76 protein-coding genes (1 of these 76 cut by a window edge) are annotated in these 51,787 nt (G+C 29.1%); 3 read left to right on the forward strand and 73 right to left on the reverse strand.

The genetic code is table 11. The annotated features are described in order from the left end of the window. The 3 genes from B3603_RS16800 to B3603_RS16810 all read left to right on the forward strand — a co-directional run. Positions 1 to 35 carry the final stretch of a hypothetical protein gene (locus B3603_RS16800; RefSeq protein ID WP_291567035.1) on the forward strand. 580 nt of this gene lie to the left of the window's left edge, so 35 of the gene's 615 nt are visible here — the last part of the coding sequence; its start codon lies beyond the left edge, outside the window; the stop codon is at positions 33 to 35. A gap of 81 nt (positions 36 to 116) precedes the next feature. Beyond that, positions 117 to 929 carry a tyrosine-type recombinase/integrase gene (locus B3603_RS16805; protein WP_291567037.1) on the forward strand — a complete coding sequence of 271 codons (813 nt, stop codon included), beginning with the start codon at positions 117 to 119 and terminating at the stop codon, positions 927 to 929. A 304-nt stretch (positions 930 to 1,233) separates the two neighbouring features. Continuing rightward, positions 1,234 to 2,199 carry a tyrosine-type recombinase/integrase gene (locus B3603_RS16810; protein WP_291567039.1) on the forward strand — a complete coding sequence of 322 codons (966 nt, stop codon included), beginning with the start codon at positions 1,234 to 1,236 and terminating at the stop codon, positions 2,197 to 2,199. 75 nt (positions 2,200 to 2,274) lie between these two features. Here B3603_RS16810 and B3603_RS16815 read toward each other — a convergent pair whose 3' ends face one another. The 73 genes from B3603_RS16815 to B3603_RS17175 form a co-directional block, all read right to left on the reverse strand. Then, positions 2,275 to 3,300, reverse strand: coding sequence for a hypothetical protein (locus B3603_RS16815; RefSeq protein ID WP_291567041.1), 1,026 nt, complete (start codon positions 3,298 to 3,300; stop codon positions 2,275 to 2,277). 100 nt (positions 3,301 to 3,400) lie between these two features. Next, a complete protein-coding gene (locus B3603_RS16820) occupies positions 3,401 to 3,784 on the reverse strand; it encodes a hypothetical protein (RefSeq protein ID WP_291567043.1) in 384 nt (127 codons plus the stop codon). A gap of 9 nt (positions 3,785 to 3,793) precedes the next feature. After that, on the reverse strand, positions 3,794 to 4,054 hold the full coding sequence (locus tag B3603_RS16825) for a hypothetical protein (protein WP_291567045.1): 261 nt from the start codon (positions 4,052 to 4,054) through the stop codon (positions 3,794 to 3,796). Positions 4,055 to 4,095: 41 nt separating this feature from the next. Next, the gene (locus B3603_RS16830; protein WP_291567046.1) at positions 4,096 to 4,650 is read right to left on the reverse strand and encodes a VWA domain-containing protein; all 555 of its coding nucleotides are present in this window, start codon (positions 4,648 to 4,650) and stop codon (positions 4,096 to 4,098) included. Positions 4,651 to 4,864: 214 nt separating this feature from the next. Continuing rightward, positions 4,865 to 5,179: a hypothetical protein gene (locus B3603_RS16835; RefSeq protein WP_291567048.1), complete on the reverse strand. Its 315-nt coding sequence runs from the start codon at positions 5,177 to 5,179 to the stop codon at positions 4,865 to 4,867. Between the two features lie 49 nt (positions 5,180 to 5,228). Further along, a complete protein-coding gene (locus B3603_RS16840) occupies positions 5,229 to 5,624 on the reverse strand; it encodes a hypothetical protein (protein ID WP_291567050.1) in 396 nt (131 codons plus the stop codon). A gap of 119 nt (positions 5,625 to 5,743) precedes the next feature. Continuing rightward, positions 5,744 to 6,313 (reverse strand): dUTP diphosphatase, encoded by a 570-nt coding sequence (locus B3603_RS16845; protein WP_349676826.1) that lies wholly within the window; start codon positions 6,311 to 6,313, stop codon positions 5,744 to 5,746. 17 nt (positions 6,314 to 6,330) lie between these two features. After that, complete coding sequence (gene nrdG / locus B3603_RS16850) at positions 6,331 to 6,834, reverse strand: anaerobic ribonucleoside-triphosphate reductase activating protein (RefSeq protein WP_291567052.1); 504 nt, start codon at positions 6,832 to 6,834, stop codon at positions 6,331 to 6,333. A 1-nt stretch (position 6,835) separates the two neighbouring features. Then, positions 6,836 to 8,983, reverse strand: a complete 2,148-nt coding sequence (gene nrdD, locus B3603_RS16855; RefSeq protein ID WP_291567054.1) for an anaerobic ribonucleoside-triphosphate reductase — start codon at positions 8,981 to 8,983, stop codon at positions 6,836 to 6,838. After that, positions 8,980 to 9,192, reverse strand: a complete 213-nt coding sequence (locus tag B3603_RS16860) for a hypothetical protein (protein ID WP_291567056.1) — start codon at positions 9,190 to 9,192, stop codon at positions 8,980 to 8,982. Before B3603_RS16860 ends, nrdD begins: the two co-directional genes overlap by 4 nt. 684 nt (positions 9,193 to 9,876) lie before the next feature. Further along, complete coding sequence (locus tag B3603_RS16865; RefSeq protein WP_291567058.1) at positions 9,877 to 10,161, reverse strand: hypothetical protein; 285 nt, start codon at positions 10,159 to 10,161, stop codon at positions 9,877 to 9,879. Positions 10,162 to 10,305: 144 nt separating this feature from the next. Continuing rightward, positions 10,306 to 10,521 carry a hypothetical protein gene (locus B3603_RS16870; RefSeq protein ID WP_291567060.1) on the reverse strand — a complete coding sequence of 72 codons (216 nt, stop codon included), beginning with the start codon at positions 10,519 to 10,521 and terminating at the stop codon, positions 10,306 to 10,308. Positions 10,522 to 10,753: 232 nt separating this feature from the next. Next, the gene (locus tag B3603_RS16875; protein WP_396152109.1) at positions 10,754 to 11,695 is read right to left on the reverse strand and encodes a DNA cytosine methyltransferase; all 942 of its coding nucleotides are present in this window, start codon (positions 11,693 to 11,695) and stop codon (positions 10,754 to 10,756) included. A gap of 70 nt (positions 11,696 to 11,765) precedes the next feature. Then, the gene (locus tag B3603_RS16880) at positions 11,766 to 11,981 is read right to left on the reverse strand and encodes a hypothetical protein (protein WP_291567064.1); all 216 of its coding nucleotides are present in this window, start codon (positions 11,979 to 11,981) and stop codon (positions 11,766 to 11,768) included. A 21-nt stretch (positions 11,982 to 12,002) separates the two neighbouring features. After that, a complete protein-coding gene (locus tag B3603_RS16885) occupies positions 12,003 to 12,173 on the reverse strand; it encodes a hypothetical protein (protein ID WP_291567067.1) in 171 nt (56 codons plus the stop codon). Positions 12,174 to 12,213: 40 nt separating this feature from the next. After that, positions 12,214 to 12,507: a hypothetical protein gene (locus tag B3603_RS16890; RefSeq protein WP_291567068.1), complete on the reverse strand. Its 294-nt coding sequence runs from the start codon at positions 12,505 to 12,507 to the stop codon at positions 12,214 to 12,216. After that, the gene (locus tag B3603_RS16895; RefSeq protein WP_291567070.1) at positions 12,461 to 12,823 is read right to left on the reverse strand and encodes a hypothetical protein; all 363 of its coding nucleotides are present in this window, start codon (positions 12,821 to 12,823) and stop codon (positions 12,461 to 12,463) included. Before B3603_RS16895 ends, B3603_RS16890 begins: the two co-directional genes overlap by 47 nt. Before the next feature lie 38 nt (positions 12,824 to 12,861). Beyond that, positions 12,862 to 13,533, reverse strand: a complete 672-nt coding sequence (locus tag B3603_RS16900; RefSeq protein ID WP_291567072.1) for a hypothetical protein — start codon at positions 13,531 to 13,533, stop codon at positions 12,862 to 12,864. A 45-nt stretch (positions 13,534 to 13,578) separates the two neighbouring features. Continuing rightward, positions 13,579 to 13,857 (reverse strand): hypothetical protein, encoded by a 279-nt coding sequence (locus B3603_RS16905; protein WP_291567074.1) that lies wholly within the window; start codon positions 13,855 to 13,857, stop codon positions 13,579 to 13,581. A 356-nt stretch (positions 13,858 to 14,213) separates the two neighbouring features. Further along, entirely contained in the window at positions 14,214 to 14,402 is a 189-nt protein-coding gene (locus tag B3603_RS16910) for a hypothetical protein (RefSeq protein WP_291567076.1), read from the reverse strand. Between the two features lie 8 nt (positions 14,403 to 14,410). Further along, on the reverse strand, positions 14,411 to 14,710 hold the full coding sequence (locus B3603_RS16915; protein WP_291567077.1) for a hypothetical protein: 300 nt from the start codon (positions 14,708 to 14,710) through the stop codon (positions 14,411 to 14,413). A gap of 36 nt (positions 14,711 to 14,746) precedes the next feature. Further along, positions 14,747 to 14,959 carry a hypothetical protein gene (locus B3603_RS16920; RefSeq protein WP_291567079.1) on the reverse strand — a complete coding sequence of 71 codons (213 nt, stop codon included), beginning with the start codon at positions 14,957 to 14,959 and terminating at the stop codon, positions 14,747 to 14,749. 2 nt (positions 14,960 to 14,961) lie between these two features. Further along, positions 14,962 to 15,168: a hypothetical protein gene (locus B3603_RS16925; RefSeq protein ID WP_291567081.1), complete on the reverse strand. Its 207-nt coding sequence runs from the start codon at positions 15,166 to 15,168 to the stop codon at positions 14,962 to 14,964. Between the two features lie 3 nt (positions 15,169 to 15,171). Next, entirely contained in the window at positions 15,172 to 15,837 is a 666-nt protein-coding gene (locus B3603_RS16930) for a hypothetical protein (protein WP_291567083.1), read from the reverse strand. 54 nt (positions 15,838 to 15,891) lie between these two features. Beyond that, on the reverse strand, positions 15,892 to 16,101 hold the full coding sequence (locus B3603_RS16935) for a hypothetical protein (RefSeq protein WP_291567085.1): 210 nt from the start codon (positions 16,099 to 16,101) through the stop codon (positions 15,892 to 15,894). A 68-nt stretch (positions 16,102 to 16,169) separates the two neighbouring features. Continuing rightward, positions 16,170 to 16,712, reverse strand: coding sequence for a hypothetical protein (locus B3603_RS16940; protein WP_291567087.1), 543 nt, complete (start codon positions 16,710 to 16,712; stop codon positions 16,170 to 16,172). A 42-nt stretch (positions 16,713 to 16,754) separates the two neighbouring features. Continuing rightward, on the reverse strand, positions 16,755 to 17,141 hold the full coding sequence (locus tag B3603_RS16945) for a hypothetical protein (protein WP_291567089.1): 387 nt from the start codon (positions 17,139 to 17,141) through the stop codon (positions 16,755 to 16,757). Between the two features lie 36 nt (positions 17,142 to 17,177). Continuing rightward, positions 17,178 to 18,086, reverse strand: coding sequence for an AAA family ATPase (locus B3603_RS16950; protein ID WP_291567090.1), 909 nt, complete (start codon positions 18,084 to 18,086; stop codon positions 17,178 to 17,180). Beyond that, positions 18,074 to 18,892: a hypothetical protein gene (locus B3603_RS16955; RefSeq protein WP_291567092.1), complete on the reverse strand. Its 819-nt coding sequence runs from the start codon at positions 18,890 to 18,892 to the stop codon at positions 18,074 to 18,076. The genes B3603_RS16950 and B3603_RS16955 overlap by 13 nt, the downstream gene beginning before the upstream one ends. Positions 18,893 to 18,894: 2 nt before the next feature. Next, on the reverse strand, positions 18,895 to 20,133 hold the full coding sequence (locus B3603_RS16960; RefSeq protein ID WP_291567094.1) for a T4 RnlA family RNA ligase: 1,239 nt from the start codon (positions 20,131 to 20,133) through the stop codon (positions 18,895 to 18,897). Between the two features lie 41 nt (positions 20,134 to 20,174). After that, positions 20,175 to 21,548, reverse strand: a complete 1,374-nt coding sequence (locus tag B3603_RS16965) for a phosphoadenosine phosphosulfate reductase family protein (protein ID WP_291567096.1) — start codon at positions 21,546 to 21,548, stop codon at positions 20,175 to 20,177. 235 nt (positions 21,549 to 21,783) lie between these two features. Beyond that, entirely contained in the window at positions 21,784 to 22,095 is a 312-nt protein-coding gene (locus B3603_RS16970) for a hypothetical protein (RefSeq protein WP_291567098.1), read from the reverse strand. 32 nt (positions 22,096 to 22,127) lie between these two features. Continuing rightward, positions 22,128 to 23,321 (reverse strand): amidoligase family protein, encoded by a 1,194-nt coding sequence (locus B3603_RS16975; RefSeq protein ID WP_291567100.1) that lies wholly within the window; start codon positions 23,319 to 23,321, stop codon positions 22,128 to 22,130. 134 nt (positions 23,322 to 23,455) lie between these two features. Then, a complete protein-coding gene (locus B3603_RS16980; RefSeq protein ID WP_291567102.1) occupies positions 23,456 to 25,744 on the reverse strand; it encodes an AAA family ATPase in 2,289 nt (762 codons plus the stop codon). A gap of 5 nt (positions 25,745 to 25,749) precedes the next feature. After that, entirely contained in the window at positions 25,750 to 29,841 is a 4,092-nt protein-coding gene (locus B3603_RS16985; protein WP_291567104.1) for a PHP domain-containing protein, read from the reverse strand. A gap of 14 nt (positions 29,842 to 29,855) precedes the next feature. Further along, on the reverse strand, positions 29,856 to 31,640 hold the full coding sequence (locus B3603_RS16990; protein WP_291567106.1) for a DHH family phosphoesterase: 1,785 nt from the start codon (positions 31,638 to 31,640) through the stop codon (positions 29,856 to 29,858). Then, positions 31,640 to 32,761: a hypothetical protein gene (locus B3603_RS16995; protein WP_291567108.1), complete on the reverse strand. Its 1,122-nt coding sequence runs from the start codon at positions 32,759 to 32,761 to the stop codon at positions 31,640 to 31,642. Before B3603_RS16995 ends, B3603_RS16990 begins: the two co-directional genes overlap by 1 nt. Next, positions 32,754 to 34,328, reverse strand: a complete 1,575-nt coding sequence (locus B3603_RS17000) for a DnaB-like helicase C-terminal domain-containing protein (RefSeq protein WP_291567110.1) — start codon at positions 34,326 to 34,328, stop codon at positions 32,754 to 32,756. The genes B3603_RS16995 and B3603_RS17000 overlap by 8 nt, the downstream gene beginning before the upstream one ends. Then, positions 34,303 to 34,815, reverse strand: coding sequence for a hypothetical protein (locus B3603_RS17005; RefSeq protein WP_291567111.1), 513 nt, complete (start codon positions 34,813 to 34,815; stop codon positions 34,303 to 34,305). Before B3603_RS17005 ends, B3603_RS17000 begins: the two co-directional genes overlap by 26 nt. 58 nt (positions 34,816 to 34,873) lie before the next feature. Continuing rightward, the gene (locus B3603_RS17010) at positions 34,874 to 35,929 is read right to left on the reverse strand and encodes an ATP-binding protein (RefSeq protein WP_291567113.1); all 1,056 of its coding nucleotides are present in this window, start codon (positions 35,927 to 35,929) and stop codon (positions 34,874 to 34,876) included. Positions 35,930 to 35,975: 46 nt separating this feature from the next. Beyond that, the gene (locus tag B3603_RS17015) at positions 35,976 to 36,932 is read right to left on the reverse strand and encodes a hypothetical protein (protein ID WP_291567115.1); all 957 of its coding nucleotides are present in this window, start codon (positions 36,930 to 36,932) and stop codon (positions 35,976 to 35,978) included. Between the two features lie 61 nt (positions 36,933 to 36,993). Continuing rightward, complete coding sequence (locus tag B3603_RS17020; RefSeq protein WP_291567117.1) at positions 36,994 to 37,557, reverse strand: RusA family crossover junction endodeoxyribonuclease; 564 nt, start codon at positions 37,555 to 37,557, stop codon at positions 36,994 to 36,996. 111 nt (positions 37,558 to 37,668) lie between these two features. Then, positions 37,669 to 37,932, reverse strand: coding sequence for a hypothetical protein (locus tag B3603_RS17025; protein ID WP_291567120.1), 264 nt, complete (start codon positions 37,930 to 37,932; stop codon positions 37,669 to 37,671). A gap of 34 nt (positions 37,933 to 37,966) precedes the next feature. After that, positions 37,967 to 38,224, reverse strand: coding sequence for a hypothetical protein (locus B3603_RS17030; RefSeq protein WP_291567122.1), 258 nt, complete (start codon positions 38,222 to 38,224; stop codon positions 37,967 to 37,969). A gap of 12 nt (positions 38,225 to 38,236) precedes the next feature. Next, positions 38,237 to 38,410: a hypothetical protein gene (locus B3603_RS17035; protein ID WP_291567124.1), complete on the reverse strand. Its 174-nt coding sequence runs from the start codon at positions 38,408 to 38,410 to the stop codon at positions 38,237 to 38,239. Positions 38,411 to 38,415: 5 nt separating this feature from the next. Then, positions 38,416 to 38,667 (reverse strand): hypothetical protein, encoded by a 252-nt coding sequence (locus tag B3603_RS17040; RefSeq protein WP_291567126.1) that lies wholly within the window; start codon positions 38,665 to 38,667, stop codon positions 38,416 to 38,418. A gap of 18 nt (positions 38,668 to 38,685) precedes the next feature. After that, entirely contained in the window at positions 38,686 to 39,114 is a 429-nt protein-coding gene (locus tag B3603_RS17045) for a hypothetical protein (protein WP_291567128.1), read from the reverse strand. A gap of 15 nt (positions 39,115 to 39,129) precedes the next feature. Beyond that, entirely contained in the window at positions 39,130 to 39,714 is a 585-nt protein-coding gene (locus B3603_RS17050; protein WP_291567130.1) for a hypothetical protein, read from the reverse strand. A gap of 5 nt (positions 39,715 to 39,719) precedes the next feature. Next, a complete protein-coding gene (locus B3603_RS17055; protein WP_291567132.1) occupies positions 39,720 to 40,574 on the reverse strand; it encodes a hypothetical protein in 855 nt (284 codons plus the stop codon). Between the two features lie 41 nt (positions 40,575 to 40,615). Further along, entirely contained in the window at positions 40,616 to 41,389 is a 774-nt protein-coding gene (locus B3603_RS17060; protein WP_291567134.1) for a hypothetical protein, read from the reverse strand. A 47-nt stretch (positions 41,390 to 41,436) separates the two neighbouring features. Then, on the reverse strand, positions 41,437 to 41,676 hold the full coding sequence (locus B3603_RS17065) for a hypothetical protein (protein ID WP_291567137.1): 240 nt from the start codon (positions 41,674 to 41,676) through the stop codon (positions 41,437 to 41,439). Next, a complete protein-coding gene (locus B3603_RS17070) occupies positions 41,676 to 41,861 on the reverse strand; it encodes a hypothetical protein (RefSeq protein ID WP_291567140.1) in 186 nt (61 codons plus the stop codon). Before B3603_RS17070 ends, B3603_RS17065 begins: the two co-directional genes overlap by 1 nt. A gap of 33 nt (positions 41,862 to 41,894) precedes the next feature. Then, positions 41,895 to 42,053: a hypothetical protein gene (locus B3603_RS17075; protein ID WP_291567142.1), complete on the reverse strand. Its 159-nt coding sequence runs from the start codon at positions 42,051 to 42,053 to the stop codon at positions 41,895 to 41,897. Between the two features lie 19 nt (positions 42,054 to 42,072). Further along, entirely contained in the window at positions 42,073 to 42,285 is a 213-nt protein-coding gene (locus B3603_RS17080) for a hypothetical protein (protein WP_291567144.1), read from the reverse strand. Between the two features lie 57 nt (positions 42,286 to 42,342). Continuing rightward, a complete protein-coding gene (locus B3603_RS17085) occupies positions 42,343 to 42,918 on the reverse strand; it encodes a hypothetical protein (protein ID WP_291567146.1) in 576 nt (191 codons plus the stop codon). 78 nt (positions 42,919 to 42,996) lie between these two features. Continuing rightward, entirely contained in the window at positions 42,997 to 43,635 is a 639-nt protein-coding gene (locus B3603_RS17090) for a hypothetical protein (RefSeq protein WP_291567148.1), read from the reverse strand. 56 nt (positions 43,636 to 43,691) lie between these two features. Next, positions 43,692 to 45,347, reverse strand: a complete 1,656-nt coding sequence (locus B3603_RS17095) for a methyl-accepting chemotaxis protein (protein ID WP_291567150.1) — start codon at positions 45,345 to 45,347, stop codon at positions 43,692 to 43,694. Between the two features lie 25 nt (positions 45,348 to 45,372). Next, the gene (locus B3603_RS17100) at positions 45,373 to 45,858 is read right to left on the reverse strand and encodes a GNAT family N-acetyltransferase (protein WP_291567152.1); all 486 of its coding nucleotides are present in this window, start codon (positions 45,856 to 45,858) and stop codon (positions 45,373 to 45,375) included. Between the two features lie 38 nt (positions 45,859 to 45,896). Next, the gene (locus B3603_RS17105) at positions 45,897 to 46,046 is read right to left on the reverse strand and encodes a hypothetical protein (protein ID WP_291567154.1); all 150 of its coding nucleotides are present in this window, start codon (positions 46,044 to 46,046) and stop codon (positions 45,897 to 45,899) included. A 16-nt stretch (positions 46,047 to 46,062) separates the two neighbouring features. After that, positions 46,063 to 46,347, reverse strand: coding sequence for a hypothetical protein (locus B3603_RS17110; protein WP_291567155.1), 285 nt, complete (start codon positions 46,345 to 46,347; stop codon positions 46,063 to 46,065). A 35-nt stretch (positions 46,348 to 46,382) separates the two neighbouring features. Further along, positions 46,383 to 46,601, reverse strand: coding sequence for a hypothetical protein (locus tag B3603_RS17115; RefSeq protein ID WP_291567157.1), 219 nt, complete (start codon positions 46,599 to 46,601; stop codon positions 46,383 to 46,385). 119 nt (positions 46,602 to 46,720) lie between these two features. Continuing rightward, complete coding sequence (locus B3603_RS17120) at positions 46,721 to 47,212, reverse strand: hypothetical protein (protein ID WP_291567158.1); 492 nt, start codon at positions 47,210 to 47,212, stop codon at positions 46,721 to 46,723. Positions 47,213 to 47,270: 58 nt separating this feature from the next. Further along, entirely contained in the window at positions 47,271 to 47,570 is a 300-nt protein-coding gene (locus tag B3603_RS17125) for a hypothetical protein (RefSeq protein WP_291567159.1), read from the reverse strand. Between the two features lie 32 nt (positions 47,571 to 47,602). Then, complete coding sequence (locus tag B3603_RS17130; RefSeq protein ID WP_291567161.1) at positions 47,603 to 47,854, reverse strand: hypothetical protein; 252 nt, start codon at positions 47,852 to 47,854, stop codon at positions 47,603 to 47,605. A gap of 50 nt (positions 47,855 to 47,904) precedes the next feature. Continuing rightward, positions 47,905 to 48,084, reverse strand: a complete 180-nt coding sequence (locus B3603_RS17135; protein WP_291567163.1) for a hypothetical protein — start codon at positions 48,082 to 48,084, stop codon at positions 47,905 to 47,907. A gap of 1 nt (position 48,085) precedes the next feature. After that, a complete protein-coding gene (locus B3603_RS17140) occupies positions 48,086 to 48,331 on the reverse strand; it encodes a hypothetical protein (protein WP_291567164.1) in 246 nt (81 codons plus the stop codon). 29 nt (positions 48,332 to 48,360) lie between these two features. Continuing rightward, complete coding sequence (locus B3603_RS17145; protein WP_291567166.1) at positions 48,361 to 48,774, reverse strand: hypothetical protein; 414 nt, start codon at positions 48,772 to 48,774, stop codon at positions 48,361 to 48,363. A 44-nt stretch (positions 48,775 to 48,818) separates the two neighbouring features. Further along, positions 48,819 to 49,298 (reverse strand): hypothetical protein, encoded by a 480-nt coding sequence (locus B3603_RS17150; protein WP_291567168.1) that lies wholly within the window; start codon positions 49,296 to 49,298, stop codon positions 48,819 to 48,821. 60 nt (positions 49,299 to 49,358) lie between these two features. Next, on the reverse strand, positions 49,359 to 49,517 hold the full coding sequence (locus B3603_RS17155; protein ID WP_291567170.1) for a hypothetical protein: 159 nt from the start codon (positions 49,515 to 49,517) through the stop codon (positions 49,359 to 49,361). A gap of 188 nt (positions 49,518 to 49,705) precedes the next feature. Then, positions 49,706 to 50,032 carry a hypothetical protein gene (locus B3603_RS17160; protein ID WP_291567172.1) on the reverse strand — a complete coding sequence of 109 codons (327 nt, stop codon included), beginning with the start codon at positions 50,030 to 50,032 and terminating at the stop codon, positions 49,706 to 49,708. Between the two features lie 183 nt (positions 50,033 to 50,215). Continuing rightward, entirely contained in the window at positions 50,216 to 50,641 is a 426-nt protein-coding gene (locus B3603_RS17165; RefSeq protein WP_291567174.1) for a hypothetical protein, read from the reverse strand. 31 nt (positions 50,642 to 50,672) lie between these two features. Then, the gene (locus B3603_RS17170; protein WP_291567176.1) at positions 50,673 to 50,840 is read right to left on the reverse strand and encodes a hypothetical protein; all 168 of its coding nucleotides are present in this window, start codon (positions 50,838 to 50,840) and stop codon (positions 50,673 to 50,675) included. An 88-nt stretch (positions 50,841 to 50,928) separates the two neighbouring features. Continuing rightward, positions 50,929 to 51,579, reverse strand: a complete 651-nt coding sequence (locus tag B3603_RS17175; RefSeq protein WP_291567178.1) for a hypothetical protein — start codon at positions 51,577 to 51,579, stop codon at positions 50,929 to 50,931. Between the last annotated feature and the right edge of the window lie 208 nt (positions 51,580 to 51,787).

The following is a 51,787-nucleotide window of genomic DNA, read 5'->3' on the forward strand; positions in this document are numbered from 1 at the left end:
ACGAGAAGGAAATTAAATCAGCTTATAATGCTTAAAAATTGGCTTCATAAGAAATATTATGAGGCGGATTGCTAAATTATAATTTACATATTATAATATTCTTGAGGTGTAAAATTATGATACAGGAAATCAAACATTTTCAAGAATATTTATTAAGAGAACGTAAAGATTTAAAGACAATAGCAGCATACTGTAAAGATGTAGAGCTATTTTTTACATATATAAAAAAATCGACTAATGACATTGATGAAATGGATATTGAAAAATATAAGGAGTTTCTCTTTGGACAAGCGTATAAAGTGCCATCTATAAATAGAAAGATGGCAGCTCTAAATGTGTTTATGAAGTTTTCTGGAAAGAGTATAAAAATACGTCAGGAAAAAGTGCAGTTACAAAATTTTTTAGATAATGTAATTGAACGTGAGGAGTTATCTAAGATAATTAAAAAGGCAGAAGAAGAAAAAGATTATCGGGCAAAAGCTTTGCTTTCAACAATTTATTATACTGGCATGAGGATTTCAGAATGTCTTCAGCTAACTATCCATGATATAGAAAAAGATATAATTTTAATAAGAGGAAAAGGTAACAAATACAGATATGTTTTTATACCTAATAAATTAAGAACAATATGGGAACAGTATATGACTGTAAGAATTAAAAAGACTGAAAAACTTTTTACTGGAGAACGGGGAGCTATAACAAGGAGTACATCAAATAAAATTTTTAAAAAATATGCAGAATTAGTAGGAGTAGACAAGAAAAAAGCACATAATCATAATTTAAGACATCTATATTGTAGAAAAATGATTACTAAGGTGGATCTTGCAACATTGGCAGATTTAGCAGGTCATAGTGACATTAATATCACTAGAAGATATCTCGTTAAATCTAAAAAAGAATTATTAGATATTGTCAATACTTTAGATTAAAACTTGAAAATTTAATAAACAAAGTAAAAAAACACTTTAGTGTGGGAGACGACCGCATAAAGTGTTTTTTATTTTTTGAGTTTGAGTGTATGTTGTACTGTTAATTTATAATGTTTACTTTGGGTCTAATATTTAATAACAATTAAAATAGTATATGGATACCTATATTATAACATTTTTAATAGGGAAATACAACATATAAAAAGCAGAATGGTTTAAATATAAATATGAAGAGTCGAAGACTATCGAAATAGATGGTCTTTTTTATTTGCAAAAAAAACTATAAGATTGGAGGCTGATGTGAATGGCTAAACGAAAAAAAGTACAATATACGACTCCAGAATTAATTGAAAAAATTAATCCAATGAATAAGGATTTATGGAAGAAGTATTTAAACGGTAAAAGAACTTTAAGTGAAAGCACTAGGTATAATTATACTACTGACATGAATCAATTCTTTGTATTTATATTAAAAAACCATGATAATCAATACATATTAGATATAGATACAGATGATATGGCAGATATTTTAGAGGATTTTTTAGCTACGTGTCAAAGTATTTTTGAGAATAAAGATAGACGTATGGCTAGAAGATTATCGACTATATCATCAATGTACATATATTATAAGAAGAAAAGAAAAATAAAAGAGAATCCAGTTGAATTACTGGAAAGACCTAAGATTCAAAAAGGAAAATATGAGATAAAAAGAATATTCTTGACACCTGAACAGGTCGAAGAAATAAGGATAGGTTTAAAAGAGCTTAACAATATACAGTTGACATTAATGTTTGAATTAGGATTACATAGTATGGCTAGAGTAACTGCGTTAAATAGTATAAGATTGAATCAAATAAACTTTAAAAACAGAAGAATTGAAGGTGTTATTGAAAAAGAAGGCTATGAAGTAGATCTTATGCTGAATGATAGATGTATAGAATTAATCAAGCACTGGACAGATGAAAGAAAAGAGCAAGGAATAGAGAATGAATATTTATTTATAACTAAATATGGTGGAGTTTATGATAAAGTAGATGTAGGCACAATGAAAAGTAGCTGGATTAAAAAGATAGGTAAAATTATAAATGAGCCTGAATTATCTATGCACGATTTAAGACACTCAGGTAGTGATATAAAATATAAGAATGGTATGTCTTTAGAAAGTGTATCTAAGGCATTAAACCATCGTTCAACGCAGGTTACTAAAGACTTCTATTTAACTGAAGATAATGATAAGTTACAAGAAGAAATGGATAAGTATAGTATATAGTAAAATATTAAATAGGGAATTCAAAGGTCTACAAATTAATGTAGCTTTGAATTCCCTATTTTTTTCTTTTTGTAATTATGATTTAGGCAAAGAACTAACTTTCCTGATTTTATTTGTTAAAGCTTTTAATCCATATTTACTGTAGATTTCCCTCATTTCATCTAATTTTATGTTATGCATCAAACCAATACTAATAAGTAAATAAGTATCGGATTCTTTTTTATTCGTTTCCTTAATTATTTTATTTACAAATTCTCTAATTTCATTAGGTGAATTATTAGAATTAGATAATGATTCAATGCTAATACTCGAATCAGGTGACTGTCTAAGATCAACACCGTATTTATTTATAACTATTTTATTACCAGATGCACCTTGAATACATAATGTGCCATCTGATAATTTAACTGTGTTATTAGAATTATCTTTAGCTTCTTCTAACTCTTTCTCCGTATATGTTATTAACTCTTTAGAATAAGGCAATGACTCCACCCATTTACAAAATACATCTTGCCATTCTTCTTTTAATCGGTGATTCTTTCTTTGATGATATATATTTCGTAGTTCAGCATAATTGGTATTGACTGTTCTTAGCTGCAAGAATCCTTCCATTAATATTCTCTTTGCTCTTAATAGGCAGTAGTCTTTTTCTTTCTGGCTAGTTGAAGTTAGCCATATTCCCCTAATTTTATTTAACCTATCTATAAGTGATTGAGCAATATCAGTATCTTCAGAACATACCACAAACATATCTAATGTTATAGGTGCTTGCTTGTTAAATAATTTATGTATAGTGGAACATGAGTTTTTCTCACAAAATTTATATGTATCGAACTCCTGTAGCCAGTATCTAGGCATATCTATATCAGCCCATACTTGTATTTGTCTTAAGAACTTACAATGTTCAGTACCACCTACTATCAAGCTTTGTGATAATTTTTTATCTGCTTCACCTAATACAAAGCCTTCTATATTTGAATTTTCATTAAGCTCAAATTGAGTGTCTATAAAGCTATCTGATTTATGCCAACTGTTCATTGGATTTCTTTTCCCCCTAAATGCAGTTTCAAATCCAAAAACTTGTGTATATTCTATTTTCATTATATCAAAATCCTCTCTATTTCATATTTTAGTTTTAAGGTGTAATTTTGAGTTTACATAAGAATTTAGGTAATCATAATTATGGTTATGTTAACTACTCCTATATAAACATCATTATTATATGTGATAATTCTTCCTCCGTCACACTCATGCCATATAATTTTAAAAAATTTAGATAGTATTCTGCATATACTTTACGAAACTCCATAAATCTTTCTTCATTGTCACCTTTAAAGACCCCTAAATCTTTTATCTCTACAAGATAACTAGCAAATTCATCTATATATTTCATATCTTTTATTTTTAGATTTATTTCCAAAGCCCAAGCGGTGTCTAATATTAAAACCGACATCCTTAAAAACATCAGTGCCAAATATTCTATTTTAACTTTTTCTTTTGGATATCTACCAGTAATCAATTCTTTAATTAAATTGCATTTGTCTTTAAATGTCCCATATTTTAAAATTATTTTGGTGAATCCCATAGTTATTTATTAATCCCCTTCCGAATCCTTCTGTAAATTCCAACTCACTGAATAATATTTATCTTTTGTCCATCTATCTGTAAATTTAAATATTTTAAAACCTTCATATCTTAATGCTTCTATATCACATTCATCCAGTTCATTCAATTTAAAACATGTATTGAGATATCCTTCATGAGCTTCATCTATAATCCTATTTATTAATTCTTCTCTCACTTGAGGCTCTCTACTCTCTTGAGTGACTCTATACATTCCTTCAAACATTCTCATATTATTTATCCTCTCTCATACACTAAGCTATCATAAGAATTTTAGAATGTTTCTAAGAACTCTCTAAATTCAATTAGCAATTTGTTATATAATTCTTCATCCGAGATTTTTGATATATTAGGTATTTTTATAAAGTTAGCATTATCTCGTTCTCTGTCTTGAAGGTCATCCAGCTCTTCTAAAAATCTAAATCTATCATTACCAACACCAATAAATTTAAAGAATATATTATATTTTGATGCTTCAATTAAAGCTTCTTTTGTTTCTTTTTTATCACGATTATCTCCATCAGTCAAAAATATTACAAAAGTAGGAGTTTCAGAAGACTTTCTTTTAAATAATGTCTTCCTGGTATATTTGCTTATAATTTTATTAATAACAGGAGCGTAGTCTGTTCCTCCTCCTACATTATTAGCTATATATTTGCTCACATATCCAAAGAAGTTATTTTCGTTTAATGGTTTTAATTCTTGATTGTATCTACCGCCTGCAAAGATAAACATCTCCATTTCTTTATCATCATCAAATTTTAGAGCTACTGGGAAAATTCTTTCTACTACTTCTTGCATTACTCCTGAAGAATATAAACTATTCATTGATCCAGATGTGTCCAAAACAAATACTACTTTGCTATTATGTCATTATTAATTCCTGCTTTATTTAATGCTGCACTGAAAGTCTCTTTTCTCAATGAAATCTTTTTTAGTGCTTCTTGTTTTTCTAAACTTACCATTACATTCATCTCCCTTATATATGATTAAAATTGTACTTTTAATTTAATATTTTTATAATTCTTATAGTATAATAATGTTACAAATTAATATTTATTGTATTAGTGCAGTGAGGGCAAATACATTTTACGTCATTGTCTTCTCGAAAAATTGACCATCCTAATTTTTTAAGCTCTCCATATTTTCCTGATTGATCTTCGTTACCACACAAATTACATTTTAACAAAATCATTGGATTAGTTTCTTTACATTCATTGCAACCTATCATTGCTCGTCCTTCTTGACACCCTTTAATAAAGTCAGGAGTAAATTGGCAACTTTCATCAAATATTGGGCATTTTGTATATGTTTCTTTATTATATTTGTAAGTAGAATGTAAAAATTTCATACCCATTTATATCACATCCCTAATATTTTGTATATTTTTCTATTTATTTTACTAGCTATTCTATATGTATGTGTAAAGTATTATAGTCAAATAAAGTGTTCATTTGATATTTATTAGTATCTGAATATGTCCATACATCTTCTCGCCAATCAACATAAACTAAACTTTTAGCATTATCTTCATAAGTTAGCTCTATTTGTGTAATATCATTACAATCATGTAATCTATAAAAAGGATGTTTAAAATTATATGAGCATGTAGATCCATATTTCATGTCCTTACTGATTTCAATTACGCAATCTAAATGAGTTATAGTTTGTTTATTAGATATTGGCTCACTACGATTAATTTTAAAAAGTTTAAAACAGTTATATGGAACTATCACAGTCTCACAATTTTCTAGCACGAATTCAACAGTTTTTATTAGTTTTTCTTGCATTACAAATATCATTACAATATCCCCCATTATACATATATTTAAATAATTAATTTAATATTTTAAATTTAGCATATTAGGATTAGAAGTTATCTAACCCTAATATATCTTTTATATCTAAGTTTACTTACTTTTTATTTAACTCCTGTGCTTCCATGACCACCTCTATCTTCATTGTTTAATTTATTCACTTTATTGAACTCTATAGACTCCATCTTTTCTGATATTCTAAATTGGCAAATTCTTTCATTTAATATTATAAAGCCATCTTGCATAGCCAATACAGGCATGAACCATTTGTCATTATCACCTTTAAAGGTTTCATCAATGATTCCCATAGAGTTAGTTTCTATTATAGTGAAATTTTTAAAGGTAGATCCTCTTGGAACAATATGTGCTTCATAGTTTTTTGGCAATTCCATAGCTACCCCTAAATCAAGCAGTAAAAATTCACCTTTTTTATATCTGAAAAACTCTACTAATTTTAGTTCTCCGTTTTCCTTGAAATACCCCTTTTCAATTGACTTCATAGTCGTTTCAGTTTCTCTAATTAACAATGCTTTATCCATAGTTATTTCATCTATTCTATTTTTAACAGTAATTAACTTAGCTCCTTGGCATCTTAAATCTATCCAATCACCTTTTTCAATCTTCTCAATTTCTATTCCATCTTGATTAAAATATTTTATATTTATGCATTTCATTGATGTATTCTCCCTTCTTACTCCACCCATAATACTACCTTATCTTGTTTTAAACTCTTCTGAATATCTATAACTCTTTGATTGCTTGAATTCCTAAATTTTAATGACATATTTTTCAGTTCGGGAATAAATTCACCATCTACCAATACATCTAAATTCTTTAAAAATTCCACCTTTCTAGCATCTTTAATTAAATCTTCATATAAATATCCAGTCCAGCACCAAATATCTTTCCCCATAGATTTTGCTTGTTTAGTTAAATTAATTAACCAATCTTCTTGTAAATTGTCCATACATTCCCCACCGAGTAAAGATAATCCTTTTATCTCTTTGGGGGTCAACCATTTAATTATAGTATCAAATGTTACCTGTGTAAATTCTTCTCCGTAGTCAAAGCTCCATGCTTTCTGATTGTAACAATCTTTACACTTTGGATTCTTCTTACAACCACTTATGAAAAGAGTTATTCTAATGCCTAATCCATTTACAAAATCACAGTTTATTAGTTTTGCATAGTTCATATTATATATGCTTCTTTCTATTTTGTTGTTCTAAAAGTCTTCCTTTAATCAATTTTCTTTGTAAAGGATTGCCCAAATATCCACACTGGCGTCTCGTACAAGATGTAGTCATTGGATTATTATTCTCACATTGAGGGCATTTGTATCCATCATTAGTTGCGATAAACTCGCCTTCATATCCACATTCATAACATACATCTATTGGAGTATTTGTTCCCCAATATGCTATCCTATCATATGAATAGTCCCATACTGCTTCCAAGGCTTCTTTATTATTTATTATAGATGGATACTCACAATAATGTATAAATCCACCATTGCAGTAATAAGGATAATCTTTTTCAAAATCTATCTTCTCAAAAGGAGTCGGTTGCTTTCTTACATCATAGTGGAATGAATTTGTATAATATCCTTTGTCTGTTATATCTTTTACTTCTCCAAAGTCCTTTAGATCCTTTTGACAGAAGGTGTGAGTTAAGCTTTCAGCAGGAGTAGAGTAGACTGAGAATCCATAGCCAGTTTCTTTTTTCCAATCTTCTGTTGCCGCTTTTAACTTTTTCATTATATCTATTGTAAACTCTTTGGCTTCAGGATTAGTTTCCCATTCACCGCCATAGAATACTGTAGCTGTTTCATATAAACCTATATATCCTAATGATATACTAGCTCTTCCATTCTTAAATATATGAGCTACACCTTCTTCTGCTGCTAGTCGTTTTCCTGTTGCTCCATACATATATAGAATTGGTGCATTTTTAGCCTTAGCTCTTTCTAATGTAGATATTCTATATAGCAACGCCTTTTTACATAAAAGTAATCGCTGATTAAATATTTTCCAGAATTCATCTTTGTCTCCTTTACTTTCTAATGCTATTCTTGGGATATTTAGAGTTGCAACACCTAGATTGTTTCTACCTTCATTAATTTCATTACCATCTTCATCAATCCACTTACTTAAGAAACTTCTACAGCCCATAGGTGCTTTAAAGTTGCCTGTAATTTCAATAACTTTGTCATAAGATAATATATCTGGATACATTCTTCTAACAGAACACTCTAAAGCTAGTTGCTTAACATCATAATTTGGATCGGTTGGTTTCAAATTCAGTCCTCTTTTTAAAGTAAAAATTAATTTTGGGAATATTGCAGTTTTTTTACTTTTCCCTAGACCATTTATTCTTATTTGTAATATTGATTTCTGTATTTCTTTACATATCCAACTTTCGCCTAATCCAAATCCTATAGTAAAAAAGGGGGTCTGTCCATTGCTATTAAACAACGTATTTATCTCATATTCTAGTGATTGCATTGCATTATAGATTGACTTCTTTGTTTTTTCTATCGCATATTCTTCTATTTTATCTTTATTTACATAGTGGTAAGCATCATTTAAATGCTTTTCATATGTTAATTTTGCATATGGTTCTAAAACTTCATCAGCTCTATTAAACGTTGTTCCACCATAAATATTACTTGATACATTTGCTACTATTTGTGCAACCAGAGCTGTTGCAGTTTCTATACTTTTAGGTGATTCTACATCTGCATTACCTATAGTAAATCCATTTTTAAGCATACTTTCAAAATCAATTAACATGCAATTGTAATATGGTAAGAATGGGCTATAATCAGCGTCATGCCAGTATATTTCACCCTTAAGATGTGCTTCTACAATATCTTTAGGTAATAATTGTCTCATTGCATAATCTTTAGATACTACACCAGCTAATAAATCTCTTTGAGTGTTGAATACTTTTGCGTCTTTATTTGCATTTGCTTTAACATATTCTCCTTCTAAATTTATAAGTTCTGAGATTTGCCTATCTAAATCTTTAAGCTCATTTCTTTTTTCATTTCTTAGCTTTCTGTATCCTATATATAACTTTGCTACTTCTTTCTTGGCACTACACATTAATTTATGCTCAACAATATCTTGTATTTCCTCTATATGTATTTCCTCTAAATCGTTCTTAATTATATATTTCTCTATATCATCTGATATTTTACTTGCAAATTCAAAATCTTCAGCACTTAAACAATAATTATCTACATTGTCTTTTTTTGAGTCTGACACAGCTTTTAGAATAGCTGTGGTTATATATTTTTTATCAAAGTCTATTTCTCGTCCATCTCTTTTAATTACTTTCATTTAATCAGCCTCTCTTTCAACGTTTCGCTATATTTTCTTAACCAATATTGAATATCACACTCTTCATCTAAGTCATTCTCGCAGATAAAATCCACTAGGATTTCATCTATATTATTTTTAAACTGTTCGTTCATTTTTTTATAGAATTCTTGTATTCTCATTCTATGTATTTTTAGTCTTTCTTCGTCCTCCCTTCTAGTAAGTTCCATGCTAACACCTCCAATTATTGATTTAATATTTTTATATTAATTTAGATATAAAATTGCTTTCTTAGTTTTCTTTTGAGTATTACTATTGAGCCATTCTGTTGTGACATTAGGAACAAATATATCTATAAGACATTCTGTCTTTTCTGCATTTAACCATTGCATAGCTTGACCTGTATCCACAACTCTCAGCTCACCTATATCATCTATCACTAGCTTGCTACCATAAGGTACATCACTAGGCATAGCACAAATACTTTCTTCATGAGATGTCAATGGTTTACCAACCCTATCAAGTTCTCCACCTTCTAATGCCGNNATTCGCATTTGTATAATAAGTTATGTGGACTGTGATAGTTTTAGATTCTGTAATATCTCCACCCCTTGAAGCTTTTTCTGTTTTATTTATTAGCTCACTTATTTTCTGCTCTTTTTCTACCTTATCTTTAATTGTAGCTTGTAATTTTGCATTTATATCCTTTATTTCTTTATCTTTTGTTTTCAATAAGTTTTGTAAGTTATGTATTTCCTTATTCTGTTGGTCTTGAAGCTTTTCTGCTTCTTGCTTGTATAATTTTAAACTTTTATTGGTCTTATAATCCTTATTCACATAGTATATATTTAATATTACCAACAACCCCAATATACTATTGACTAATCGCTTATTCAAAAAACCATCCTTTCTATCTAGCTCAAATCTCCATGCACAGGACAATATTTATTGTAGAATACCTCACTTGTAGGGAATCCTTGATATTCTCTTTCATCTGTATATGTATTGTATTTTAGCTCTCTACCGCATTCAGGACATTTATTGTACTTAGCAGCATACTCTTCTAGGGACAATTTAAAATTTTCAACAAACCTTCCATTTTCTATATCATCAAGTATTCTATTTCCTTCAATTATTACTTCTTCTTCATTATCATTGCAATAGTCTTGAATGTATTGAAGAACATCATTTTCATTCATTGTGATCCAGCTCCTTTCTTTTTATTATTATTTTCTATGTATTTATCTTACTATGATTTTCCTGTATTGTCAATAATTAATTTAATATTTTTAATTATTTATTTTTTAACAATTTAACTTTAAATCCTAAATCATTCAACACACTTATTTCTCAGTTATTATATATCTTGTGACCTTTTTAACTTTCAGTGGTATGTTTACATGATATTTAAAAGCATCTCTACTTACATTTTGATTTGAGCCACATTTAGGACAGGTCATAAAGGGGCTATCTCCATTTATTAATTCAATATATTCTTTTGCTGGAACTAAGTAAGGAAAGTTACAGTCGAGACATTGTAGTAAGCTCCATTCTTCCATATATACACCTCATTTCATTAATTAATAAACATAGAACATGGTCAAACACAAAACTTGTTATTTTCTGCACTTGACATCGCTATAATGAATCAACTACAGAAAATAGGAGGTGATCGTGTGGACTTAAAGGATGTTATAATACTAACTTGCACTATTGTAAATACAGCTATTAATATTTACAGACTACTTAAGTAATTGGAGAGGGCTTTAAACCCCTTCAATTCCAATTTAATTAATATGTATTTATTTCAAGATCTAAATATTGTTCTCTAATCATTTGCCTGAATATGCTTTCGAAAATAGTAACAGGGATTGAGTTTCCTGCCTGTTTATATAGAGTTCTTCTAGTATTGACTTTAGCTGCTGCATAAAAATCCTCGTCTGAATAGCCTTGAAGTCTCCAGCATTCTAATTCAGTTAAAAATCTATATAATCCATTTCCTAAATCAATAACTTGTGCAGGACATCTGTCTTGCCGTTCAGTTATTGTGTAACTATAATCTTCAATTATTGTTGCTCTTTTTATTCCCTTTTTACCTATAGCACTTAAAATACTTGGCTGAGTAACTATGTAGCTTTCATCTACTTCACTATTAGGTTGTAGGAATTCTTCTATATGTGGAGCTTGCTTTCTTTCTAAAGTATCAAAATTAAATGAGAGTCCACCCAAACATGACACTGTAAATACCCTATTCCTATTTTGAGGAAGTCCAAAGTCTATAGCATTTAATACTTCAAAAGAATTAGTGTAACCCATCTTTTCCATTTCATCTAAATATCTGTTAAAGTTATGTATCATGGACTTATTTAACACGCCCTTAACATTCTCCCAAATAACAATTTTAGGCTTCCAGTCACCCATCTGTTTAATTATATTGATTGTTTCCCACATAAGACTACTTTCAGTTCCAGAGCCTTCGTCTGCCCCTTCTTGTTTCCCTGCTATACTTACACTTTGGCATGGACTACCATGTATCAATATATCTGGTCTAAGATTATATCCAACCACCGTCTGTGTTTTATACTCCAGTTCTTTAGCAAACATTGCATTGTAGCTTCTAACCGCTTTTTCATCTATCTCCACATAGTCAATTGCCTTAATTGGTATTCCTAGATTTCTAAGAGCAATTCTAGGACTTCCTATTCCTCCAAAAAGTTCTAATATTTTTATTATTTTATCCACCCCTCTTCTTTTGTAATGAATTTATTGTTTTACAATTATTTAATATTTTCATTATTTATGATTAAACATATATTTCTTTATCAGATACGTCCACGCCATTAATTTTATAAACCTTATGTTTCATATCTTCCCTTACCTCAACTTCCATTTCTACTTCATAGCCTAGATATACTAAATCATCGCTATTTTTAAATCCTTCCTCTACACCTCTATCTTCTATGCTCCAATTCTGTTCCTTTTCTCTATGGAAACATATTGTTTCTTTAAAACTTTTCATATAAACCTACTCCTTTGAACTCTATTTAATATTTTTAATATTTTCTATAAATCTTTTAACTAAAGACAACTCTTTTTTACTTATCCATTTAAGCCATTTACCACAATCACCGCATACTAACGCTGTTTGGTTATCTCTAGGGTCTATAAATACATCAACACTTCCACATTTACTACATGCATAATTTTTCATTTTAATTCCTTCTTTCTATTTTATAATTAACATATTCAAATTAAACTGTTTCCCAGCCTTGTTGAATCATTCTAGGTTTGTACTCTTTTTCTGTATAACCTTCACCATTGCATAAGTCACATTCAACATTTTTATATTTCCAGTCTTCAACCCAACGACTATCTGGCAAGCCTTTCGGATATGCATTGTACTTAACAATGTTTTCTCCTTCACCTTTACATTTAGGGCATTTATGTATTTTATTTTTTTGTATCTTTTTTAATAAATCATTTAATGTAGTCTCACCTTCATATTGTTTTATTAAATTCTTTATATCTTTTATTTTTATTGCCATATACAGCTCCTCCTCTTTTTTGATGAATTTCTAGCAACTCATTAATCTCATTTATAGCTGTTTGCTTGTCAACTTTAAATTGTTGTATACAACTCTCTATAATATCCCACATATCGGATATAATGTATCCACCCTTATACCATTTGCCACACAGATTTTTAATTTGACTTGCCTCTAATCCACACAAAAGCATTCTTCTTATGGTATTCCATGTAACAGGATATTTATATATTGCATCTTTAATAATTTTAATATCTTCCTTCTTATGTACAATCATTTTTAATTCTAAATATTCTTCATCAAATAAAACTTTCATACTTCACCTCTTCATCACATTATATTTGTATTGTGAAATTAATTATTCCAATAAGCATTTATATCTTTCCAATTTGGATAATTTAAATTTAGATAATCTTCGCTTTGAGTTTCTAACCTTTTATCCCAATAATCTTTGCTTACAATTCCTGTTGTTCTATATATTTCCTTTTCACAGTCATAAACAACTCCATATTGCTCTTTTGCCATACGTTCCTCATATGAAGCATTTGTTATATAATCATCAAAAGGCATTATTCTATAAGAATATCTTTTTTCAAAATTTGAAAAAGCATCCCTATCATAGAAAGCACCTTTATAAAAGAAAGAGATTCTTTTTCTCTTTTTATTATCAAACACATCATTCCACATTGAATGACCAGTTGGTTTAACTTCCCAACCATTAGGCAGAATAACATTGAAAAATAAATCATCATATTCATCAATAATCTTTATACCCATTTTTTCGTATCGTTCTTTAGTCCATTTTTTATTATTGTCTTCTTCAATTTTAAACTGTTCTTCCCATTCCATACTATTATTAACGCCAACTCTTCTTATCTCACAAGGTACTGAATGGTCATTACTTTTAATCGGCAACCTTTGATTTTCAACAATTATTTGTTGCTCTCTTTTCTCACTTCTTTCTATTGCTCCTGATGCATCACCTGTAAGCAATACATCAATAAATGTTATTTCTTTATTATCCATTTCAATATCCTCCCTTTAAGTCACAGTTTATTTTTAACGCGAAGATTAAAATGCTTTCCAAAGTATATATTCTCCACTCATCAGTTCTGTTAAATGGAGAGATGAAGAAATAGAGGCTGTTCTTAAATAATTTTCTTTGCCAAATTCATCTCGCATAAAATCTTCTTCATGCAATTCTAATACGAATGAATTCCTATCTACTTTATATTCCTTTACAATATAATCTACTGCCTCATCTTCATTGTCAAAAATACAGAGCATATCATGCACATCTTCTCCCTGTAACTCAATCGGAATTTTAAAATCATCTTTACATACTATCATAAAAATACTCTCCTTAAATCATATTTAATGCACAATTTAATCACAAGATGACACCCCTATATCGTCTTATAAACTAACTTACTATTGTTCCCGCCCTTTTTAAATAAAACTGTATTTTTTTATTTTTCTTCCATTGTTTCCTCTCCTGTGATACTCTATATATGTACAAGATTAATATTGAACTATAACATGAGATGTATTTAAATATTAATATCATTAAAGATATATCTTGTACAAGAGTAGCTTATAGCTACTCTTTTATTATTTAACTTAATAGGAATAGGTAAGACTTTGAGGTTATCTTTGCCTTTTCTCCTCTGCCACACCCTGCGTGAGACTTTCGAACTCACTATGAACTAATCGGTTATTATTAATCTTAACTCTTTGCAACCATGATGTAATAATGTATTGGCAAAGTCGGTCATATCATCTATATCAGCACATTCTGTAATTGTCCCATCTTCTTCATATATTTTATATTCATTTTCTTTTTCTTTATTAGGCAATACCTTCTCCCCCTCTTCAATAATTCGTATAATAATCATAGCGTGACTTAAAGTTCTTCTAGCAGATTAGAAACTATTTCTTCTACCAACTGTCTTTTAGTAAAGTTCAATTCACCTTGCCTACTAAAAGCATGGTCTACACATCTTTCCACTTCACTCTTAATATACTTTTCAACATCTGGACATAATTTTAATATCTTGTCCCATATAACTTCGCTTATTATATTCTCTATATAACCCTTACTTGTGTAATTTCCTTGCATTTCTTTTATGCGTTTCCGTACACTTATATTTACTTGCTCTTTAACCATTTGTTCAATTGTTTCATCTGGTATATTAATTTGCATATAATCTCTCCTCTATAATATATTTGAAATATGTAATTAACCTCTATCTAAAAATACTAATATATGTTTTAATATACTATTCCTATCAAATCTGTACTCTATATCACATATTTTACCAGTTGTTTTATAAATACTATCTGCGTCTGATATATTTATGTCTATCTTCTCTCCAATTCTAGGAACTATAGGCGTTCTTAATGTGGCTATTTGCTTATCTCCTATCTTTGTATAGCACAGAATTTCAAACATTTTCAAACCTCCTCGAATATTCTAAATCCTTGTATGTTCTCCATCGTTCCTATTAAATCATCCTTTAAAACATTTAGTAGTCTTTCTTTTTCTAACTCTTGTGGCTCTTCTAATTGCTTTAATATGCTTTTGACCATATCATTAAATTCTTTGTCTAGGTCTGTTCTAAAACGTGTTCTTAAAAACTCCATAACACCTTTATCTATCATCTCTTAGACCGTTTCCTCCACATTTAATATGCTTTCATCTTCAAGTAGCCATTTCTCCTCTAAAAATAATTTTGGTATATTATCACTAGGTTCATAGTTAACCATATATGCTAATACATAGTCTAATTTTTCAAATGCTGCTCTATCATTGGTTCTAATTGATATCGTTCCCTCACCATTATATCTTTGCATTATCTCAATTAGAGAGTGTTTATTAACTGGTTTTCTCTTCCATAGTAAATCCTCTTCTGTAATATATTTATGGTTTTTAGGCATCCAATTATCATGTTTAGATTTATAGACCTTCACAATATCATCATCACAACTATCTTTATAGGTTAAATCATCACCCCAAAACCCTAAATTAAAAAAAATATTATTATCGAATATTAGCTTTTTATTATCAATTTCAATTACTGTATACATTTCTCCGTTTCTTAATTCTACAACCATTCCTGCTTTTAAATCTGATTTATTCATATTACCATTCTCCTTAATCATTTTAATTCTTCCATATTTCCCAGCATTATAAGAAGTCAAATGAAAAATTAGATTACCTTTCATATCTCTCACTAATCCATCTTCAATAAGAGCTACTTCTCCTTTTTTGCGTTGTACCCCCTTCTTAAAGTCCATAAAATCTTCTGTAAACTCATATATACTATTCATTCTTATTCTCCTTCAGAACAACTGTAATTTATTTGTATAAAACTTAAATTCTATTTAAAATGGATTTAATACTTTCTCAATGTCAATTTCTTCAGCTTCACCTACATAAGTTTTTATATTGGATATATACCATTTGTTCTGACTGCGTTTTACTGCATTTATGAAATTTACCATGTCCAAATAAGACTCTCTCCTATGTTCAGTTCCACCTGGTGAATACATTTTTATGATTTCTAAGTCATACTCCAAAACATAAACTTTCATTTAATCCTCCTATTTCTTATAATTCTTTTGCTGAATATCCTATATTAGCACAATAGGTCGTGTATAAATTACCTTTTAGTATACGATATCTCCTCTTTGCCTTTCAATTTTCTTAACTCATTATGTTTATTTTCTATTGACTTATTTAATTTCGTTACTTCCGATTCTGATTTTTCTATTGTTTCTAATAATTTACGCTGCTTATCAAATAATTCATCCAATTCTTCTTCTAATCCTGAAATTTTCTCTTCTTTCTTCTTAATTACTTTTACAAGATTCTTAGGCACATATATAGCATTTATTTCGCTTATTTTAACTTGGTAACAATCATATAACTCAACATCAGCTACAATATCTCCTATTAATCTCTTAGATTCTCCATCTATTACATAATCAAGAACGTACACTTCATCACCAATTTGTGGTATGTACTCGTCTTTCTTGTCTTCAGTTGGAATCTCTATTTTTGCTCTTTCAATCTTGTTATTTGTATTCTCTCGATTCTCCGTTGTAAAAATTTTTTCACCTATTTCATTTAACATATGATTTAAAAAATTTTCAAAAGACAGTTCTTCTCTTTTTAAATTATTATTGTTATTATATGGATTCATATTTCATCTCTCCTCTTAATTAAATTTTATTATTTAATATTTTTAATTTAATTTCATTATGTATTCATGTACCATTTTTTGATTGTAATCACTATTGTCATCATATCCGCCACAATAGAAACTAAAATGTTCAGATTGTAAATACTTTATTGTTGTCTCTTCTGGTTCAAATTGTCCTTCAAATCCATAGCAAGAACAATGACTTCCATATGTATGATAATACTCTCCATCTTCTCTGTTCTTTAAAAGAAAGAATGAATTGCTATCACATCCCCATGAACCTACACTTTCATATGCTATTAATATATCGTATTTGTCTACTTCTTCTTTTGTGGTTTCGTAGTCTTCAATTAAATGCTCTCTAACCTCACTGTCTGTCATATCTTTTAAGTCCTCTAAGAATAATTGTCTTTTTTCAAAATAATTCATTTTTAAAACCTCCATTATTTAATATTTTTAATTTAATTACTTAGCCAACACATCAGATTTATGTAGTATTAATAAATTGTCATAAAATTCTTTTCCTACTAATTTAATAAATTTATTCTTAGCCTTTTCTGTTTCTAAAAAGAATGGCTGCATATGCCAAGTTATATATTTTACTATTTCTAATAAATCTTCTTGGCTTACTCTTTGCAAATAAAATAATGAATCATATGCTGAAACTAAATGATGTTGGTAATAATGTGCTATATCTGTATTTTCACCTTTGGTATTTTTGAATTCTTTAGTAAATCTTTTTCCTATATCATGATAGAGTGCTGCTATATTTAATGTAAAATCATTTTTTAATTCTTCACATATCATAGAACATTTTTGACAATGCCTTCCTATAGTCAATGTATGGTGTGGATTATCTTGAACAATATTGTTCAACCCATTTTGACCATTAAACAATATATGAGTATCAAAATCATTAGGATCAAAATTTTTAATTATATGTATTTTATCGAAACCCTCATAATACTGAGGTATAAAAATGTTTTTATACATTCTTTTAATAACATGCTCAGGTACTTTTCTATCTCTTATATTATTTTGTTCTAAACATCTCTCATATGGAGTAGCCATGAAATAACATTCTTTATAACAATTTATTTTATTTAGTTCAATTAAGAATGCCTTACGCATTTTGTAATTTATATTTGTGGCATCATACACTACGCTTATGTCATTTTTCAGATGTTCTTTTATTCTCTTATGTATTTCGATAAATAGTTCTGTATTATGCTCTGTATCATTTACATTTTCATATAATTCTTCTCTCATACTGTCAGAGGATATTATTACTGCATTTTCTTTCTTAGATATTTCTTTAGCATAGGTTGATTTTCCGCTTGCAGGAAGCCCAATCATCATAATTAATTTTGGCATATAGTATTCACCTCCATTAATTCTGATTTAAAATTAAACTTCATAATATTTAATAAAACCTTATTCAAAATGTCTTCGACTACTTTATTTATCATAGGTTTATTGCTATCCATATAATCATTTTTAATCTTAACAGTTTCCTCGGATAACATCTTAGCTATTTTCCTTGCTTCTTCCAACGAATGAATACCCTTCTTTACCGCTATTAGATAATCTGTATTTTTAGAAATTAAACAATCTTTGTACGATTCACCACTAATGTATCTTTGAATAAATTCATTAAGCCTGATAATATGATGAAGTTGCTTTGGATCATATCCAAATTTTTTAATTTTTTCTATGGTAGCAGGATATGGGTGTTCTAAAGCTTTATATTTTTCTAGACTCATACCACTAATACAATTAACTGAAGCATAATTATTATAACGAGCTATCATTTCGTTGTTATCAAGTAACTCTTGGAATAATGCTGCATACTTGGGATTAATAATCTTATATTTAGTAAATAATATTTCTATAAAATTTATATTTTGCTTTTTGAAACAATCAAACATTAATCTAATATCTTTCAAATCAATATGTTCATTGTTTTCAAGAACATGAGTTGTACTTACCATTTTATTATTTAATACAAAGTCATTGAACTTTGGTAAAATAATTGCTTTACAATCAATATCACTACCCTCATAATCTAACTGGTAGTTTTGGCTTCCTTGCAGGAATATCCCAACGATTTCATAACCCATTTCAACAACAACATTGTAATTCTCTTGTAATCTGTTCATAATTCTACTATATTTGTCCATTCTTATCCCTCCAAATCTGCAAATAATGCTGAATAGTCCTCACATATTCCTAAGTCTTTTAATTTTTTATAACCATTGGAACTGTTTTTTAAAACATTAAAATTTCTATTTAGGTATTTACATCTTACATATCCTTTTATTTTATCTGGGCAATTATTATCCACCCATATCATAAATGTTTTCTTATCATCTCTCGGTGATTTTGAAAAGCATTCTTCTATTAGCATTTCAATTTCACATTTATATTCAAATATTTTATTAGCTATAGATTGTACCCTATTTTTATAATTTTCTGGAACTTTGCTAATCATATCATCGTATTTACCATCTGCTATATTTTCAATAATAACGTTCACAGAAGATAATTTATCTAATAATCTATGAAGTTTGATATAATCGTCACATTTGATTTTTACTTTATGATATGAACTCCTATTCTCGATAATATTTAAAATCCATCCTTCCTTTTCATTTGCTTTTACTTCTTTGGATAATTCCATGATTTCTTTGAAAGTTCGATTTTCAATTTTAGCCATTGGAACATTATATTTTTGAGCAATTTCATTTATTGTTTTATAAGAAAATTCATGTCCTGTATAAACATTTCTAATTCCAATTAGGTATAAACCCTCTTCTTCTTTTGAATATAGAACTACATGAGCATCTTTTAAACTTATGTATTCAAATATAAAAGTTAAATCTGGATTTTCTTTAATCATTTTCAAATGATTCTCTGTGAGTTTGCTGTATCCGTCTTTTAACCTCCATGAGTCGTCAGGATTTAAAGCCATACTACCTGCCATGAAAGCTTCCTCATTGTACCATCTAGCACTTTGCATAGAGCCATCAAGCTTATCAGTTATTTCTATTGCTTGAGCTTCTTTAATTTTGTTCTCGATTTCCTTTAAGCTATTCTCTTCTACTTCATCCAAATTGAAGAATTTTCTAAAGGGAGTTAAAACTAGTTGTTCTTCATCTAAGTCAATTACAACACTTCGGCACTCTCTATAAATACTATCTTTATCAGTCCACATTGACTCTTGCATATCTGCAATGCCATATCTTATGAGTAAAAATTCGTTGCATTGATTTATCTGCAAGCATTCAAAAACATCATTATATTCCTTCTTATTTAATTTCATTAACCATGTTTCAAAGTCTAACGTATCCAATCCATATGTATTTTTATAATCTTTCTTAATTTTCATTACTAGCTGAAATGGTTTGTTCCATTCAAACATTAAAATCCCCCTCTTTAATTTTAATAAAATCTGAATTCTAATTAAAATAAATTACATCCATCATTTCTAAACTTCATTACTTGTTGTTGATACTCTTTGCTCGTCCATCCTTCTTTCTCACACGTACATTTTTTACACAGATACTGCCTACTATCTTCAGTATTTTCAAATCTGCCGTTAAGCTTTAAAAACAATGCAACTTCATCAGGATTAAGCTTTTTACCACAAGCACAAATTTTATTGAAATATTTTGCTGCTATTTTATAAGACACCCCTTTTATATCTGCTAATTGTTGAACTCTTTCTGGTGTAGCTTTTAATTGCATTATTTCGTATTCTTTACTTACACCTTGCTTCCATTTCCCATTTTGATATTCTTCTAAAGTCCATTTTAACCTATTCTCTACATTCTTAACTATATAATTCTGCCTTACTGCATCCATCCATCTTTTCCAAAGTAAAGGAAAATAGTGTTGAGTTAGTATATCTGTATAATCTGATTGGTTAGGACATATTAAGCAACCTACTCTTTCATATCCCAAATTATATAATGGATTAAAATCTAATTTATTGTGTAATATATATAACCAAACAAATTCATCGTGCCATTCTACCGCTGGTAAAAATCTAACCCAATTCTTCGGTACAGCAGCTTTTTGACCTCTACTTTGTTCATATACTTCATTTAAGTACCAATCATAGTCAGCCCTTTTCTTCGATTCATATTTCCTCATGCCTAAAAATATTATGTATCCTTTATTTTTATCTAAGATGGTTTTTAATTTGCCATGTTTAAATTGGTCACAACAAGTTCTTGATAGAACAGTAGGAATATAATGCTTTTTAACATCTTTTAACCACTTATACCATCCAATCTTAGGATTTATAAACTGATGTTTTTTATTAACATTATTCTTTTTTATTTGTTTATATGTTTGAGGAGCTTCATTTGATGAATTAAAAGTGTCAACCATATCATCTAATGGATCTAATTTAAGTTTAGTTTCAGCTTTATCTACTATGACATTAGTTAATAAGCTATCTTTTCCCCCAGAATCGCTCCTTCTTTTTTCATAGTTTGGGAACTTTTCTATGCACTCTATTGTTTTTTCAATGCTTTCTTTTTCTAAGTTCTCAATAAATACCTTATGCTTTTCATATTCTTCTTCCCATGTTAAGTTAACTATATCTTGAGTTTTATTTTTTCGTATTTGTATTGTAACTATATTATTCTTTATATCTATTATTTTATTATTTTTTAATAGAATTTTGTTATTTTTAACTGTGAAAGTTACTATTGATATAGAATCACAATTTAAGTAAATTCTATTCCCATCTCTCCAACAGTTATCTGGTAATTTTATTCCTAAACTTTCTTCTAAAAATAATTTTTCTTCAATAAATATCGGTTTCACTATCCTTCACCTTACTCAACTCATATTGCCTATGAATTAGGTAAGGACAAAGCCATTCTTTATTAAATTGATTTTCCCAAAACAGGTGTATTATTCAATTTAATTCAACATACGTTGAAGGTGTGTCTTTTTACGTCTTTAACCTATTTTACTTCGCTTATGTTACATGGCTAATGTAACCATAAACTATGACAACCTGTCTTACAGGATTAGAAGTCGTGAAACTATTAATATGTTATATATTTATATAACCCAAACATTGACTACCAAGAAACTTTACATTTGATATTTGTCTATGCTCGTTTTTATTATTGTACTCTATTACCCACTGTTGTAATTCTTGCTGCATGTTGACTTCTGGATTTAAGGTATCTAATAAAAAATATTTCTCACCATCCTTTATATTTCCCTTGTTAGTTGTATATTCATAATTTACCTTATAAAAAGTAAAATTTATATCTTTAGCTTTATTTATGATCTGCTTTGGATGCACTGTATTTAAAGTATCTTCTATTAACTTTAAATTATAACTAACCAGTTCAATCACCTCCCTTCAAAATATTTTTTTATATTTATTAATTAACTTCTGAAGACTGGTATAGGAGGTGTATGTACATATCCTGACCAAATATCTTCATATGATTCTCTTGACTTTGGAATTGCTACCTTACTTCTTTCTTTTAAATAATTTATCAAGAATTCACTCTCTTTGATATTTATTATATCTTCAAATTTAATATTTTGAATATTATCTAATGAAGCTACCTTGCATATGTAAACTAAATTACTTATAAATTCCATTGTTGCTATAAAAGTGCTATACTTCAATGTTCCTTTAAATAATCTAAATTCTATTGTGTCTTTGTGGTCTAAATTAAGCATGTTATATTTAGAATTCGTCATATAATTTCCTTTCCCTTTTGCTTTTATTAATAGCTCAAACATACTTTCATTTTCTTTTATCCCAAATCTTCGAGAAAAGCGATTGCTTCCACGCCTAGCAATCTTCACTACTTCATCCCAGTATTTTTCAATTAAGTATAAAACTTTGGTTATACATAAATCTTGAGTAGTAGGATCTTTACTAAAATAATCTCTATTTACGTGAATGTGATAACCGCAAGTTTGTGTGTCATGTGATTTATATCCTTTATGTATTAATTCTGTAAACAGCTCTTGATATGGTAATTGTTTATGATAATTTAAGCTACATGGGTGTGTTGTTATTTCTAGTCCATTAGTTAAACTACCATCACTCATTATGTAGCAATTCTCTTCACCTAAAAATTCTTGTATATATTTAGCTGTTTCTTCACTTTTGCCACCATTGTCAATTTCTAATTCAATGCCTAGATATAAATTGTCATTATCGCCTACAGTTTTATTAAAATTGAATTTTGTTGGCTTATAATCGTATGATTTTATATAACGTGGATCATCACATGAGTCATTACATGTTTCGCCAAAGATTGCGGTAAAACTTCTCCTATAGGAATGGTCAGAATAAGAATCTAGATAAGAATCTAGTGGCTGTCTCTCTCTTCTACCTCTTCTATCAAGATAACTACTGCAAGAGTCATAGACCCCATCTAAACCCCAATCTATATTTGTAGCTAATAATCCACAACCATCATTAAAATCTGTTCTACTTTCTTCTTCTGTTTCTATTCCTCTTAATCTATTAACTCTATTTCTAATATCATCTTGTGTATTTCTATTGTTATTTCTTCTTTGTCTTAAATTCCAATTAACCGTAGGATTATATCTAGTCACTTAAATCAACTTCCTTTCATATTTTCTATGTTTTATTTCTTCTTTATATAAAAATAAGTAGGTTAATTCCTAACCTACTTTTAGTCTACTACTATTTACCAACTATGTCAACTATTAATTTAATATTTTTATAGTTAAGCTGATCTTTTCATTTTATTTTTTATTAACGTTGATAGATATGTTTGTTTTAACGAAACATTAGTGTTTCCTATAGCATATCTCAAAGCTTTGTTTTCCGCACAAAGAACACAATATTTTTTAGCTCTAGTTATCATAGTATATACCATCTCTCTAGTTAGCAATTTATTATAATGTGAATAATCTAAGCCACATATAACATATTTAAATCCTGATCCTTGTGACTTATGAGTTGTAATAGCATAACCTAATTGTATATATCCTATATACATTTTAGGAATAACCACTTCACCTACAGTTTGAAATTTCACAGTTATCATATTAGATTCTGAATCTATATCTGTGACTATTCCCATATCTCCATTAAATATAGGAGCAATTTGCCCATCCATATTGATTGTTTTATAATTATTTTTTACATTGATAACTTTATCTCCTACATAAACAACGTATGGATATTTACTACCTTCATGCAATATAATCTGCTTGCTAGTTTGCTTACACATGCCTTTACATTGACGCTCTCTAATTATTTGTTGTATTGCATTATTAAGTTTATATGTACATGCATCTCCTCTTTCTTTTACGGGTACTATAACTTGTAATTCCATTATATCATCAACTTGAGGAAGAAGTTCTTTGACATATTCTAAAAGTTTAGGTTGTGTTTTTGTTTTTTCTTTATAAACATCCAAAACCAAGTCTTGCAGTTCTCCTCTAATATCTTTACTATCTTGATTGGACTCAGTTATCTGTAGCCCATTTCTTATTTTTAAACTTTCTGAAATTACTGCTGATTTTTGAGCTTGCCTGTGAACTGTAGTTAATTCTACACAATTAATGTATCCACTGTCCATTAAATCCTGCATTATATTACCGACACCTATTGATTCTAACTGACCTGTATCTCCTAGCATTATCAGCTTTGATCCTGTCTTTATCGCTTGTATAAGCTTGTAAAATAGCTCTGCTCCAACCATTGATAATTCGTCTAATATAATAATATCATATGGCAGCATATTAAATTTATTATAGGAAAAACCTTGTGATGGTATAAATCCTAGTAGTCTATGTATTGTATATCCTTCTTCACCAGTGGCTTCAGTTAAATTAACGCTTGCCTTACCTGATAATGCTGTTTGAGCCACTGAGTAATTTCTTAAAGCACTAAGCATACCTGCAACCGTAGATGTCTTTCCTGTACCTGCTCCACCCGAAATAATGCTAATATTATTCTCCAAAATGCTTTTTATCCCATTAAATTGTTCTTCGGTGTATTTCCACCCTTGCCTTTCTTCTGTTTCATGAACATATTCTTCCCAGTCATCATAGACAAAATCATTGTTAGCGGAATTAATTCTTATTATTTCATCTGCAATAGCATTTTCTAATTTATAATATTTCATTAACGACACTTCTGTTTTCTCATCATTAAAATATATTTTAGATTCATCTCTTAGTTGGGCAATAGCCTCTGTTATTATTTCTTGAGGCAGATCCATTCCTATGATATCTTCTATTCCAATTAGCAGAGCATCTGGATATACATAAGTGTTCCCATTATTGGCTTGCTGCGTTAAAAAGTATTGTATGTAAGCTTTAGTTCTATATACAGAAAACTCACCGCAGCCACTTTGTAGTGCCATTTCGTCAGCTTTAGACCATCCAATGCCATCTACTTCATCAGCCAATATGTATGGATTGTCTTTTATTTTATCAACTAAGATGTCAGCTCCACCATAAACATCAACTAATTTTCTTATCATTGTTGTACTCAGTCCTAATCGGTCTAGCTCTATGTATGCAGTGCTGTAATCTTTTGCCTCTTTATATTTTTCAATAATTTTTATAGCAGATGAAACCCCTATACCTTTTACATTACAAAGCTGTTCCACATCTTCGCTTTCTATAATTGAAATTGGCGATTCAAAAGTTTTAAAAAGATTGTCAACTTGTCTCTCTGTTAAAATCTTTTTTAAAAATATCTTTTGAGAATTTATATCATTTAAATCTACAACTTTACTGATATAAATAGATTTATATTGTTTCCCATATTTTTCATCTTCTACTTCTTTTGCTACTAAAGTATATGTATCTTCTCTATTCATCTCACATAGATTACCAGTGACCGTAATCGTTCCCCATTTTGAAGAAGCAACTTCTCCTTCTAATACTTCTTCAACTGAAACGGAGACTATTCCAAAATCTCCGTTTTTTATAGAACTGTCTTTGGGGTAGAACTGTCTATTTAGCTTTATTAAACATTTAATATTTTCACTATTCATTTATATTACTCACCTTGCTTTCTCTCACTTTGTAATATCAATTCACCATTTTCAACCCTCAATATTTTCTGCATAGTATGCTGATAGATACTGTTTTTATATTTCTTCGGTTTAAATTGATCTCCTCTCCTAAAGCCTGTTACCATTAATTTAGTTCCCCTTGTAAACCAACTTCTCTCAATTATTGTTTTTTCACCTGTCATTTCATCACATATGGAAACTTGCTTGTCATAGTGTGCGAATTGCCCACTATATAGCTTTAAATTCACAACTCCATTAGGTGTCAGTAAAGTAACTATATGTTTATTTTTATCTCTATCTAGCACAGTACCCACTATTCTGCTTAGTTTGAATTTAGGGTATTTAAAACCATTTCGTGTATTAAACCCTATTACCTCCGCCTCTTCTGGTAGGTCATTAAAATTAACTATCTCATAGAAATCAGTATCTACATTCTTTAATTCATGTTCGTTATAATAATAATTCATTGATTCCATTTCCCAAGAACTAAGTGTTCCTGACATCAACTCATTCTTTTTCCCTTCAAAAGTTAAATGATTATATAACTCTAAACATTCTTTACTATATAACCATTCAAAGAAAGGTTGCATTAGTTTGTTATAAATGTCTTCAAAAGAATCTTTCCTTTTAGTATTTAATGCTACAGCAATGATCCCGTCCTCGTTATACCTATAATCCTTATCTTCAGACATAAATTCCATGAAATGCTCCTTAAAGAAATTGGTTGCGTAATCCGTTAGTTCATCGTTGTCATCTTTAATTGAATACCATTTAATATTAGATTCCTTATCTTTAAAGTTCTCTAATGATAATAAATATTGTCTAAAATTATAATATTTTAAATATGTATTTAAATTCTGTGGAATTATACCCATATTAATTATCTTAGAAATTGATTTTGTATCCAATTTTGTTCTAGGAGGATAATTTAATCTTACGTAGTTTTCTAAAACTACCTCTCGTGGTTTATTCTCTAATTTATCAAAAGCTCCAGCTTTAATTAATGTCATTGCTTGACTTTGAGAAACCAAAGATTTATTTTGTACTTTGCCTGTTGATAGCGTAACTTGTCTTTTAGTTTCCACCATTTTTTTATGGAAATCCAATAGATTATCAAAAGGTCTATTTTCTATCATCAAGTTTGCAGCATCTACATTTATTCCCATAATACCTTTAAATCCAAATTGTATCTCATTTAATTGTTCATTAGGAGTAAAGCCTATATTAGCTGTATTAATATTAGGTAATGCTATTTTAACCCCTTTGTCTTTAATGTTACTTATAGCAGTTGCAACTTTCCCATATTGAGTTGTCTTTTCTTTTTTGTTATTATCAAATTCTTCATCCTCTGTATCTTCCTGTTCTAAAGCCCCAGACTCTACAAGTAAAACTGCTGTATTCCAATAAATTGAAGGATAATAGTGAATTAGGTTGAGTTGCTGAATAAGAATATAAGTGTATAGAACACCATGAATTACACTAAACCCATAACCTTTTTGCATTGCTATTTGAACATCCCATAAATAATCCAATATCTTTTTAGAAGTTCCCATTTCCTCGCCTTTTTTATAGAATAACTCATGGGCTTCTTTGTATAAGTCTCCCTTTTTCTTTGCGACCCCTTTTCGCAGTTTGTTGCTTTCTACAACTCCAAAATTAGAGATGTTTTCATCCATAGAAATTAGCATCATACGTTCTTGAGTAGAACATACGCCACAATCTTGTTTCAAGTGCTTATCAATTGTATCCATTTCTTTTTCTGAAAGACCAAAATCTTTCATGTCTTGATACCACTCATCAATGTTATTTTTATATCTTACATACATTTCAAGTGGTTGCTCTTTACCATCTTCCACCATAAGTCTCATTAGATTGTTACCGTTAGTAGCTTCTATTAATGAATGAGGTTGTATTGCTTTTATGGCTTGTTCTCCAACTGGGCTGTCAAATTGAAAGGCTGAAATTAAATCTCCTTGGTTTAACTTATCCCACATTTCTATGCTGCTTATATCAATTACGTCTGGATGCAGATACCTATTATATGTTTTTCGCAAAGTGCCTTGCCAATCTATTTTTTTATGTTCCACTAACATTTCTAATGTCACTTGTATCATAGATGCTGTCTTTGTATTAAGAAAATCGTATTTAACATTTCCTACATACTCGCTGTCTTCTAAATTAAATTGTGAAACTATTTCACCACTAGGCGACCTCATTATTGCATTGTGGTCAGTAAAATCACTATTCACTATTAGCACTCCACATGCATGAGAAGAGCGTTTGTTTATTAAACCTTCAACTCCTAATGCTATTTCTAACAAGTTTTTACTTTTGTATTCATCTACTATATTTTTAAATTCTGTTACCCTTTCTCTGTTTTGCTGTGGATTACCATAATAGCAATCGCTTATGCCCCATACCTTCCCACGTTCTACAGGTATAAGTGAACTCAAATATAAGCCTACGTCACTATTAATGCCACATCCTCTGCAAGCAGTTTGTATTGCTGATTTGGCTGTTTCAGTGCCAAAAGTACAAACTCTAACAATGTCTCCACCTATACTCTTATAATATTTTAATACTTCACTAAACACTTTGTTTCTTTTATGTGAAGGTATGTCAATGTCGATGTCTGGTAAGTCTGGTCTTTCTGCACTTATAAATCTAAAGTGTGGCATTTCTATTCCCTGTTTTAAAGGATTTACTTGGGTTATACCTAGTAAATAGTCTAATATATACCCACCTGCACTACCTCTACCTGGGGGAATTATAGCTTCAGCTTCTTCCCAAATTATATCTATATTCTTAACCATCGTTATGAAATAGCCACTTATAGGTTCTTTTTTGAACTCAGAAATTTTTATTATTTCTTTACATTCTAAGTCTATTCTTTCAAACGTCTCTTTGTATTCCTCTCTAGGTATGTTTCTATCTTCTATACCTAATGTAGCTAAATAAATTAAATATCTATCATATATATTGTGTTCGCTGTTCAACATTTTTGTAATATACTCATATTTAGCAAAGCAAGAGTACAGTTCTTTGTCTTTAATCCATGTTTCTTCAACAGGAACTAGTGGAATAGTTTGTTTATTAAATAGGTCGTAGTCTTCAACTTTGTCTGCTATTTCCTTGGTATTATTTATTCCTTCAACAATGTCATTAAAGTCTAAGTAATCTAATGCTTCAAATAGCTCATCAACAGTAAAGAAATGAGTGCTATTATAAAATGCATCAACCTCTCTATTGCCCTCCTCTTCTTCTGAAGATGTTAAAAAAGCTTTATGTATGTTTCTTTCTTTTTCATTTAAATAGTGAGCATCTGTAGTAATTATGTATTTTAATCCATATGCTTTTGCTATTACTAAAGCATACTTGTTATATGATTTTTGCACTCCATCTTGTGATGGTTGAATTTCAATATAGAAGTCTTCCTTTCCAAAAATGTCTATACACCAATTTATAAAATCGTCTATTTCGTATTTTAAATCTTCTTTTCTTTTTTCATCTTCTTCATTTAATATTTCAACTATTTTTCTAGCAAAATAACTCCCTAAACATGCTGTACTTCCTATTAAATGTCCTTGTTCAATCACTATTTCATCTAAATCAGAGTAAAAAGTCGGTACACGATCCATCCCTTTATAGCTAAACATTCTATTCCATGCTTTTGAAGATATTTGTCTTAACATATGATGTCCTTTTGCATCTTTGGCTAACAAAAGGAAATGGTAAAATGGTACATATTCTTTGTCATTAATTTGTTTGTTCATTCCATCTTCATCTACTAAATATATTTCATTCCCTAAAATGCCCTTAAAGTCATTAGGTATAGCCCCCTCTTTTTTAAGTTTTTTTATAGATTGTATGAACTTCACATGACCACTTAAAGATTCATGGTCTGTTAGAGCGATGCCATTTTGACCTAAATTTGAAACATATTTTATCATATTATCAATCTTATTTGTGCTATCTAATAAACGAAGATTTGAATACTCGCTATGTACATGCAAATGGACGAATACATCTGCTAACTCTTTAATAGTTTTATTTACAAACTCTTTTGAGTATGGCATACAATCCCTCCCTATTAAAACTCAAATTTTTTACTTGCTTTTATGTTATAATCTACTATCTGTATCTGTGGATAAACATTGTTGTTCCATTTGTTAGTTTTAAATTTACCTACGATTTCGACTTCCAATCTTTTATTTGTTCTTTTTCCTAATCCTTTTTGTTGTTTTCCTATCATTCGATTGTATTCTTCTTCATTGCCAAATTTAGTGAAACTTAGAACTCGTGAACCTATCTGTTTTTCTATCTTGATTAAATTCTTTCTTGCCCCCAACAATTGAATGTTATCTGCAGTAATATTTATACCTGTTATTGCGAATAATGGCTCTGGGACATTGTTTCCCCATATCTCTTCCCATTCACCTATTTGTAAAATATCTTTTTCTCTTAATCTTCCAACAGGAATTATATAATCAACATGATATACATCTTCGATTACTGTATTTTTTAATTTTTCATTAGTTAATGATATCAAGTTATTCACATTGCCTTTCTTCAATTTAAATCCAAAAGCATTATCGTGTCCAGATATACTGTTAAACAAGCCAGTCTCTAATAAGAAACTCCTTAAATTGTCTATTTCGAACAATTTATAGTTCCTACCACTGCCACCATAAAGTATGTTATTATACTCTTTCAAAATAATCGAAGGTCTTTTATATGTATCAGCTATTTTATTTGCAACAAGTCCTGTAAAAGTTTCATCTAGATCATTAGTGCCATCTACTACTATTATTTTGTTGTTACCTATTTTGTTTTCTTCTATTTTCATTTGCAATTTTTTAAGACCCTCTTTTACTCTTTTATCTTGTCTGCTCTTGATATTAACACATATTCTAGCCATTGTTTCCTGCAAGGAATGTATTTCTACAGGAGGTTTTGGGTCTTCTTTATGTTTTCTTCTAGGCTGATATTCTACTTCTTCTTGTATTCCAACTAAAGCTCGAAAGACATTAGCTTTCTCATCCATAGTCCCCGACCTAACAACTGCATTTAGCAACGGAGCTACACACCATATAATATTTAATATTGTAGGATTTCCTTCTATATCTTTTTCTCTTTTTTTATAAATCTCTCGTAGAAACTCGTTACCATCATCTGAATTTGCCAATTCCAAACCTTTTAAAACTAAATATCTAGTTTCATAGCTTTGTAAATCCATATCATCTGCAATCATACCAATTGCAACTAAATCTAAATATTTGTCTGCATAATTATGATTGTAAGCTTTATCGTATTCTTTACAGAATTTATATGTAACTCCTACACCTGATAAAGTGTTATTAGGATAGCTACTATCTTGACAGTTGATTACTACTGCATATGGGTTCTCTTTTTCACAAATATGATGGTCTAATACTAAGATGTCTTTGCCTAACTTTTTTAATTTTTTACATTCTTTTATATCATTACTACCTGCATCTGGAACAATTAGTAAATTGAAATCTATTGACTCTAGTTCTTTTAAAATTATTCCATGTTCTTTCCCTTTATGTATTGCAAATTCTACCTCAATGTTTGATTTAATATTTTTAATATACTGGTATATTAATCCGCTTGAAGTGTATCCATCGGCATCACTATCAACAATAATAAGTATCTTGCTATTGTTATTGATATGTTTATCCAACATTTCTAATCCTTCTTGCATATTTTTTAGTAGCGTTCCGTCTAATACATCACCTTCACTTACATGAAGAAAACGTTTGGTGTCTTGAACACCTCTTTGCTTTAATAATATATCTAATAATTCATCTTCCTTTAACTTCTCATACCCTTTATGATATGCTTTAAATCTCACTAAACCATCTCCTCTAATTCTGATATATCACCTATAAGGTATCTTTCTTTATACAATTTCTCAAAAACATCTTTCCCATTATCTATCGGAGCATCTTTATAGCCTAACACATCATCCCAACATAAAATGATTGATACATTGACATAATTAATCAACATCTTTGTTATTTTTATTAACGTTCTTTTATATTTTTCAAATTCTTTATATTCTTTTGAATTAATATCATCTAAATATTCTGGTTGGTATTGCTTATCATAGGCTATAATAACTTCATCAACTCCTAGATTTAGTAACAAATCTCGTTGATATAACGACATATTCATTCCCATTGTTGCTAAGGCTATATTGTTCTCTTGACCAAAATAACTAGCATATTTCAAGACAGATTTCTCACCCTCAAAAACTATTGCTTTACGGTATCTTCGAATGTTATTCTGATTCTCATATATACCATATAGATTGAACTCAACTGGAAATCTATATGTCAATCCTTGTATAGTTACTGGCATATATTTTTTACCTTGTTCAATATCTCTTTGAAAAAAGGCTCTCCCTCTTATTCCTATTAAATCTCCATTGATATCTCTATGCGGTATAATGGCTTTATATTGGTTAAAATAAAATTTAATGCTATACAACTGTGCCACAGTCTCTTCAATTCCTTCTTGAACCCAAATATTAGGAATATAATCATCAAAAATACTTAGCACATTCTGGTCATATGTAGGCAAAGAAGGGATTAACTTCTTAGGCTTATACAAATGTTTGTTTAGGAAATCCATTTCCTCCTTGATAGTATCTGACCGCTTCAAACCTTTGCCTTTACTAAAGCTATTTTTAATGCCTTTATGTCTTAATATTAAATTGACAGCTTCAACAAACTCGCAGTTTTTTGCACTCATTATTACATCAAATAATGACATTGAACCACAACTAGTGTAGCAGCAAAACATTTTAGAATGAATAAAATACTGAAGCTTATGTTTATCTCCATCATGACAAATTGTTCGAAAATATAAATTTCCTTTGTTATCAGGTACAGGTTCTCCCCCACCTAATTCACTCATAATATGTACTACATCTTCGGTTGTGACTATCTCTAAAATATCTTCTCTATTCATCTTTATTTTCTTCTGTGTCTATATGTATTAGTGTTTTTCCTATACTTATTGGTTCATAATATTGATTTGTGCAAAACATATCATAGTAGTACATACAGCCTAAATCATGGTATCCCCATATCTTTATTGATTTAATATCGTTCCCTCTATTTTTGTATATAGAATAGCAAATATTAGGTTCTTTATGTTTAGTTAGTCCTAATTTGTATATTATGGGTTCAATCATTTGTAATTCTTTTTTTGTTGGTTCAAAAGATACTATTCCTACGTCAGCTTTATTAGGTAATGACCTTGCCCCTTTTACTGCTCTTTGGTCTCGTACTCCATCTCTTCTGGCTTCATCTGTTGTTTGTGTAAAACCTATGATACAAACATGGAATTCTTTAGCTATCTTTTTTATATTACTTGATAAATTCAATAGAACTTGATCTTCTCTAACTCCCATACCCCTTGTTTGTTCAACATATTCTGCTGTCATTGCATTTGTCAGCTCAAGATAGTCAATAGCTACTGCACAAACGTTATGTTTAACTTTATATTCTTCTACGATATTCCACAAATAAGTTATATCATAGTTTGCTTCATCTTTTAAAAACAATTGAGTATGTTTTAATATTTCTATAGCTTTATCTACTCTTTTATCTTCTTCCTCTGTCAGTTCATTGTCTTTTATCTTCTTTTCATCTATACCACTTATAAAAGCCCACATCATAGGCTCTAATTCTTTGTATATATCCATCTCAGTGCCAAGATATAGTACTGCGTTATTCATCCCATTGGGATTTTCTGTAAAGTCACCCTCCTCAAAACTCCATATATACGGTGCTGCCATACCTAAAAGTCGTTTAATAGCGACTCTAGTCTTACCAGTACCAGTGTCTCTAGTTTCTAAGATAAAGTTCCCTGGTATAAGTCCGCGAATAACTGTATTCAAATACTGGCTCTCCGTATTTAAACCATAGCTAGGTGACTGCTTCATTTCTTCTCGAAGTTCTTCAGCGTTATCCCCTGCTTTTCTTTGTGATGCTTCATCCCCAAACACAAATTTGCTTTTAGCTTTTAGGTTCTTTTTGTCAAAGAAATTTATAATATCTTTAATACTCTTTTTCTCAAAATTTTTTAGCTGTTCTTCCTGCATTATTATATCCATGCTATTTAAATCCAATATCTCTGAAACATCTACACCTTCAGCAATATAACTTCTTAAAAGAGATAATTTTTTAAACTCAGTATAATAATATTTATAATTGTGTTCGTTTGCATCTTCTAATATATCGGTTATCCATGCTTCGGAATTGCTCTTTTCAAACATTTGAGTATGATTTATTGGCTTATAATTGTACATAAAAGTTTCAACATCATTAAGTCCTATAGATTGAACACCCTGTTGTGCTAAATTATAAATACATTCGAATAACGCCCTATGAGAGTTACCCATGAAGTCTTCAATATTAATTTGATATTCTTTTGAGTTAACAAGTTTAGGATTCAACATTAAACACCCTAATACTTGACATGCTGTACGTTTATCATAGTATTTTTTAATTTTCTTCGTTGTCAAAGTCATCTTCACTCCAATCTATATCATAACTTAGAGTTTCTTTCTTCTTAAAAGGATTATTTTTTAATTTAACATTTATTATCTTAACATCTTCATTTACATGAAAATTCTCCAAGGATTCTTCAATATTGTCTATGTTTATATAATGTTGAAGAGTTCTTTCATAATAATATGGCACTATTCCAATTCCACTATTATAGTCTTCAAAATTTTTATTCAATATTTCTTTACAATATTTTAAGGTCAAATATATACCTTTGTCAGTAAAATTGTAGGGTTCTTTCTTGTAATCTTTTATTTGTTTAAACATTAAAGGTGTTGGCTTATCAATATTGAATATTTCAGTTATGTATGTAAATAAATCATCCCAATACTCATCTCTTTTAGAAATATTTTCATAGCATTCTTTACAATAATATCTGTTTCCATGTTTAACCGTATCTTCTTTGTTGTTTGTTTTTTTACATGTAGGGCATTTAACTTTACTTGCCATATTAGCCTCCTATATTAATAAAGGGGCTAATTAGCCCCTTTTATTGACAACTAATCTTCTATTCTTCTATGTCGTCATTTTCTTCAAATTCCTCTATTCTTGATTCTAGGTCATCTCTTATACACAGTAAAGCTTCTAACTGTTTATTTGTTGCTTCACTGACTCTTACATCTTCACCTAAATGGTCTGATACAATCTCCGCATAAACTTCAATTTTACCATCGCCCATTTCCTCAAATCTGTCATAAAGTTCTTTAATATCTTCTTTTACTTCTTCAATATCTGCATCTTCATCTTCTGTTTTATAAATTTCTTGTTGCTCTTCAAAAGAAACACTCTCATATCCTTCTGCCTCATTCTGTTTCTTTATCCCATCTACTATCACTTCTTCTAGAGTTTCTGCTGTAAACTCTGGAATAAAAGTATCCATATATCTATATCTTGTTCTAGCAAAAAATTCGTCCGTTTCTGCTATGTATGCACTAGATTTAATTACTTTATTATGTTCATCAACACCATTAGATTTCAAATAGCATACTACATCAGCGTTATCTCTAATAGGCTTTATGCATCTCTCATCTCCGTCAATTATGTACTTATCCTTTTTCTTATCAAGTTTCTCATGTCCTATGAACACAACTGTATAACCTAATCCAATAATGCTATCCACCCAAGACCACATTTCAGTATCGTACTCTTCCCATGCTCCATAGCCACCGTTAGCTTTTCCTATTGAAGTTACGTCATGTCTTGAACAAATATATTTTTTACAATATGTACCCGCTCTTTCCATTCCATCTATCACTATTGTGATTTGTTCTCCGCTTTGTAGTAATTTTAGATATTCCTTTTTAGCTAAAGTGGTATTATGTTTTTTCATATCTCTCCAACTTCTTGTACTCAAAACTACTGCTCCATTAACAGCGTTCATACCTTTTTCACAAGGTATAAAGATTGGGTTTTTTAGTCTTGCTGCTTGATGAGTTTTTCCAAGGTTGTTACCCCCGTACAGTACGATCACTTTACCTCTTAAATCCTCTGAGATTCTAGTTACTTTCGCTTCTTTTTTAAAAGTCTTTTGTATTAAAGACTGCAATGCATTTGAAATAGCCATTTTGTTCTCCTCTCTGATTTCAATTTTTGATTTAATATTTTTATATTTAGAATCCTAAACTTTTTTTTGGTTTCCTTTCCTTATTATCTTTCTTGTTTGTAAGTCCTTTTTTATTTTCTTTTTTATCGTCTTTTGCTTCATTTTCTTTTTCTTTTATTTTAGATGCTCTTTCTTTTGAAGCTTTCTCGATTAATTCTTCATCTAATTGTTTGTCATCATCTTCAACTACCTCTGCACCTGTTGCAACTAATTCATTTATATATGTACGTTTTTCTTCAATCTTAGCTCTACCTAAACTTCCACCTTTTTTTACTTTTTCAATAATACTTTGATAATTAATATCTCCCCAAATGTTTAATGTATCTCCTTCTGAAACATTCTCCTTGATATCTTCAGCAAAGTCATATTCTTCCCCTTCTTCGTCAACAATCTTTCCTGCCACAACTTCCAACGGAAATACTGTTCCGTCATAATTAGGAACTAGTCCTTTAACAATAACTCTTCCTGTTTCTTCTTCATCTGGCTCTTCACCTTTTAACTCTTCTGTTATATCAGTTACAAACATCTCAATATCAAAAGCCGCTTTAAAATCTTCTTCTGATAAACTATTGTCTACTTTTATGTTACCGAAACCTAGATCCAAGCTTATTTTAGTTATAGCTTTTTCTTCATTTGCAGGGACAAAGATTTCTTCTTTAATTTGAGGAGTAAAGTCTTTGTTTCCATAAATATGTAATATTGCTGCGTTCTCCTTGTCAGTTGCCATAGTATGTAAAGATCCATCAATGAATTGTTTTAATGTAGTGAACACCTTTCTCTCTTTGCCTTCTTTTGTGTTTTGTTGCACGAATACTTTAATTGGTATCTCTGAATTTTCTCCAGTTTTAACAGTTAAAGAACCATTTATGTATTTACCTTTGTCACCCTTTCCTTCTTCTAGTTTGTGTTCTTTTACAACTCCAATTGCTTCAATTTTGTTTGTTACTTTTCTTAATTCTTCCATTAAAAAATTCCACCTTTCATAATTGATTTAATATTTTTATATTTACTTAATTGAGCTATAGCTAAGTTATATTTACCTCCTTAAATTTATTGCACTTCCATTGATTTTTAGCATCTTTTATTACTTCATCTCGAATTCTACTTTCTAATGATTCTCTATGTATTGTGCAATTATTTTTAAATCTTCTACACTTTTTACATGTAGATTTAAAATGCTCATATTCTTGTACATTATCAAATATTCCTACATATGGTGCAACAGTTATTGTAAACTCTATTCTAGGATTTTCTTTGTCATAGTATACTCTATTTGATCTTTCTAAGACCATATTGTCATCTTCCCATATCCCACAATTAGTTAATGTATCTAGCGTACTTTTATAATAGTTGTTACAATCCATATCTATTCTTGGAAAATAAAATATTGTATCTACGAATATAAATTTATCTTTTGTTGGTTTAATCCACTTTTGGAGTTTCATTTGTTCCTTTGCATAATCACTAAATCTTTTTTCAAAATCTTTAGTTTTAGTTGGCTTATATGCCATAACTATTTTGCCTACTACTCTATAATTCATATAGTGATTAACACTTATAAAATCACTGCATATCAGTTTAAGCTCCATAACGCCCCCTTTCCGCAACTAAATATCTTACAATATCTATTCTACTATAATTTTCTAATCATGTCAACATTTAATTTAATATTTTTAATATATATTTTTAAAAACTCCATTTTAATCAGTATATATGACAATGTGTTCTCCTTCTGTCCTATATCCAAAGCAAAGATTTCCTCTATCACATATTAAAGCAAGTTCCAATGTACTTAAATTATCAGGATTAGACACTATTTTATATTTAACGTTTGACTGTCCTGATGCAATGCACTCAACCTTTGCTTTATTTTTTATTTCGTTGTAAATCTCATAGTTAACTCTAGCTTTTTCTTCTTCATTTTCTGTAAATGCCCAACTACTATATATTTTCATATCTAACATTTTTACTCCATCCTCTCATAGAACTATTACGATATCATTTTAAATTTAATGATATTAAATTTAATTGTTTATTGTCATTTTTGATACTCATTTCATATTGAACATCAATAAATCTATCCCATATTTCAGCTTCTACTAAAACGTCCTCTCCATTATTTTCTAATATCTTTGTTATAACCCCAATAGGCTTGCAATTTTCATCGAACTTGTAAATTGGCATTTTATCTAGTATTGGAATACCTATATATTCATTTACATCACCTATTGCTGGAACAGTTAAAATAACTTTCATAATATCCCCCTTCTAATACCAATCTGGACTTTCTCTACTATATTCTTCTTTTTTCTTAATAATAAGTTCTCCACATTTCTCACAATAGAATCTATCTATTCTCGTCCATTTAGAATTGAATCCTGTAGATTCTGAGTATTTTTTAGCATCTAAGTATACTAACTTATGGTTATTTTCACTACACATTCATTTTAACTCCTCTCAACAAACTCTCTGATTTCAAATCTTTTTTTAGCCTTTTGCATATAAGTTTCTCGTTCTTCTTTTGACAAGTCATCCCAATAGTTTTTATTTTGCCCTTGAGAATGATACATATCTGCTGCTATATCTTTGCTATCAACAGTGACCACTTGTTTAGCGTACTTCTTTTCCAAATAAGCAGTCTTACGTGAAGGTGTTTTATATATCTTACCATCAAAATAAATTACATAAACTATGTTCATATTTATTAATTATCTCCTTCATTTCTTGTACTCTTTATTTAACTTTTCTAATTTTATTTTATATTCTAGATCTTTTTTGCCCACATATTCCACTAATATATTTTTATATTTATTTCTTATATCTCTCAATTCTTGTTCATGTCTTCTATTTTCCTTTTTCAACTCATCCTTCATTAATAATTCCTTTTTGGCTTGTTCGCAATTGCAGCTATAATACGTCCATTCTTCTCTATCATGATATCTTGTATATGGTTCTATCCTTTTGCCACAATAATAGCAGTAGTGATTATTACAGATTACTACTGTTTTTGTATTTATTTCATTATTCATAAATATTTCTCCTTTATATGTCTCTAGCACAATATTTAATAATTCTTCATCTTCAGATGATAATATAAAGTCATCGTATAATGGCAATTTAGCTCTATGTCCTCTAATAGTCTCCATTTATGTATCGCTTCCTTACAACTTCATTTTTACATACCGTAAAGGAACAACATCAACCTTATGTATGTTTAACTTCTTAATTTCTTCATATATAACATTAGCATGAGTATTTTCTTCAACATGAATTTGTTGAATATGATATTTGTAGCAAATGCAAGGTAAATATTTTAACATATCAAATATCTCATAATATTTCATGCAATAAGCTTTTTCATCAATTATGTCTTTTGCTATGACTTCAATATAACGTTCTCTGGCTGAATATTCCCATCTTATTTCTAAAATATTAACAATGAAATTATTTTTATGCCCTTCTTTTCTTTGCTTTATCATTTGTTTATATCTTAATTCCGCTTCATATCTTTCTCTTTTTTCGGCTCTATCGAAAACGTCTATAAAAGATATAAGTTTATCAATTTCATCATGGTTACCATAGGTTTTTCTTTTACCCTTACATATATCTCTATTAGCATTACAGCCATCACAAGGACATTCGCATTTTTGAATTATGCTATAAATTATCATGCCATCTAGTATGCAAGTTGCAGGTACATAACCTTGTTGAATACACAATTCTCTCATGGTATCTTTTTCTTGCATATTTTTTACTCCCATTCTTCACCTAATTGACGTTCATACCAATTAATATTTCTTTCTTTATCATTATCTGAGTTGAAACAATTTGGAGCTTTTAAATCACTAAACCAGTGTGATTGCCCCATATCTCTTACCGCTTGAGCCGAAGCATTAAAAAATCTGCTCCAATATTTATTGTCATTAAATAATATCCACAATTCTAAATCTAATGCTACAATAGTTTCTACTATTTCACCTGTTACATATTTTAAAGGAACTTCTTTAATTATTAGTTGTTTATTTGCTTTATTGAATTCAACGCTATCACATTCAAACACTTTTGATATTCTTAAATCATCTTCCCCATGCCAACATCTATCTCTTTTCCCAGCTAGTTTTTTGATTTTACCAACGCATATTTTTTCTGCCAAGTCTAAATTATAGTTATTCTCATCAAAATTATTAAAAGTGTAATATATGGTAAAAGTATCATTTTCAGACTTTGACATTTCTTTCGTTCCAAACCACCCTTTTACTGGAACAAAATTATCTTTAATCAAGCCTATTTTCTTGCAATATTCATATATCCCTTTTTGATTTTCTGTTATTTCTTCTAATACTTTACTACATACAATTTTAAATGAACTACAATAACTAAGATATTGAGAATTAAGATATAATTTTCCATTTACATCTCTTCGTATATTAGAATCTTCAAATCCACTTTTTAATAATTCTTCAACTTCATCAAATGAATAATATGGTTTTCCCTCATCTCCATAGTTACTAAATCCAATAACAGGAGCTTGTTCTGAATAACAACCAAAACTATCTGTTCTCACATGCATAGTATTGTGTAAAAATATGCCTTCTTTCATTGCCATGTTTCTCATCTTCCTTTCTAACTTCAAATAAAAATCAACTTTTAATTTAATATTCTATTCTTTATCGTAACAACTGGATCGCACCCCTCTATGAACACTGAATAAAAATCTTCTTTCCTTACCTCTTTCCTTATTTCTTTAATTAAATCATCCAATAATACAGCAATGGTTGCATCCTGATAATAGATATTAACACTATCACCCTGCTTTTCATACCATTTATCTAAATGCTCCTGTGCTTTATCTAAATCTTCATCATCAACATTTAAATATGAATACATATCCTCATATCCGTTTTCACATTTATCTTCGATAATTTCACACAAATTTAAATCAAATACTGGTTCTGGACACGTTCCCCATAGATATTTAGGTAATTGTTTGTCTGTAACTCCCTCGTACTGAATCTTTTCATGAAGCCACTCCCAAACTCCATCTGCATCTGTTACAAAGCTGCTATCATCTAATATGAACTTACCTTTATAATCTTCGAATTTAATTTTCTTAGCTTTTTTCAATAATTTTTGTTCTTCCTCATTACGTTCCTTGTTTTCTTGTATCCTTCTTTCTTTTTCAGCATCTTTGCATTCACAATAATCAGTTTTATTGCTTTTGCCACAATATTTACAGACATATTGTTTACCATTGTAGCAATCTCCACATCCCTCTACACAACCATGACTTCCATTTTGTCTATAAATAAATCTTAATCCTCTACACGTAGGACATGGGATTTCATTATCTTTTAATGATAAAATTAATCTATCAGTTATTTCATCAAATAATTCTTGTGTTGTTTTTCTTTGTTGCTCCATCCTTTACCTTCCCTTCTCTCTTTGATATTTGCATTCACAATACATTATTACAATATTTCCTTGCATTTTGCAGTTAGAAATAAACTATCATATTTTATTTCTTTTTTTACAATCTCTAATACCTCAATTTTTCTTTTAATAGAACATACATCATCATGCTCTTCTATATCTATAACATCAAATTTCTTAGGTATAGTTTCTCCTTCTTTTACATAGAACTCCACTACCTGGTAAAATTCACGATATTCATAAAAATTATTATTTGGTTTTTCTTTAAATTTCTTCATTATTTATTTCTTCCCATCCTTTTCATCTTAACTGAATACTTTAGAAGTATTTTCTGATATGTTTTTAGTTTAATGCCAGATAAATTCTCTGTGAATGCAACTGGATCTTTTAAACATTCCTCTATTTCTTTAACAGTCAACCTATTTATAGCTGAATTATTTTGTTGTTTACCGTTATTCACCATTTATCATCCTCCAAGACTTATTTTAAATTTGTTCTAAGCCCAATCTAAATGGACATACTCGTCACCAGTACAATCTTTCTCTACGTATATTCTTTCTACTTCACAAGCTCCAAAATCAAATTTTACTTTTAACTTCCCATATCCATCATCTTTAAGTTTTTGTAATTCTAATATTAATTCGTTTACATCCATATTTACTACCCTCTTTATATTATAATATTAATAATGGGTATCCATTAGGATGTTCGTCAGCGTTAACATGTATAATCCAGTTAGTGCCATACACACCTGGGAGTGTGCCTGTTTCCTTCATATTTTTAATTTCATCTAAAACATTAATCATATTTTCCTTTATGGTTGTATAATCTTCCTCTGTATAAAATTTACCACTATGTTTAAAATACTCCAATTTTATTTTGTACATAATTATTTACCCTCCTCTTAATACAAATGTATATTTTTATTAAAACTGAATATTTATTTACTCTTGTACTTCCTTTAATAACAATTTGCTTAATGCCTTTTTGAATGCTCTATCAATACCTTCTTCTCTATTGTAAGTATCATATTTGTTACAATATATACTAGTTTCTACATTATAATGTAACAATTTTACTGTGGTTCTTCTTCCTCTAATATTAATCTTACATTGATATTCTTTATCAAATACTAAACTAGTTGTAAAAGCTTCTTTAGGAATTTCTCTTTCAAAAATAACTTCAAATATACCTCCATGCATCATATTATCATCTGTTTTTATTCTGCATATTCTTCCATTATCAAATTTTTCAATAACTACTCCTTTAATTTCTTTATAACATCTACCTATAGTTATTTTAATTGTTGCAACATCCCCTATATCTAAATTGTTTTCTACAATTTTAAAATATTTATCAAAATTACTTTTATGTACGCTGCAAACATATCCTAAATCATTTTTAATATATATTCTCTCATTTATAATTTTTGTAATTTTATTATTTTTCCCTACAAATATTCCCCCACGAATAGATCTACTACCTTCAACTTTCATCCCTACTTCTAATTTTCTACTCATAATTATCTCTCCTTTATTTTAATATTTTATTTTTTATATTATTTAAACTCCAACATTCATACTCTCAAATTCTGGTCTTCAAAACAAAAACCTCTCTCTATCAATATTGTAAGAGTCACATACAGCTTGATGCAATGAAGCTATCGCTGAATAATCACTAGGTTTTTTATCAAACATTTTATAAAGTAAATTTGTTGATCTTATATAATCTGATACAATACGATTAATTATTTCATTATAATGTTCATTATCATTTTCTTTGAAATGTAATATTAAGTTTGTCATATCATTATCTTTTTTCAAACGAACATCTATTAAGATAGTTCTACATTTTGATTGTTTTTCATTTATTAGTCCCTTTATAAATTCTTTATCTTTATCGTCAATATTTAAATTATCAGAAACTATCACAATATCTGATTTAGATTGTTTAATAATTCCATCTACATAAGTATACAATTCACTAATGTCACATTCATCACTGCCGCACCCCCAATGAGTTATAATTAATGGTGCTAATAAATTGCTATCTATTGTAAATCTTTTATGTATACTTATTAAATCATCTTCTAATTCATTTAAAAACTCTTTGATTTCATATGCATAAACCTCTGAGTATTTCTTATCATATTCATCATACGCACTCCCTAAAAGAGTCTCACACAACATATTTTGCGTCTTGCTAATGTTTTTAACTATTGCACTTACTAATTCCACTTATTTCATCCTCCCTAATTTCTCGTATTTACATAAATATATTGATAAACAACTTTCTATAAAATAAACTTGTCCATTTCATCATTCATATTATTCATTCTCGTTACTCTATTTTCAATTCCTTTTTGGATATGTTCATTCATGTTATTTATTTCTTTTATATCACCATTCATTTGTTCTGTGTTTGCATACACTTCTTCTGTCTTTTGTGCAAAATCATTTATTGCAATAGAGATTTGTTCTATTGATTGATTTACTTCTGCAGACATGTGTCTTATCTCTGATGTTATTTCCGATATTTCATTTGAATTTTGTATATAATCCTCATTAACTATTTCTAATAATTCATTATCTTTAGTTATCTTATTATTTATGAACTCTAAAATCTTATTCGCATTGTTGCCAAGATTAGATACGGTGTTTTTAATTTCATGTGTTATAGGTTCTACGTTATTAAGAGTCTGATTAGTTTGATCTGCTAACTTTCTTATTTCATTAGCTACTACTGCAAAACCCTTACCATATTCACCTGCATGGGTAGCTTCTATTTGTGCATTTAATGCCAATAGATTTATCTGATTAGTGATATTATCCAACTCTTTTACAATTATTGAAATGTCATTCACAATCTCGCTTTCTTTTATCAGTTTCTTGATTTTTTCTTTTTTCTCGTTATAAATACTCTCTGTCTCTTGAAGCTCTTTAGTTGATTTTCTCTTATTTTCATTTGTTTTCTCTTTAATTGCATTTGCACTTTCACTTGTTTCTAATACTTTCTGATTAAGAGTTTCGGTTATAGTGCCTATTTCTTCAATACTAGAATAGATTTCTTGTATTGTGGCACTTGAATTTTCTAAACTATTTAAAATATCTTTCGATTTAATATTTGTATTCTCAGATTTGCTAGTTATTTGCTTTGCGTTCTCTAATAAGTCTTTTGTTGTCTCTGAAAAATGAATGGAGTTATTTTTAAATTCTTCTATAAAACTACTTACATTCTCCATTATTTTATTTAAAGCATTATTTAAAGTTTCTATTTCTTTTATTTTGTAATCTTTTGTAAATCTTAGTGTAAAGTCCCCTTTGATTATTTCCTCTGACACTTCTACTACATTCTTGATGCTATTTGTAACTTTGCTAAGATAGAAAGTACATACTAATACTATTAATGCAAGTATGGATAAACTTATAATTATTTGTTTTATAAACAATTCTTTGCTATTTTGCAGTATGTTATCTATTTTTATGCCTACATTTATCACATACTCTACTTCCCCTTCAGCGTTCATATGGGGGAATGTAATTATAAATAAATTCTTTTTAGCTTGTTCTATGTAATGCCTTTCTCCCAATATCTCCTTTGTACTTCTTATTTGATTCATTAAACTTACGTTTGAACAATCTTCACCAACACGCTCTCTAATGCTATGTCCAATCATTTTGTCGTTTTTGTCCACAATATTTATTATGTCTACAACTTCATTGTTCTTTTCATAAAACTCTTCTACTATATCTTGTATATCTGTAGATGAATTGCTTATATCGTGGGTAAAATTATTAGCGATAATCTTACCCATTTCTAGCATTTGATAATCGTTACTATCTTTAAGTGATGAATTATACAATGTTAGTACAATTCCGATAAGTGCAGCTATAGAAATTATATAAACTGACATTAATTTAGTTCTTAAACTCATTTTTATTTTCCCCATTGAGATATGCCCCCTCTTTATATCTTTACAATACTTCGTACACTGTGTATAAGCTTTTTAAATCTCTATTCTTTGAAAACTTTTCTGAATCAGAATTAAAACTCCAGATTCGCAACTCTATTCTGTCAACTTCACCTTTATTCTTTTTCTCTTTTGCTGCCGCTTCTACGGTTTTCATTAGTTCTGTACCTACACCAAGTCCCATGTAATCTTCTTCTACTTGTATCATAGACATACACGCCACTCTTGATTTTGATAACTTAGAGTTTTCTTCTTTCTCCTCGATTTCCATATAGCTAAAACCTACAATTTCTTTTTCTTCACTTTCTGCTACAACCATATAATAATTGCTATTTTCAACTATATTTTTGAATTCTTCTTCGTTATACTTTATTTCTTCTTTAGTGAATATATTAGGTAAATGCTCTTTATGTAATTGCAATAGTTTAGTCGCTAGGTCATTCACCCTTTCTCTATCTTCCATTTCAACTTCTCTAATTTTAAATTCCATAATACACCTCTCATAATATATTTATTTAAATATTTTCATTACCATCTTAAATCTACTACAATATTGCTCTCAATGTGTCTGAACTTGTAATTGTCACAAGTCCTATCTATATAGTGAAACTTTCCTGGATCTAAACCCTGTTGTATTAAAAATTTTCTAGCTCCATCCGCCATTGCTTTACTACTCATGCATTATCACATCCTTCTAATCCAATAAACTATTTCGTATCTCCTTTGTAAACACAGCACAAGGTAAATATATAGAATTGCTCATTCCTTTATATATGCCTTCATTGCTTTTCCCTTCTACGTGCTTCCACGCTGTTGACCTCATCTCTTTTATATGTTTTTCTCTTAATTCTTCATCTTTATATATGTATTTCATATTATACTCTCCGAAAACATGGTCTATATTTTCCGTATATAAGACTACCCCTTTCTCTTTTGTCTTCTGTTCTATTATTTTTGCAGTTTCTAAATCTACTGACATTTCCTCACCCCTTCACTCTTATCAAAATAATGAATTTATTTAATATTTTTAACTTCTTCATATGTATATCTACCTTCAAAATAAGTATCCGAAAGGTATCCAAAGCTCTTGTTACATTGATTGCAAACTCTAATGAACTCAAAATATTTCTTATTATTAATTTCTGCAATCTTGTAATCTTTTGTTCTCCCATCTAAAAGCTTTTTACATTTAGGACAGCATATTTGGTCATTAATTTTTATTGCAACTCTCATAAAATATCTCCCTTGCCAATCTTTACTATTAGTATACTCTATTACAAAGTGAAATGTCAACAATTAATTTAATATTTTTATAATTAATTGTTTAGGTATAATAAAACTCCATGAAATAGTCACAGAGTCTCTAATTTTGTGAATTTTGTATTGCCATACAGATTTCTTTCCTGTTTACCTAGTTCTCCATTTTTCTTAATGATTTTATACCTTAGACAACTCCAATGTGTTATATTATCTGGAGCTATCATTTCTCCAATTTGACCATTCTCAAGCTGTATTCTACTTCCTATATCAAGATCTTTACTAATAAGGCAGCTAATATACTCGACTTTAGGATAAGTATCTTGACTTAATAACAACTCAATATACTTATTTAGATTAGAATAGTGAGTATCTGGATGATGCAGCCAAAAATCTCTTTCTACCCTCTTATCATCAGACTTATACGTTATCTGTGCAGTCTCTACACTATACATAGCTGTAGCTATATTTAAAATCTTTTCCACTGTCATCTTTCTTGATATTACTATTCTTATATTTAACTCAGGATGCTCTATCTCAAAAGTCTCCGCTAACTTTAGCTTTTCAAATTTCTTATTGTAATCCAATATTATCACCTACTGTCTTTTTCTCATATATTTGCCATGTTTTATAGGTCATTAATTTTTAAATATTTTCCATTACACATTCACCATTTTTATACATACTAACATAAAAATAACTCGACCACTTATATTTAAATAAAGCAACTCTTATCTTAGCCTCTTTCAAATTATCATATTTTTCTATTAATAATTCTTCACAATCTAAATCATTAATATCACATTTTAAACCTAATTCTTTTATTGCTCTATCAGGTTCTACTAAATCACTAGGTCTTATAAACACACAATATTCATCAGGTGTTGACTTACTTATAATACTGAAAATATCATGTATTTTCAAAGTTTTCGATTCTTTTAACATATTACACCCCCTGTTAACTTAAAAGTTGTATTTTATTTCAATCTCCTTCCTGTGATTAAATCATGTAGCTCAAAACTAAGAACACTATCATCATTGTTGCTAATCTCTTTTGCCAACTCTATTTTCTCTATTGATGCAATGCTAATTGGATTAGTATAGTTTTCTGTATCTACTAAATATTCTATAGCTATTACTTTAGCATCACCTTCATTTTTACACTTTATCTCAAATCTAAATTCTAAATCATAATTGTTTCTCATTATAACTTTATATAAATTATCCATAATCTATCTCCCATAAATTATTATATGTACTGCTAGAACTAAATTCTAGCTTATTTCATATCATCAGATATATAAATTTCTTCAACAACATTTACCCTAAGAACTTCTATTTTAGTATAAGAATCTTTAAATTCCTCCAACCAGTCTTCAACATCTTTGTCATCTTTTAGCCAGTCAAATCCATATGAATCTCCGTCAAAATAAGTTACTAATATCTCTTCATCATTCATTTTAAAACCTCTCCTCAAAATCAAAGTCCGCTTCAATTGGCAATTCTATAAAATTATACTTCATTTTTAAATATAACTTTACAGAATAAATAGCTTGTGCATCGAAAACACTAAACGCCTCTTTACACATACTTTCGAACTCTTCCCTGCTAAATTTATTTTTATGCATAAGATATTTAAAAGAATAAGCTGTTTCTCCATTTCTATCTGTATTTTCACATTTCATACTTAATTTATATATAAACATTGAAGCTCACTCCTATTCTAAATACTGCTTTAACTCTCCTCAATTATTTCTTTTATCATTCTTAATTTATCTAAAGTGAACCTACCTTTATTTTTATATCCACTAAATTCCGATTTAATTTGGTCATATAGTTTACCACTTTCAATTTCATCCAATATGTCTTGTTTGGTTAAGTATAACTTATAATCTGCACCACCTGCAGTCCAAACTTGTCTATAATCATCCTCTACATTAAACTTCTCTTCATGAAAATAATTTATTTTACCATCTTCGTATCTACCAAACTTAACAGTTACATATTTTCTTCCTAGCTTGGTTATTTCCCCTTTGTAAATCCATTCTTCTATATTATTCGCATTTAATCGCCTTGCAGCATTACTATGGTCTTCTATTTTAACCCAAATTTCTTGACCCGCTGTTAACTTTCCAAAATCTCTAATCATATCATCCTCCTAAATATTTAAAATAACTTTCCTAATGATTGATCTTACTTACTTCTATCTACTAACTTGTTTAGCTCCTCATTGTAGCTAGTCCATAAAACAGTGCATTTTTTAAGTATTTCTTCATTAAATTCTAATAAATCCATACTTAAATCATACCATTCGTATTCATCATTACCATTACCTGTACTATAAAACTCACAACTTAGATTTTCTATCTCAGACAGTAATTTATCATGTTTTGGCTTAGTAACGTCTGTATCTACAGAATATAATTCCCATAGTCTATTAAGGTCAGTTAAATCATCTCTAAATATTATTTTAGGATTTTTATTTTTTATTTTATATGGAATAATAATCATATATTGTCTTCCATAATAATCTACTTCGTCAAATATAATTTCATTTGAATCTTCTCTTATTTCACAATAAATAGGATTTTGATGCTTAATGAAATCTTTAAAGTTTCTATATTTATCGTCTATTAAATTTATAGCTTCCTGTAAGTTTATCTCATTTGCCAAATCTCTCACCCTCCTGATTGTTGCCCCTCTATGTCTACATTCAACATTTTACTACAATAACTACATTCTAAACAGCAGCCATTGCATTTCCATCTTATTAAATTTCAACTCAAAAATTTTAACCCCATTTTCATCATTACTTTGGCACTTATAGATAATGCAATCTACGCCTTCTACTTTGCCTTCATACTTTTCGAAAGCTTTTGTAATAACAATCACTTGCTGCTCTCCATCTTCATTCGCCACCCGTATTCTCTGTGGCTTAATGTTACCATCTTTATCAAAATAACAAACTACATCACACATTTGATTCACTACTTTCACGCTATCACCTACAATCTGACTGTTAAGGTAATTATAATAGATATCAATAGTTATTCCTAAATTCTATATTGCTATTTTAAACACTAAAATCCTAAAACATTTCCCACGTATTCATCTGATGCAATTGTAATCATATCATTCCAGCTTTCAAAATCTGTATTTTTCGTTACGAACTCATGCCATTGCTTAGATTCAATCACTTCATCAGTAATATCACTAATACCATATACTTCTTCAAATCCATCTATGAAATCTTGTAAACTATTATAATTGGTATGCTTTGCCATAAAATCGTCTACAAGTAACTCTTCCAATTGAACTTCTATTTCATCTCCTAATTCTTCTACTTCCTTCACCATGTTGTCTAGGTCTTTTTGCAAATCATCAAATCCTTCAAAGTTAATTTCCATATATTTCACCTCATTATTATAATTTTACTATTGATATCTATTAAATACAATATATAGTGTATGAACTATATTTTACCACCACATATTGTGTTAATCAATAAATAAAATTAAATAATGCAGATTAATTTTCTATTATCTTAAAATTATCATTTTATTAAGATTTATTTGCACCTTATAGTTGAATTACAACATAGCTTTAGATATTTTTTTAATTACAATCGGATACAACAAATCAAATATATCACTAAAAATTGGCATTAAAGCACATTCTATAATTTCGTTTAAAGTAGGATCAGTTCCAAACTTTTCAAAACAAGTTTTCCAACCCTCAATACCCATTGTTGTCATTAAATATCTAACAATCTCATTGTTATTATCATCTTTAAGGTAATAGTTAATATCTGACCAAGAGAATCTATCTAATACTTCATCTTCCCATATCTTATCTTTATCATTCTTAACAAAGTATTCTTTATCAAGATTACCCACACTCTGTTCTACTTCGAACAGCAGAAGTTTTTTAAGACTATTAGGTATTTCATCTTTACCACCCAAATATTTTGATACTACACCTTGTAATTCTTTTAAGTTATCTTCGTAATTAGACATATTTTCACCTCCTTATTTTTCAAATTACGAATTAACTATTTTCAATTTTAGATAAAATACTTTCGAATATTTCTTTATCATAAGTAAAAAAATCATAATCACCATCACGTTTCATTTCATTGATTTTATCTTTAATCAGCTCTTTGATCCATCTAAGCTCTTTTTCTTCAAAAAAAATATTTTTATTTTGTGTTGTCATGATATTCTCTCCCCTATATTCTTTCATTACATAATATATTTGTTATCTACACTAATCGTAGTCACCCTCATAATCTTCACTATTGCCTTCAAATGCTTCGTTTTCTGTTGTATTCTCCAAGCAATTTTTTAGCTCTAGCTCCATCACTATTTCCCTTGCCAAATATTATGCCAAGTATTATGTTGCTGCATATCTCTAGAATACTTAAAATTTCAAGTGGTATTATACATATCATTTTCACTAGATGTGATTCTATGTGAAAGTAAACAAATAATATTATCAACAAACACATTATTAATACTGCATATACGCCCATAAAACATCCCTTTAAGTAATCTTCTGGGTTGTTTGTCTCTAATTGGTCTAATTCAGTTTGACCTCCTAATGGGAGACATTTAGGATTCTTATGTGTTATTCCAATAATATTTGGAATGAACTCTAAAAAACTAGGGATATTTTCCATTTTATAACCAAGAGCGTTTTTTACATATATAATTGCATGCCCCATTTCATGTACATATATGGCAAAGTACGCACTAATTAATAATAATACTATTATTAATATTGTTATTGCCCCAATTGCTACTAAAAGTGTTTTAGTGTCAAATTGCTCAACAATTGCAGGATATTTTGTATAATCTATTACAGTAATTACTAAGATTGAGAGATTTAAAATTACAAGAACAATGCTAATACTTATTAATTTTTTATATAGTTTATTTAATTCAATTTCACTCATACATATACCCTCTAATATTTTTTATAAATTGTATTACTAAGTAGTAGTATTTTAGGCTTCATATGACCTTTCAACACCTTTTAATACCTTTTTACACCTTATCATCTTGCTTTTCCATATCTTCTCTTGATTCCTCATATTTACGCTTTGCAGCTTCAACTGGACAGATTTCAAAGTTCTCTTCTGTTTATAAATACAATCTTTACAA

This window comes from Clostridium sp. UBA2485 (assembly GCF_002341865.1).
GTDB lineage: Bacteria > Bacillota > Clostridia > Clostridiales > Clostridiaceae > Clostridium_J.

Bases quoted from the DNA above. Each gene is read 5' to 3' on its own strand.
- B3603_RS16805 (WP_291567037.1), top strand. From the start codon at position 117: ATGATACAGGAAATCAAACATTTTCAAGAATATTTATTAAGAGAACGT.
- B3603_RS16810 (WP_291567039.1), top strand. From the start codon at position 1,234: ATGGCTAAACGAAAAAAAGTACAATATACGACTCCAGAATTAATTGAA.
- B3603_RS16815 (WP_291567041.1), bottom strand. From the start codon at position 3,300: ATGAAAATAGAATATACACAAGTTTTTGGATTTGAAACTGCATTTAGG.
- B3603_RS16820 (WP_291567043.1), bottom strand. From the start codon at position 3,784: ATGGGATTCACCAAAATAATTTTAAAATATGGGACATTTAAAGACAAA.
- B3603_RS16825 (WP_291567045.1), bottom strand. From the start codon at position 4,054: ATGAGAATGTTTGAAGGAATGTATAGAGTCACTCAAGAGAGTAGAGAG.
- B3603_RS16830 (WP_291567046.1), bottom strand. From the start codon at position 4,650: ATGAATAGTTTATATTCTTCAGGAGTAATGCAAGAAGTAGTAGAAAGA.
- B3603_RS16835 (WP_291567048.1), bottom strand. From the start codon at position 5,179: ATGGGTATGAAATTTTTACATTCTACTTACAAATATAATAAAGAAACA.
- B3603_RS16840 (WP_291567050.1), bottom strand. From the start codon at position 5,624: ATGATATTTGTAATGCAAGAAAAACTAATAAAAACTGTTGAATTCGTG.
- B3603_RS16845 (WP_349676826.1), bottom strand. From the start codon at position 6,313: ATGAAATGCATAAATATAAAATATTTTAATCAAGATGGAATAGAAATT.
- nrdG (WP_291567052.1), bottom strand. From the start codon at position 6,834: ATGAACTATGCAAAACTAATAAACTGTGATTTTGTAAATGGATTAGGC.
- nrdD (WP_291567054.1), bottom strand. From the start codon at position 8,983: ATGAAAGTAATTAAAAGAGATGGACGAGAAATAGACTTTGATAAAAAA.
- B3603_RS16860 (WP_291567056.1), bottom strand. From the start codon at position 9,192: ATGGAACTTACTAGAAGGGAGGACGAAGAAAGACTAAAAATACATAGA.
- B3603_RS16865 (WP_291567058.1), bottom strand. From the start codon at position 10,161: ATGAATGAAAATGATGTTCTTCAATACATTCAAGACTATTGCAATGAT.
- B3603_RS16870 (WP_291567060.1), bottom strand. From the start codon at position 10,521: ATGGAAGAATGGAGCTTACTACAATGTCTCGACTGTAACTTTCCTTAC.
- B3603_RS16880 (WP_291567064.1), bottom strand. From the start codon at position 11,981: ATGAAAAGTTTTAAAGAAACAATATGTTTCCATAGAGAAAAGGAACAG.
- B3603_RS16885 (WP_291567067.1), bottom strand. From the start codon at position 12,173: ATGAAAAATTATGCATGTAGTAAATGTGGAAGTGTTGATGTATTTATA.
- B3603_RS16890 (WP_291567068.1), bottom strand. From the start codon at position 12,507: ATGGCAATAAAAATAAAAGATATAAAGAATTTAATAAAACAATATGAA.
- B3603_RS16895 (WP_291567070.1), bottom strand. From the start codon at position 12,823: ATGAAAGTTTTATTTGATGAAGAATATTTAGAATTAAAAATGATTGTA.
- B3603_RS16900 (WP_291567072.1), bottom strand. From the start codon at position 13,533: ATGGATAATAAAGAAATAACATTTATTGATGTATTGCTTACAGGTGAT.
- B3603_RS16905 (WP_291567074.1), bottom strand. From the start codon at position 13,857: ATGATAGTATGTAAAGATGATTTTAAAATTCCGATTGAGTTACAGGGA.
- B3603_RS16910 (WP_291567076.1), bottom strand. From the start codon at position 14,402: ATGATTATTATACGAATTATTGAAGAGGGGGAGAAGGTATTGCCTAAT.
- B3603_RS16915 (WP_291567077.1), bottom strand. From the start codon at position 14,710: ATGCAAATTAATATACCAGATGAAACAATTGAACAAATGGTTAAAGAG.
- B3603_RS16920 (WP_291567079.1), bottom strand. From the start codon at position 14,959: ATGTTTGAAATTCTGTGCTATACAAAGATAGGAGATAAGCAAATAGCC.
- B3603_RS16925 (WP_291567081.1), bottom strand. From the start codon at position 15,168: ATGATAGATAAAGGTGTTATGGAGTTTTTAAGAACACGTTTTAGAACA.
- B3603_RS16930 (WP_291567083.1), bottom strand. From the start codon at position 15,837: ATGAATAGTATATATGAGTTTACAGAAGATTTTATGGACTTTAAGAAG.
- B3603_RS16935 (WP_291567085.1), bottom strand. From the start codon at position 16,101: ATGAAAGTTTATGTTTTGGAGTATGACTTAGAAATCATAAAAATGTAT.
- B3603_RS16940 (WP_291567087.1), bottom strand. From the start codon at position 16,712: ATGAATCCATATAATAACAATAATAATTTAAAAAGAGAAGAACTGTCT.
- B3603_RS16945 (WP_291567089.1), bottom strand. From the start codon at position 17,141: ATGAATTATTTTGAAAAAAGACAATTATTCTTAGAGGACTTAAAAGAT.
- B3603_RS16950 (WP_291567090.1), bottom strand. From the start codon at position 18,086: ATGCCAAAATTAATTATGATGATTGGGCTTCCTGCAAGCGGAAAATCA.
- B3603_RS16955 (WP_291567092.1), bottom strand. From the start codon at position 18,892: ATGGACAAATATAGTAGAATTATGAACAGATTACAAGAGAATTACAAT.
- B3603_RS16960 (WP_291567094.1), bottom strand. From the start codon at position 20,133: ATGTTTGAATGGAACAAACCATTTCAGCTAGTAATGAAAATTAAGAAA.
- B3603_RS16980 (WP_291567102.1), bottom strand. From the start codon at position 25,744: ATGAATAGTGAAAATATTAAATGTTTAATAAAGCTAAATAGACAGTTC.
- B3603_RS16985 (WP_291567104.1), bottom strand. From the start codon at position 29,841: ATGCCATACTCAAAAGAGTTTGTAAATAAAACTATTAAAGAGTTAGCA.
- B3603_RS16995 (WP_291567108.1), bottom strand. From the start codon at position 32,761: ATGAATAGAGAAGATATTTTAGAGATAGTCACAACCGAAGATGTAGTA.
- B3603_RS17000 (WP_291567110.1), bottom strand. From the start codon at position 34,328: ATGACTTTGACAACGAAGAAAATTAAAAAATACTATGATAAACGTACA.
- B3603_RS17005 (WP_291567111.1), bottom strand. From the start codon at position 34,815: ATGGCAAGTAAAGTTAAATGCCCTACATGTAAAAAAACAAACAACAAA.
- B3603_RS17010 (WP_291567113.1), bottom strand. From the start codon at position 35,929: ATGGCTATTTCAAATGCATTGCAGTCTTTAATACAAAAGACTTTTAAA.
- B3603_RS17015 (WP_291567115.1), bottom strand. From the start codon at position 36,932: ATGGAAGAATTAAGAAAAGTAACAAACAAAATTGAAGCAATTGGAGTT.
- B3603_RS17020 (WP_291567117.1), bottom strand. From the start codon at position 37,557: ATGGAGCTTAAACTGATATGCAGTGATTTTATAAGTGTTAATCACTAT.
- B3603_RS17025 (WP_291567120.1), bottom strand. From the start codon at position 37,932: ATGTTAGATATGAAAATATATAGTAGTTGGGCATTTACAGAAAATGAA.
- B3603_RS17030 (WP_291567122.1), bottom strand. From the start codon at position 38,224: ATGAAAGTTATTTTAACTGTTCCAGCAATAGGTGATGTAAATGAATAT.
- B3603_RS17035 (WP_291567124.1), bottom strand. From the start codon at position 38,410: ATGTGTAGTGAAAATAACCATAAGTTAGTATACTTAGATGCTAAAAAA.
- B3603_RS17040 (WP_291567126.1), bottom strand. From the start codon at position 38,667: ATGAACATAGTTTATGTAATTTATTTTGATGGTAAGATATATAAAACA.
- B3603_RS17045 (WP_291567128.1), bottom strand. From the start codon at position 39,114: ATGGAGACTATTAGAGGACATAGAGCTAAATTGCCATTATACGATGAC.
- B3603_RS17050 (WP_291567130.1), bottom strand. From the start codon at position 39,714: ATGCAAGAAAAAGATACCATGAGAGAATTGTGTATTCAACAAGGTTAT.
- B3603_RS17055 (WP_291567132.1), bottom strand. From the start codon at position 40,574: ATGGCAATGAAAGAAGGCATATTTTTACACAATACTATGCATGTGAGA.
- B3603_RS17060 (WP_291567134.1), bottom strand. From the start codon at position 41,389: ATGGAGCAACAAAGAAAAACAACACAAGAATTATTTGATGAAATAACT.
- B3603_RS17065 (WP_291567137.1), bottom strand. From the start codon at position 41,676: ATGAAGAAATTTAAAGAAAAACCAAATAATAATTTTTATGAATATCGT.
- B3603_RS17070 (WP_291567140.1), bottom strand. From the start codon at position 41,861: ATGGTGAATAACGGTAAACAACAAAATAATTCAGCTATAAATAGGTTG.
- B3603_RS17075 (WP_291567142.1), bottom strand. From the start codon at position 42,053: ATGGATGTAAACGAATTAATATTAGAATTACAAAAACTTAAAGATGAT.
- B3603_RS17080 (WP_291567144.1), bottom strand. From the start codon at position 42,285: ATGTACAAAATAAAATTGGAGTATTTTAAACATAGTGGTAAATTTTAT.
- B3603_RS17085 (WP_291567146.1), bottom strand. From the start codon at position 42,918: ATGAGTAGAAAATTAGAAGTAGGGATGAAAGTTGAAGGTAGTAGATCT.
- B3603_RS17095 (WP_291567150.1), bottom strand. From the start codon at position 45,347: ATGGGGAAAATAAAAATGAGTTTAAGAACTAAATTAATGTCAGTTTAT.
- B3603_RS17100 (WP_291567152.1), bottom strand. From the start codon at position 45,858: ATGGAATTTAAAATTAGAGAAGTTGAAATGGAAGATAGAGAAAGGGTG.
- B3603_RS17105 (WP_291567154.1), bottom strand. From the start codon at position 46,046: ATGAGTAGTAAAGCAATGGCGGATGGAGCTAGAAAATTTTTAATACAA.
- B3603_RS17110 (WP_291567155.1), bottom strand. From the start codon at position 46,347: ATGTCAGTAGATTTAGAAACTGCAAAAATAATAGAACAGAAGACAAAA.
- B3603_RS17115 (WP_291567157.1), bottom strand. From the start codon at position 46,601: ATGAGAGTTGCAATAAAAATTAATGACCAAATATGCTGTCCTAAATGT.
- B3603_RS17125 (WP_291567159.1), bottom strand. From the start codon at position 47,570: ATGTTAAAAGAATCGAAAACTTTGAAAATACATGATATTTTCAGTATT.
- B3603_RS17130 (WP_291567161.1), bottom strand. From the start codon at position 47,854: ATGGATAATTTATATAAAGTTATAATGAGAAACAATTATGATTTAGAA.
- B3603_RS17135 (WP_291567163.1), bottom strand. From the start codon at position 48,084: ATGAATGATGAAGAGATATTAGTAACTTATTTTGACGGAGATTCATAT.
- B3603_RS17140 (WP_291567164.1), bottom strand. From the start codon at position 48,331: ATGTTTATATATAAATTAAGTATGAAATGTGAAAATACAGATAGAAAT.
- B3603_RS17145 (WP_291567166.1), bottom strand. From the start codon at position 48,774: ATGATTAGAGATTTTGGAAAGTTAACAGCGGGTCAAGAAATTTGGGTT.
- B3603_RS17160 (WP_291567172.1), bottom strand. From the start codon at position 50,032: ATGGAAATTAACTTTGAAGGATTTGATGATTTGCAAAAAGACCTAGAC.
- B3603_RS17165 (WP_291567174.1), bottom strand. From the start codon at position 50,641: ATGTCTAATTACGAAGATAACTTAAAAGAATTACAAGGTGTAGTATCA.
- B3603_RS17170 (WP_291567176.1), bottom strand. From the start codon at position 50,840: ATGACAACACAAAATAAAAATATTTTTTTTGAAGAAAAAGAGCTTAGA.
- B3603_RS17175 (WP_291567178.1), bottom strand. From the start codon at position 51,579: ATGAGTGAAATTGAATTAAATAAACTATATAAAAAATTAATAAGTATT.